Raw genomic sequence first — 56680 nt, forward strand, 5'->3', positions numbered from 1 at the left:
CCTGATGAATGGCCTCAATGTAAACGGCACGCTGCGAGCTCACCACGATGTTGGCCAGAAGCAAAAAGCTTCCTCGAATAGGCCTGATACATAGATGCAACCGGGTTCCTAAGTTCAAAAGCAGCTAGACAGTGTGGGCGAGTCCATACATAGGAGCAGCACAAGGCTGCTCCTACCGGAAATGCAGGTTTATTGGATCCTGTTTCACCCTGAAAACCTTTTAATTCACCGTCTATTCCATTTTCCCTTCCCTTCGGCCGTAATGGGCTTGCCAGTGGCGAAAGGCTGCAATTAGCATCCGATCATGTCATTTTCGTTTGCAACCGCCTGAAAACCGTCTATTCGACGTTTTCCATCGCATAAACACACTGCACCGAGTTTGCAGGACCGATATAATGCGGCCCTTTGCCGTCGTTTCGTCGACGCGTTTGCCCACCAGGGCCGCCGTTTCCGTGGAAGAACCTATGAAAAGCGCAGAAATCCGTGAAGCCTTCCTTCGCTTCTTCGAAGAGCAGGGACACACCCGAGTTGCCTCCAGCTCCCTGATCCCGGGCAATGACCCGACCCTGCTGTTTACCAACGCCGGCATGAACCAGTTCAAGGACTGCTTCCTCGGCCAGGAAAAGCGCGCCTACACCCGCGCCGTCAGCAGCCAGAAATGCGTACGCGCCGGTGGCAAGCACAACGACCTGGAAAACGTCGGCTACACCGCGCGTCACCATACGTTCTTCGAGATGCTGGGCAACTTCAGCTTCGGCGACTATTTCAAGCGCGACGCGATCACCTACGCCTGGACCTTCCTGACCTCGGACAAGTGGCTGAACCTGCCGAAGGAAAAGCTCTGGGTCACCGTCTACGCCACCGATGACGAAGCGTACGACATCTGGACCAAGGAAATCGGCGTGCCGGCCGAGCGCATGGTGCGCATCGGTGACAACAAAGGCGCCCCGTACGCGTCCGACAACTTCTGGACCATGGGCGATACCGGCCCGTGCGGCCCTTGCACCGAGATCTTCTACGACCACGGCGCCGACATCTGGGGCGGCCCACCCGGCTCGCCGGAAGAAGACGGCGACCGCTACATCGAGATCTGGAACAACGTCTTCATGCAGTTCAACCGCACCGCCGATGGCGTCCTGCACCCGCTGCCTGCCCCCTCGGTAGACACCGGCATGGGCCTGGAGCGTGTCAGTGCGGTACTGCAGCATGTTCACTCGAACTACGAGATCGACCTGTTCCAGAACCTGCTCAGCGCCGCGGCCAAGGCCATCGGTTGCAGCAATGACAGCCAGGCGTCGCTGAAAGTGGTCGCCGACCATATCCGTTCGTGCGGCTTCCTGATCGCAGACGGCGTGCTGCCGTCCAACGAAGGCCGTGGCTACGTGCTGCGCCGCATCATTCGCCGCGCTTGCCGCCACGGCAACAAGCTGGGCGCCAAGGGCAGCTTCTTCTACCAGATCGTTGCCGCACTGGTGGCCGAGATGGGCGAAGCCTTCCCAGAGCTGAAGAGCCAGCAGGCGCATATCGAGCGCGTGCTCAAGGCTGAAGAAGAGCAATTCGCCAAGACCCTGGAGCAAGGCCTGCGCATCCTCGAGCAGGACCTGGCGCAACTGCAGGGTGACGTGGTGCCGGGTGACGTGGTGTTCAAACTGTACGACACCTACGGCTTCCCCATGGACCTGACCGCCGACATCGCTCGCGAGCGCGAGCTGACCATCGACGAAGCCGGTTTCGAGCGTGAAATGGACGCTCAGCGTGAGCGTGCGCGCTCTGCCAGCGCCTTCGGCATGGACTACAACAGCCTGGTCAAGGTCGACACCGCCACGGACTTCCTGGGCTACACCACCACCGAAGGCCAGGCCAAGGTCATTGCCCTGTACAAGGACGGCCAGGCCGTCGAGCAGTTGGGCGAAGGCGAGCAGGGCGTGGTGATCCTCGACCGCACGCCGTTCTACGCCGAATCCGGCGGCCAGGTGGGTGACAGCGGCTTCCTGCAGGCCGGCGCCGTGCGCTTTGACGTGCGCGATACCACCAAGACCGGCGGTGCCTTCCTGCACCACGGTGTGGTTGCCAGCGGTGCATTGAGCGTGGGTGCCGAGGTCGAGGCCAAGGTCGACGCCGACGTGCAGCACGCCACCTCGCTGAACCACTCCGCCACTCACCTGCTGCACGAAGCGCTGCGCCAGGTGCTGGGCGATCACGTACAGCAGAAGGGCTCGCTGGTCGACAGCCAGCGCCTGCGTTTCGACTTCAGCCACTTCGAGGCGGTCAAGCCAGAGCAGATCAAGGCGCTGGAAGACATCGTCAACCGTGAAGTGCGCCGCAACACCGAGGTGCTGACCGAGGTGACCGACATCGAGACCGCCAAGCGCAAAGGCGCCATGGCCTTGTTCGGCGAGAAGTACGGCGATACCGTGCGCGTGCTGAGCATGGGTGGCGACTTCTCGGTGGAGCTGTGCGGGGGTATCCATGCCAAGCGCACCGGCGATATCAGCCTGTTCAAGATCATCAGCGAAGGCGGCGTGGCCTCTGGGGTACGTCGTATCGAAGCGGTTACCGGCGCGGCTGCGCTGGCCTACCTGAATGCTGCCGAAGAGCAGGTGAAGGAAGCCGCGCAACTGGTCAAGGGTAACCGTGACAACCTGATCGACAAGCTGTCGGCGGTGCTCGAGCGCAACCGTCAGCTGGAGAAGCAGCTGGAACAGCTGCAGGCCAAGGCCGCCAGCGCCGCCGGGGATGATCTCTCCAACGCGGCCGTTGAGGTCAAGGGTGCCAAGGTGCTTGCCGCTCGCCTGGATGGGCAAGATGGCAAGGCCTTGCTGGCCCTGGTCGATCAGCTGAAGAACAAGCTCGGCCACGCAGTGATCCTGCTGGGCAGTGAGCATGAGGGCAAGGTCGTGCTGGTGGCCGGCGTGACCAAGGACCTCTCCAGCCAACTCAAGGCTGGCGATCTGATGAAACAAGCCGCTGCGGCAGTGGGTGGCAAGGGCGGTGGCCGTCCGGACATGGCCCAGGGTGGCGGCGTCGACGTCGCTGCGCTGGACCAGGCCCTGGCGCTGGCCGTGCCGTTCGCAGAGCAGGGACTTTGAGATGAGGGGGCCGGCGGTCTAGTCGCCGGCTCCTTCATGTTGGATTGTTTTTTGGGGCCCTGTATGGGCTGAGGCACCATTGAAATGGCGTTGATCGTACAGAAATTTGGCGGCACCTCTGTCGGTTCCATCGAGCGGATCGAGCAGGTAGCCGAAAAGGTCAAGAAACACCGTGAGGCGGGCGACGACCTGGTGGTCGTGCTGTCGGCCATGAGCGGTGAAACCAATCGCCTGATCGATCTGGCCAAGCAGATCACCGATCAGCCGGTTCCGCGTGAACTGGATGTGATCGTGTCGACCGGTGAGCAGGTCACCATTGCCCTGCTGACCATGGCCTTGATCAAGCGTGGTGTGCCAGCGGTGTCCTACACCGGTAACCAGGTGCGCATTCTGACCGACAGCTCGCACAACAAAGCCCGCATCCTGCAGATCGACGACCAGAAGATTCGCGCCGACCTCAAGGAAGGGCGTGTGGTCGTGGTTGCAGGTTTCCAGGGGGTCGACGAGCACGGCAGCATCACCACCCTTGGCCGTGGCGGCTCCGACACCACCGGCGTCGCCCTGGCGGCGGCGCTCAAGGCTGACGAGTGCCAGATCTACACCGACGTGGATGGCGTCTACACCACTGACCCGCGCGTGGTGCCGCAGGCACAGCGCCTGGAGAAGATCACCTTCGAAGAGATGCTGGAAATGGCCAGCCTCGGCTCCAAGGTGCTGCAGATCCGTTCGGTGGAGTTCGCCGGCAAGTACAACGTCCCGCTGCGCGTGCTGCACAGCTTCAAGGAGGGTCCGGGTACCCTCATTACCATTGATGAAGAGGAATCCATGGAACAGCCGATCATTTCCGGTATCGCCTTCAACCGTGATGAAGCCAAGCTGACCATTCGCGGCGTGCCGGACACCCCGGGCGTGGCCTTCAAGATCCTCGGCCCGATCAGCGCCTCGAACATCGAGGTCGACATGATCGTGCAGAACGTGGCGCACGATAACACCACCGACTTCACCTTCACCGTACACCGCAACGAGTACGAGAAGGCGCAGAACGTGCTGGAGAACACCGCCCGTGAAATCGGTGCCCGCGAAGTGATCGGCGACACCAAGATCGCCAAGGTCTCGATCGTTGGCGTTGGCATGCGCTCCCACGCAGGCGTTGCCAGCCGCATGTTCGAAGCCCTGGCCAAGGAGAGCATCAACATCCAGATGATCTCCACCTCCGAGATCAAGGTTTCGGTCGTGATCGAAGAGAAGTACCTGGAGCTGGCCGTACGCGCGCTGCACACCGCGTTCGAACTGGACGCTCCTGCCCGACAGGGCGAGTAAGGCGCTGCCTGGAAGGGCGCGGCTTGCCGCGCCCTTCGCGTTTCTGCTCGCCACGCACGCTGCTGCGGGGTGGGCAACCAGGGCTGGGTCGTCGTCCGCGACCAGGCCCCCGATACCAAAGACTGTTATCCCTGAATGTTTTGCGTAAGGAGAAAGCTATGTTGATTCTGACTCGCCGGTGCGCCGAGAGCCTGATCATTGGAGACGGCGAGATCACCGTGACGGTGCTTGGCGTCAAAGGCAACCAGGTGCGTATTGGCGTCAGCGCCCCGAAAGAAGTGGCTGTGCACCGCGAGGAAATCTACCTGCGGATCAAGAAAGAGAAGGACGAGGAGCCAAGCCTTTAATTCTTTTGAAGTTTTTTTCAAAAAAAGGGTTGCAAAGGTGAAAGAGGTTCTTTAATATTCGCCTCGTGTTGCGGTGAGGTGGCCGAGTGGCCGAAGGCGCTCCCCTGCTAAGGGAGTATACCTCATAAGGGTATCGGGGGTTCGAATCCCCCCTTCACCGCCATTATTCGCTTAGGCCGCTGTAAACAGTAAGAACGCTAAGTAGTTGAAATTAAACGAAAAAAGTTCTTGCAAAAATGTTTCAGCGACCTATAATGCGCGGCAAGACACGGACTCATAGCTCAGCTGGATAGAGTACTCGGCTACGAACCGAGCGGTCGCAGGTTCGAATCCTGCTGAGTCCGCCACTTTTGAAGTGGCTTTGCTTACAAGGCTACTTCAAACAACCAGTGGTAATCTGGTCTAAAACTACCAACCACGGACTCATAGCTCAGCTGGATAGAGTACTCGGCTACGAACCGAGCGGTCGCAGGTTCGAATCCTGCTGAGTCCGCCACTTTTGAAGTGGCTCTGCTTGCAAAGACGCTTCAACAAGCCAGTGGTAATCTGGCCTAAAAATACCGACCACGGACTCATAGCTCAGCTGGATAGAGTACTCGGCTACGAACCGAGCGGTCGCAGGTTCGAATCCTGCTGAGTCCGCCATACAATCAAAAAGCCCGCTCAAATGAGCGGGCTTTTTGTTTTCTCCCGTTCACTGTTTCTCAGTGATGCCCGCTAGACTGCACATAAACCGGCCCGATAATCTTTTGCGCGGCATTTGTGTTTTTTCTTTTGCTCCCGCCGTCGCACACATAGCTTCGAGCGTTGTCCTAGCTTTATCTCGCAAACGATTGTTCTGGCCAAAAATTTAAGCGATCTGACAGCTTAGGCAGTGTATGATTGCGCCCGTCAGCCCCGCCGGGGCTTGTGGAATACCACCATGGACTTACCCAGTAGTTACTCCTTAACAAGATTCATACAGAAAGATCTGACCGATTGATTCCCCCGGCGTGCTCCGCTGCTGGGAGTGGAGTTCGCCTATGACTGAAGTAGAAGTAAAGAAAGCGCAAGAGAGCCTGCAGGATCGCCTGGCTCAGGTGGTCGAACTGCTGCAGCGCCAGCGCGTGGTCGAAGACCTCACCCACCGCCAGGAGGGTGCTCATCACGACCTGGTCGAAAACCTCGTCCACCGCCAGAACCTCGTTGAGCTGCAGCGCAAGCTCGATGACCTGCACCCCGCCGACGTCGCCTACATCCTCGAAGCATTGCCCCTGGAAGACCGCCTGACGGTCTGGCAGCTGGTGCGCTCGGACCGCGACGGCGACATCCTGCTTGAAGTATCCGATTCGGTTCGCCAATCGCTGATCGCCGACATGGACGATCACGAACTGCTCGCCGCTGCCAAGGAAATGGACGCCGACGAACTGGCCGACCTGGCGCCCGAGCTACCGCGCGACGTCGTTCACGAGTTGATGGAAACCCTCGATGCCCAGCAACGCGAGCGCGTGCGTTCGGCGCTGAGCTACGACGAGGAGCAGGTCGGTGCGTTGATGGACTTCGAGATGGTCACCATCCGCGAAGACGTCAGCCTCGAAGTCGTATTGCGTTACCTGCGCCGCCTGAAAGAGCTGCCGAACCACACCGACAAACTGTTCGTGGTCGACTATGACGGCATTCTCAAGGGCGTGCTGCCCATCAAGCGCCTGCTGGTCAACGACCCGGACAAGAAGGTGGCAGAGGTCATGGCGACCGACCCTGTGTCCTTCCACCCCGAGGAAGATGCCTACGACGCGGCTCAAGCCTTTGAACGTTATGACCTCGTATCCGCCCCGGTGGTGGACAAGAGCGATCGCCTGATCGGCCGTCTGACCATTGACGAAATGGTCGACCTGATTCGTGAAGAGAGCGAGAGCGAAGTGCTCAACATGGCCGGCCTGCGCGAAGAAGAAGACATCTTCGCCTCGGTCTGGCGTTCGCTGCGCAACCGCTGGGCGTGGCTGGCCATCAACCTGATTACTGCATTCCTGGCTTCACGGGTGATCGGCCTGTTCGAGGGGTCGATCGAGAAGCTGGTGGCGCTGGCCGCCTTGATGCCGATCGTGGCGGGCATCGGTGGTAACTCCGGCAACCAGACCATCACCATGATCGTGCGTGCGATGGCGCTGGACCAGGTGTCGCCAGGCAATACCAGCCGCCTGATGCGCAAGGAGCTAGCAGTTTCGTTGCTCAACGGCTTGATCTGGGGTGGCGTGATCGGTGCGGTGGCGTTCTGGCTGTATGGCAGTTGGTCATTGGGCCTGGTGATGACCGCGGCAATGACCTTGAACCTGCTGTTGGCAGCGTTGATGGGGGTGTTGATCCCGATGACCCTGACACGCCTGGGGCGCGATCCGGCGATGGGCTCCAGCGTGATGATCACGGCAGTGACCGACAGCGGCGGGTTCTTTATCTTCCTGGGCTTGGCGACGCTGTTCCTGCTCTGATTATTGGGGGCCAGCCTATGGCCTGTAGCAGCAGCCTTGTGCTGCGAAGAGGGCCGCTGTAGCAGCCAACATTCATGGCGTTGTCACTGGCCTCTTCGCAGTGCAAGGCTGCTCCTACACACGATTGCTAATGATGTGACGAACAATAAAAAAGCCAGCTTACGCTGGCTTTTTTGTGTTCGCTAGCAACCTTCAGGAAGCGTCGGCGGCCATTTCTACATCGTGAGCGATGAGGGCGACCAGGGCGTTCTGCTGGCGGTGGGACAGTTGGCGGAAGCGTTGCAGCAACTCGCGCTCATGCAGGGACAGTTCAGGGCTGTCCAGGCGCATGCTCAGCTCGTCACCCAACGCGCCTTCCTGGATAAGGCTCTGTTCCAGGCGCGCGATGATCTCGGAGTTCATGCTGCGGTGATGGTTGCGCGCTACCTCGGCAATGCGCTCACGCATCCCATCTGGCAGGCGGACGACAAACTTGTCAGCAGTGCGGCTGGAGTAAATAGCCTGTTTCATTGGGCGCATATAAATTGACCGGATTTACTGGTTCAGGGGACGCGGTTCTCAAATTGGCCGCACGGGGTGGAAATACGACCGTGGCGACAACAAAATGTTCAACCCTCGTGGAAAATTGGATGCTCATCTTGCCTCATGGTCGCCGTTTCCTTGGCGTCAATTCTGTGACAAATAGTGAGCCCGGTAAAGGCTTTATGCCAGTACCAATTATCAGAAATGAGCACTGGTTTGAAAAGTTTTACATGCTCCGACTTGTCCCGCCGTCAGTCTTCTGCCGTCAAAAACTGGTAAAACGCAGCAAAAGGCCAAGAAAACTCCTAGAATGCGCGGGTTTCCTTCCATAGAGCATAGTGGCTATGCAACATGACGCAAGCGCACGGCGATCAGCGACAGGCCGCCTGATATTTCTGATAGGACCGTCGGGTTCAGGGAAAGATTCCCTGATCGATGCCGCGCGCGAGCAACTCACTGCTGCCGGGGTAAAAATTGCTCGCCGCATCATCACGCGTTCGGCCGAAGCCAAGGGTGAAGCAGCCCAAGGCGTCACTGCCCAACAGTTCGAAGCGATGCGTGCGCAGGGTGGATTTGCCATGCATTGGCAAGCCAATGGCCTGAGCTACGGGATCCCGCAGCACGTTGATCAATGGCTGGAAGCGGGCAGCGCGGTGCTGGTGAATGGCTCCCGCGCCTATCTGGCTGAAGCGCAGCGGCGCTACCCGGATCTTCTGGCAGTGCTCATCGACGTGAAGCCCCAGGTATTGCGCCAGCGCTTGCTGGCCAGAGGCAGAGAAACCCCGGACGAGATCGAACAGCGGTTGGCGCGTAATGCGGGGCTGCAAGCCTTCAATGACCCTGCGGTGCATGTGCTGGACAATTCCACTACGCTCGACGCAGCGGTGACCGGATTGTTCAAACTGCTTCATGATGAAGGCGTAATCCGGTACCTGACCCAACCAGCCACGGAACCGCAGAAAAGGATTACGTGAAAAAGGCCTGTTGCAGCATGACAAACGGCAGCATGCTGGTTAACATGCTGGCCGTCCAACTGTGCAGTGTTCACTGCCCGGTTCTAGCGTCTCAGTAGCTCAATTGGATAGAGCATCCCCCTCCTAAGGGGAAGGTTGCAGGTTCAATTCCTGCCTGGGACGCCATTTCCTTCCGAGCGACTCCACACCTTCATCACCCTCCGACGCTTTTGTCGGCAAACGTGCGCACACGTTGCCTACAGCCCCCAGTGCTTCAATGCCCACAGCGCGCCCATGCCCACGCCCAGCGTCAACAGCGTGCTGCGCGTACGCCAGGCCACCAGGCCCGCCAGTATCGCGGCGGGAATCTGCGGGTTCATCCAGTCGAAGTCGGCGTGCCGGTCAGGGAACACCACGGCCGGCAGCACCAATGCGGCCAGCACGCTGGCCGGCACGTAGGCCAACGCGCGGCGAAACAGCGGCGGGATGCGCAGCACGGTGTAGAACTCGATGAACGACAAGCGGACCGCGAAGGTGCCCAGGCCGATCAGCAGGAAGGTAATCCACTGGCTCATTTCGCTCATCATGCGTCCTGCTCGATGTGTTCATCCGCCACGGGCTGTACGGCTTTTGTTTTCCGCAGGTTCTCTAGGGTCAAGCCGGCGATGATCCCACCCAATGCACCCGCCAACAGGCCCAGGTTATATGGCAGGTCGACCGCCAGCACCGCGAGCAGGCCACCGGTCAGCGCTGCGCCGAGCGTCGCCCGGTTACGGATGCTGGGGATTAGCAGCGCCAGGAACGACAAAGGAATGGCAAAGCCCAGCGACCAATCTTCGGGGATGCCAGCGCCCAAGTACATGCCGGCCAGCACCGAAAGGTTCCAGCCAAACCACATGGTAATCGCCGTGCCAGCGTAGTAGTGAAAGGCGAAGCGCCCGAGTTCGCCTGAAGACATCTTCAATGAGCACAAGGCAAAGGACTGGTCGGAAAGCAGGTAGGCCATCGGCCATTTATGCCGCCGTGGCAGGTGGCTCAGGTGCGGGGCGAGGCTGGCGCTGTACATCAGGAAGCGAAGGTTGATCACCAGTGCCGTGACCACCATCGTCACCGGCAGGGCGCCGCTTTGCATCAATTGCATCACCACCATCTGCGCGGAGCCTGAATAGAACAGCAACGTCATACCGATGGCATCGGCGGGCGACAGGCCCAGGCCGATGGCCGTGACCCCGGTGATCAAGCCGAAGGGCACGACCCCGGAGGTCAACGGCAGGACGCTGTGGGCGCCTTGTCTGAACGCTTGGGTCGCGCTGGGGTACGGCATTTGAATTCCTTGACGGTGTCCGGGAGAGGGGGGCTCGCTCCCAAGGTAATGCGCGTGAAAGTTGCCCGCAATGGCTGCGTGCTAAAGGTGTTGCCCCCTGCCAGAGGAAGGGGGCTTTGCGTCAGCGCGGTCAGTCTATGTTGTTGGCCGCGGACCAATCGGCGTACCAGGTGCGGAACAACGCGTACTGCTGTTCGGCATAGCGGCGTTGGGCGTCGCTCAATGCATCGCTTTCGTTGAAGTGCAGGGCGTATTCCTGGTCGCCATTGAGCACCATCAGGTGCTTGTAGTACAGGACCAGGTCGCAGCCTTCATCGAACGATGACAGCACGGCCAGGGCCGCTTCCAGCTCGCCGGCCAGCCGGCGCGCTTTTGCATCGCCTTTGGCTGCGCGTTTGGCCAGCGCGACCAGGTGCAGCACTTCGCGCGGCAGGGCATTGCCGATGCCAGTGATGGCGCCGGTGGCATTGCAGTTGACGAAACCGTGCACCACCTGGGTATCGACGCCTACCATCAAGGTCACGTCGTCATCTTTGGAGGTGATGAATTCTGCGGCATAGCGCAGGTCGGCACCGCCGCCGAATTCCTTGAAGCCGATCAGGTTCGGGTGCTCGCGGCGCAGGTCGAAAAACAGGTCGGCGCGGGTCGCGAAGCCATAGTACGGGCTGTTGTAGATCACCGCTGGCAGCTGAGGGGCAGCGTCGAGAATGGCCTTGAAGTGGGCCTTTTGGGCTACCGCCGAGGCGCCGCGGGACAGCACGCGGGGGATCACCATCAAGCCCTGGGCGCCGACTTTGGCGGCATGGGCGGCATGGGCCACGGCTTCGCGGGAATTGACCGCACCGGTGCCAACGATGGTCGGGATGCCGGCGGCGACCAGGCGGGCCACGCCTTCCTGGCGCTCGGCCTCGGTCAGCAGCGGCCAGTCGCCCATGGAGCCGCAATACACCACGGCGCTCATGCCAGCGTCGATCAGCTCGCGGCCTTTGCGTACCAGCGCGTCGAAGTCCGGTTTGCGGTCCGGGGTGCAAGGTGTCATCAGTGCGGGGATGGTGCCGGTGAAGATGTTGCTCATGGTCATTACCTCGAGAGTTGTCATTCTTGTTGGTCGGTCAGCGCTTGGCAGTGCGCGCCACGGATTCTTCGTCCACCGCCCGCAGCGACTTGCCGCGTGTCTCCCTGGCACCGGCGACGGCAATGATCGAGATCACGGCGGAAACCACCAGGTACCAGGCGATCGGTGTGGAGCTGTTGTATTCCTTGAGCAGGGTCACTGCGATCAGCGGGGCCAGCGAACCGGCGAGGATCGGCGCGACTTGGTAGCACAGCGACAGGGCGGTGTAGCGCACATGGGTGGGGAACAGCTCGGCCATCAGGGCGGAGTAGGGCGCGTAGGTCATCGACTCGATGGCCAGGCCCAGGGTGATGGCGGCCATGATCAGCCAGTTGTTGCCGGTGTCCATCATCGGGAAGCCGATGAACCCCCAGAAGGCGGTGAGCACGGCGCCGATCAGGTACACCGGCTTGCGCCCGATGATGTCCGAGAGGTAGCCCATGAACGGGATCATGAAGAAGTGCAGCAGGTGTGCGCCAAACATCAGCAGCAGGACCTGTGACGTGTCCTTGTGCACCACCAGCTTCAGGTAGGTGATGGAGAAGGTGACGACGATGTAGTACAGAATGTTTTCGGCAAACCGCGCACCAATGCCGATCAGCACCTCGCGCCAGTATTTGGTGACCACCTCGACCACGCCCAGTTGCTGGCTTTCCATCAACTGCTGGCGGGCCTGGGCTTCTTTGAAGATGGGCGCATCGTCGACCCGGGTACGGATCCAGTAGCCAATCAGCACGACCACCGCCGAGAACCAGAACGCAACGCGCCAGCCCCAGTCCAGGAACTGCGCTTCAGTCAGGTTGGTGGAGAGCAGCAAGAGGATGACCGTGGCAATCAGGTTGCCTGCTGGCACGCCGGCTTGCGGCCAGCTGGCCCAGAATCCGCGGCGGTTGTCCGGGCTGTGTTCGGACACCAGCAATACCGCGCCGCCCCATTCACCGCCAAAGGCAAAGCCCTGGATCAACCTCAGTACCACCAGCAGGATGGGGGCGGCGTAGCCGATGCGTTCGAAGGTGGGCAAGCAGCCCATCAGGAAGGTGGTCACCCCGACGACGATCAGGCTGATCTGCAGCAGGTGCTTGCGGCCGACCTTGTCGCCGTAGTGGCCAAACACCAAGCCGCCGATGGGGCGTGCGAGAAAGCCCACGGCGTAAAGCGCGAAAGCCGCGATGATGCCGTCCATTGCACTGCCGGTCTGGCGGAAGAACAGCTGGCCGAACACCAAGGCCGATGCTGTGCCATAGAGGAAGAACTCGTACCACTCGGCAACAGCGCCCGCCATCGCGGCTGCCACCACACGTTTGATGCCTGCAGGCGCCTTGTCTGCTGTGTTCGCGGCACTCACTGATGCCGCCGTTGAGGGTGTGGCCATCGTTTTGCACTCCGATACGTATTATTGGAAGAAGGAGTAGGCAGTTCGGCATCGATTGGATGCCGTGCATTCCTTATATGGTATTTCGTATACGATATCTAGATAAGCAAAAACGAAGCCAAACAGACCGCTCACGGTAATGCGTGTAGGAGCAGCCTTGTGCTGCGAAGCGGTCAGCGCCGCCTGCGAAGATTAACGGGGTTATTACCGGCCTCTTCGCAGCACAAGGCTGCGCCTATAAAGGGCGCGCGGTGGGTGAGAGAATTAGTTATGGGGCAGGTGATCGTAAAGGCTTTGGCACACACCATTGATGTGCGCTTCGATCAGCCGAGCAGCTAGCTCCACATCCCGTGCACGGCAGGCGGCGACGATATCGCGATGCTCGTGATCGGCTCGGTCCTTGCCCGCCGACAAACTCATCTGCATGCGCAAATAACGTTCGACCTTGTCATGAATGGAGCGAATCAGGCTGATCAAGTAGGGGCGTTTTGCAGGCTCGTACAAACAAGCGTGCAACGCCCAGTTGAGGTCGGCCCAACGGCCGATGTCATCCTCGCCGATGAATTCTGCGCAGATAGCTTCAGCACGGGCAAAGTGTTCTTCGGTCATGTTGGGGATCGCCAGGCGGATCGCCTTCACTTCCAACAACACCCTCACCTCGAACATCTGCGCCAGTTCCGGCTCCGAGATGCGCGTGACCAATGCGCCACGGTTGCGATGAAAGTCCACCAGGCCTTCCGCTTCAAGGCGTTTCAAGGCTTCACGTACGGGAATCTTGCTGACATTGAAGGCGTGCGCCACTTCGTCCTGGCGCACGGGTTCGCCTTCGGCGAGCTGGCCTGAAATGATCGCCTCACGCAGGTGCTTGGCGATGATTTCCGACATAGAAGGGGTCGCCCCCAGGTTGGTGGCTTTGAAGGACGGCAGCGGCACAGGATTTTCCAGCAGGTGGCATTGCGGATATCTTATACGAAACCTTGGTCTATCCAAATCAACCGCCACCGCGGCGTCACACCAGGCTGGCTACCGGATCCTCATCTTCCGATGCGGCGACCTGCTCCTCGATCTTCGCTTGTACCTTTTGGTGCATGTCCTCTTTCATGCGCTGGGCGATCAGTTCGTCGACCTTTGCCTTCATCTCCGGCGGCAAGGCGTTGTACTCCTCTGGCGTAATGCCGATCTCACGCAGTAATTTTTCCTTGATCATCTCGCCAGGTGATTTGGCCATGTAGTCGCGAAACTCTTGCAGGGCGCTACTGGTCGTCTCTGTTTCAGCATCGGCTTGCTGGCGCGCAGCGACCTCAGGGTTTTGCAGCGCTACCTTGAGTTTGGCAAAGGCTTCTTCGCGCGCATCCTCGGCGTTTTGCTGTGAGGTGTTGCCTTGGCTGTGCTGTTGCGCTGCGGTGTTGCCGGTGGCCGCTGGCGCGCGCAGTTGCGCGGCTTGGGCGACGGCCTGTTCATCGGTGGCGCGCTGGGGTTGGTGAACTGTGGGCTGCCAGCTGACGCCGTTGGGGGCGATTATCATGTTTCCTCCTGGAAATCTCATTGGCAGGCACTCCGCGCAAAAGCCATGCCAGCACTGAACAGGCCGAAAATAGGCCTTCGGGCCTATTCCGGTTACTTTCCGGTGGGCATATGCTTGCCCGTCAGAGGCATTGCCTTGCCGCATGCGGCAACCATCAATACTGTCGGCAGCCCCTTGAACGGAGCGCAGTTGCTGGGCATCAGGGAGAGCGTCCATGAGTCAGGAAACCATGCCGGCACCCGCCGGTTTCAGTGAGCAGCAGCTGCAAACCTTGTTCGAGTTGGTAAGTGACGGCATCTGGGACTGGAATGCCAACACCGGCTACGTCTACCGCAACCCAGGCTGGTACGCCATGCTCGGCTATGCCAGTCATTCCATGGCCAACTCGGTGCTGACCTGGGAAAGCGTGATTCACCCGGAGGACTACCCGCGGGTCATGGCGCATTTCGAGGCCTACATCAATAACCGCAACGAGCGCTACCTGATCGAGTACCGCTGCCGCTGCCAGGATGGCAGCTACCTGTGGATCGAAGACAGCGGCTACATCATCGACCGCAACGACGACGGCTCGGTGGCCCGCATGCTTGGCGCCCACCGCAATATCGATGCCGGCAAGCGACGGGTGGCCCAGCTTGAGCAGCAGAACCTGTCGCTGGAAGGCCTGGTGGCCGAGCGCACCCGCGAGCTGTCCTGGGTCAACCAGCAATTGCAGCGTCAGCTGGATGAAAACCGCGAACTGGCCGAACGCGATGCGTTGACCCGCATCGCCAATCGGTACCGGCTGGAAAAGGTGTTGCTGCAAGAGTGCGAGCGCGCCCAGCGCTTCCGCCACCCCTTGTCGCTAATTGCCATGGACGTGGATGACTTCAAGCCGATCAACGATCATTACGGCCATGCCCGTGGCGATGCGGCGCTGGTGCAGGTGGTCGACAACCTGCGCACCTGCCTGCGCGAGCATGACCTGTTGGCGCGCTGGGGCGGTGACGAGTTCGTCATCGTGCTGCCGCAGACGGCGCTGGACGATGCGCTTGAAGTGGCCGCACGGTTGCGCCAGGTGATGGAGCAGGTGGAGCCGGTAGGCGAGTGTCGCCTGACCATGAGCTATGGGGTGGTGCAGTGGCAGGAGGGTCAAGACCCGGATGATTTGTTGGCCCGCGCTGACAAAGCCCTGTATCGCGCCAAAGGCGCGGGTAAGAACGCGATAGCTGAATGAGCTGACGATGGGTGAATGGGGCCGCTGCGATGGGTCGCACAGCGGCCCCTTTGGCCGCCACAGGTCCCCGCTGAGCGAAAGAAAAAAGACCCGCGGCGCCTTGCGGCGCAGCGGGCCAAATCGGCCTCAGCCGCTTCAGTGTCAGATATGCAAGGCGTGGCCCAGTGCACGCAACGCAGCTTCCTGTACCGCTTCACCCAGCGTCGGGTGGGCGTGGATGGTACCGGCGATGTCCTCAAGGCAGGCGCCCATTTCCAGCGATTGGGCAAAGGCCGTGGACAGTTCCGAGACCGCCACGCCAACCGCTTGCCAACCCAAGATCAGGTGATTGTCGCGGCGCGCCACCACGCGCACGAAGCCGGCTTTCGACTCAAGGCTCATGGCCCGGCCATTTGCCGCGAACGGGAACTGCGCGACGATGCAGTCCAGGCCTTGTTGGCTGGCTTGCTCCGGCGTCTTGCCGACCACCACGATTTCCGGGTCGGTAAAGCACACTGCGGCGATCGCATTCGGCTCGAAGCGCCGTGCCTTGCCAGCGATGATCTCGGCGACCATCTCGCCCTGGGCCATGGCCCGGTGTGCGAGCATTGGTTCACCCGCCACATCGCCGATGGCCCAGACATTGCGCATGCTGGTCTGGCAGCGTTCGTCGATGGCGATGGCGGCGCCGTTCATCTTCAGTTCCAGCGATTCAAGGTTGAAGCCTTGAGTACGCGGGCGCCGGCCGACAGCCACCAGCACCCGGTCGGCCTCCAGGCGCAGTTGCTGGCCTTGGCCATCACGGGCCAGCAGGCAACCGTTCTCGTAACCCTCGACGCTATGGCCCAGGTGCACGGCAATGCCCAGCTTCTTCAGCGCCTCGGCCACCGGTGCGGTCAGCTCGCTGTCGTAGGTCGGCAGGATGCGCTCGCGCGCTTCCACCACGCTCACCTGCGCGCCCAGCTTGCGGTAGGCGATACCCAACTCCAGGCCGATATAACCACCGCCCACCACAACCAGGTGCCGCGGCAAGGTTTCGGGTGCCAACGCTTCGGTCGAGGAAATGATCGGCCCACCCAGCGGCAGCATCGGCAGTTCGACGCTGTTGGAACCTGTGGCCAGCAACAGGTGCTCGCACTGGATGCGTTGGCCGTCGACGTCGACATGCTTGCCGTCGAGGACCTTCGCCCAGCCATGGATCACCTTGACCCCGTGCTTCTTCAGCAAGGCAGCCACCCCGGTGGTCAGGCGGTCGACGATGCCGTCTTTCCAGGCCACGCTGCGGGTGATGTCCAGGCGCGGTGAGCTGACACTGATGCCCAGTGGCGATGGCTCGGTGTAGCGCGAGGTCTGGTGGAACTGCTCGGCGACATGAATCAGCGCCTTGGACGGAATACAGCCAACGTTGAGGCAAGTGCCGCCCAACGCCTGGCCTTCCACCAGCACGGTGGGAATACCCAATTGCCCGGCGCGGATGGCGGCCACATAGCCGCCAGGGCCGCCGCCGATGATCAGCAGGGTGGTTTCGATAGTCTGTTGCATGCTCACTCCACGAACAGGCAGGCGGGTTGCTCAAGCAGGCCACGCACGGCCTGGATGAACAGCGCAGCATCCATGCCGTCGACCACCCGGTGGTCGAACGAGCTGGACAGGTTCATCATCTTGCGTATGACGATCTGGCCGTCGATCACCATCGGCCGCTCGACCATGCGGTTGACGCCGACGATCGCCACTTCCGGGGTGTTGACCACCGGTGTACTGACGATGCCGCCCAACGCGCCGAGGCTGGTCAGGGTGATGGTCGAGCCAGACAATTCCTCGCGGCTGGCCTTGTTGCTGCGCGCGGCGGTCGCCAAACGGCCGATCTCGCTGGCATTGCCCCACAGGCTGCCGGCTTCGGCGTGGCGCAGTACCGGTACCATCAGGCCATTGTCGCCTTGGGTGGCGATGCCCACATGCACCGCGCCATGGCGGGTGATGATTTGCGCTTCGTCGTCATAGGTGGCGTTGATCTGCGGGAAGTCGCGCAGGGCCACGACCAACGCGCGGACCAAAAACGGCAGCAGGGTCAGCTTGCCGCGGCTGTCGCCGTGCTTCTGGTTGAGCTGCTGGCGCAGGGCTTCCAGGGCTGTGACGTCGATCTCTTCGACGTAGCTGAAGTGCGCGACCCGGCGCTTGGCGTCCTGCATGCGCTGGGCGATCTTGCGGCGCAGGCCGATGACTTGCACCTGCTCGCTGTCGGTACGCTTGGCGTAGCCACTGGGCGCTTGCCCGGCGGCGGTCTGTGGCTTGCTCATGAACGCATCGAGGTCTTCGTGCAGGATGCGCCCGGCTGGGCCGCTGCCATGCACGTAGCGCAGCTCGATGCCGGCATCCAGCGCACGCTTGCGCACAGCTGGGGAGGCCAGCGGCTTGTCGCCCGCCTGTCGCGGCACGATGGGCGCGGCTGTGGCGGTGGCTGCGGCCTGGCAGGCTGGCGCTGCGACGGCGGCACGCGCTGGCGGTGTGTTGGCTGCTGGCGCGGCCACTGGCTCGACGGGCTTGGCTTCAGCGGGCTTGCCCTGCGGCGCGTCGACATGGTTGCCGCTGCCTTCCACTTCGATGCGGATCAGCTCGCTGCCGACCGCCATCACCTCACCCGGCTGGCCACTCAGGGCCAATACCTTGCCGCTGACCGGCGAAGGGATTTCCACGGTCGCCTTGTCGGTCATGACATCGGCCACCACCTGGTCTTCGGCGATCACATCACCGACCTTGACGAACCACTCGACCAACTCGACTTGCGCGATGCCTTCGCCAATGTCCGGCATCTTGATGACGTGCGTGCCCATTCAGACCTCCATGACCCGTTTCAATGCCGCACCTACCCGCGAAGGCCCTGGGAAGTAAGCCCATTCCTGTGCGTGAGGGTAGGGGGTGTCCCAACCGGTGACGCGCTCGATCGGCGCTTCGAGGTGATGGAAGCAGTGCTCCTGAACCAGCGCCACCAACTCGGCACCGAAACCGCAGGTGCGGGTAGCCTCGTGCACCACCACGCAACGGCCGGTCTTTTTCACCGACGCGACGATGGTCTCCAGGTCCAGCGGCCACAGGCTGCGCAGGTCGATGACTTCGGCATCGACGCCGGTTTCCTCGGCGGCCACTTGGGCCACGTAGACCGTGGTGCCATACGTCAGCACGGTAACGTCGCTGCCGGGGCGGGTGATTGCCGCCTTGTCCAACGGCACGGTGTAGTAGCCATCCGGCACGGCGCTGTGCGGGTGCTTGGACCACGGCGTCACAGGGCGGTCGTGGTGGCCGTCGAACGGGCCGTTGTAGAGGCGTTTGGGCTCAAGGAAAATGACCGGGTCGTCGCATTCGATCGAGGCGATCAGCAGGCCCTTGGCGTCATAGGGGTTGGACGGCATGACGGTGCGGAGCCCGCACACCTGGGTGAACATCGCTTCGGGGCTCTGGCTGTGCGTCTGGCCGCCATAGATGCCGCCACCGCAGGGCATGCGCAGGGTCAGCGGGGAGATGAACTCGCCGGCCGAGCGATAGCGCAGGCGGGCCATTTCCGACACGATCTGGTCGGAGGCCGGGTAGAAGTAGTCGGCAAACTGGATTTCCACCACCGGGCGCAGGCCGTAGGCGCCCATGCCCACGGCAGTGCCGACGATGCCGCTTTCCGAGATCGGGGCGTCGAACACGCGCGACTTGCCGTACTTGGTCTGCAAGCCTTCAGTGCAGCGGAACACGCCACCGAAGTAGCCGACGTCCTGGCCGTAGATCACGACATTGTCGTCACGCTCAAGCATGATATCCATGGCCGAGCGCAGGGCCTGGATCATGGTCATGGTAGTGGTGGCCATGGCGGTTTCCGGGTTGATGCTGTTGTTATGGTCGTTCATCTCAAACCCCCAGTTCCTGGCGTTGACGGCGCAGGTGTTCGGGCATTTCCTTGTACACGTCCTCGAACATCGAGGCCGCGCTCGGGATATGGCCGTTGGCCAGGGTGCCGTACTGTTCAGCTTCCTTCTGCGCGGCGATGACCGCAGCCTCGAACTCGGCGGTGACCGCCTGGTGCTCTTCCTCGGACCAGTGGCCGATCTTGATCAGATGCTGCTTCAGGCGGGCGATCGGGTCGCCCAGCGGGAAGTGGCTCCAGTCATCGGCAGGGCGGTACTTGGACGGGTCGTCGGAGGTGGAGTGCGGGCCGGCACGGTAAGTGACCCATTCGATCAGGCATGGGCCCAGGCCACGGCGGGCGCGTTCGGCGGCCCAGCGCGAGGCGGCGTACACAGCGACGAAGTCGTTGCCGTCGACGCGCAGGGAGGCGATACCGCAGCCCACGCCACGGCCGGCGAAGGTGGTCGATTCACCGCCAGCAATGGCCTGGAAGGTGGAGATCGCCCACTGGTTGTTGACCACGTTGAGGATCACCGGCGCGCGGTACACGTGGGCAAAGGTCAGGGCGGTATGGAAGTCCGACTCGGCGGTGGCGCCGTCGCCGATCCAGGCTGAGGCGATCTTGGTATCGCCCTTGATCGCCGAGGCCATGGCCCAGCCGACCGCCTGCACGAACTGGGTCGCCAGGTTGCCGCTGATGGTGAAGAACCCGGCCTCGCGTACCGAGTACATGATCGGCAGCTGGCGCCCCTTGAGCGGGTCGCGCTCGTTGGACAGCAACTGGCAGATCATCTCCACCAGTGACACGTCGCGGGCCATCAGGATGCTCTGCTGGCGGTAGGTGGGGAAGCACATGTCGGTGCGGTTCAGGGCCAGGGCCTGGGCGCTGCCGATGGCTTCCTCGCCCAAGCTCTGCATGTAGAAGGACATCTTTTTCTGGCGCTGGGCAACCACCATGCGGCTGTCGAAGATGCGCGTCTTGAGCATGGCGCGCATGCCTTGGCGCAGCACCTGCGGGTCGATGTCTTCGGCCCATGGGCCGAGGGCGTCACCGTGCGCGTCCAACACGCGGATCAGGCTGTTGGACAGCTCTGCGGTGTCGGCAGCGTCGACGTCGATGGACGGTTTGCGGACAACACCTGCATCGTTCAGACGCAGGTAGGAAAAATCGGTCTGGCAGCCTGGCCGGCCGGTGGGCTCGGGCACATGCAAACGCAGGGGGGCGTACTCGTTCATGCTTTTTACGCTCGCTCGAATGTTGTTTTTGTGAGCTCTGAAGCGGCCGCCGCTGAGTACCGGCTTGTGACTGGTAAGTCAGCGTCACCTACATCTTAGTGGCACGGCAGGAGAATTTTTCTCTCAAGTTGGTTGCCTTTGCTGACGGGCGCAGATAAACATTCCGCATAAACACAAAAAACCGGTGAATTTGTCTCATGCGCAAACTCGATCGTACCGATATCGGTATTCTCAACAGCCTTCAGGAAAACGCCCGCATCACCAACGCGGAGCTGGCGCGCTCGGTCAACCTGTCGCCCACCCCCTGTTTCAATCGGGTCAAAGCGATGGAAGAGCTGGGGGTGATCCGCCAGCAGGTGACCTTGTTGTCGCCGGAGGCGTTGGGGCTGGACGTGAATGTGTTCATCCATGTGAGCCTGGAAAAACAGGTCGAGCAGTCGCTGCACCGCTTCGAGGAAGAGATCGCCGAGCGCCCCGAGGTGATGGAGTGCTACCTGATGACGGGCGACCCGGATTACCTGCTGCGGGTGTTGCTGCCCAGTATTCAAGCGCTGGAGCGGTTTCTCGATTACCTGACGCGGTTGCCGGGCGTGGCGAATATCCGGTCGAGTTTTGCCTTGAAGCAGGTGCGCTATAAAACGGCGCTGCCATTGCCCGCGAATGGGATGACCCTGCGCGAATAAGGGAAGCGGAATTACACACCTGTAGGAGCAGCCTTGCGCTGCGAAGAGGCCGGTGAAATCACCGTAGATCTTTGGTGTTTACACTGGCCTCTTCGCAGCACAAGGCTGCTCCTACCTGATTCGGGCGGCCTGAAATAGAGGCAAGCAAGAAAAAGCCCCGCCAGTTCGCACTGGCGGGGCTTTTTCATTCAGCCTTGGCTATCAGCCGTGATGAGGTTTGTGCTCATCAGCGGTTTCCAGGGCAGTTTCCTGCGTCGATGCAGCAGCTTCCTGCGCGGCTTTAGCCGCAGCCTCGGCTTCACGCTTGCGGCGACGCACTTCACGTGGGTCGTTAGGCGCGCGGCCGTTTGCCAGCATTACAGTGGCGGTTTCAACCACCACAGGTGCTTCGACCGGTGCGGGCTCTACCGCAACTGGAGCAGGCTCAGCGACCACTTCCGGTTGGGCTTCGGCAGCCGGAGCAGGTGCTTCAATGACCGGTGCCTGTTCGATGAAGGCCGGGGCCTTTTCGATTTCACCGGCTTCGACCGCTGGAGCTTCCACTGGGGCTTCGGCAACCACTGCAGGTTCGGCCGCAGGGGCTTCTTCCACGACCGGCTGTGGCGCAACTTCAACCACAGGTTCGGCAGTCGCTTCCACCACTACGGGTTCGCTGACAGGTTGTTCGACCACCGGAGCAATGGCGACTTCCTCGGCCTGTGCAACGGCTTCGACCTGCTCGGCGGGCTTGGCGACTTCGCGGGTGTCGGTTTCGGCGACTTCAGCGGTGGCGCGCTCGGCCTGCTGATTGGCTTGGGCTTCGGCATCGGCACTGATGCTGCTGCTGGCAACAGCCGCGGTCACAGCCAGGCCGGCAGCCAGTTCGGCACCCAGCTCGCTGGCCTGGTGCTGTTGTGGCTGCTCTTCGCTGCCGTCGTCTTCGCTACCTTCGATCAGCTCACCGTTGGCATTGCGCTGACGCTCGCGACGGTTGCTGCGACGACGCTGGCCGCGGGAACGGCGGCGCGGACGCTCGCCATCGGCGCCTTCCTGCTCGTCTTGCAGCAGCTCTTCGTTCGGCAGTTGCTCTTCGGCAAGCTCTGCAGCCTGCTCGGTGGCTTCTTCGCTGGCACGTGGCTGGCGCTCTTCACGCGGTGGGCGTGGGGCACGCTCTTCACGTGGGGCGCGTTCTTCGCGGGGTGCGCGTTCTTCACGCGGGGCACGCTCTTCACGCGGAGCACGCTCTTCACGCGGCGCACGTTCTTCACGCGGCGCGCGCTCTTCGCGAGGGGCACGCTCTTCACGCGGTGCACGCTCTTCGCGTGGGGCGCGTTCTTCACGGGCTACACGCTCTTCGCGTGGCTGGCGCTCTTCACGGGCAGCGGGTGCCGGCGTGGCTTCCAGCGGCTCGCGCAGTTCGCGTACCGGGCGTTCTTCGCGGTTGCCACGACGGTCTTCGCGAGGCTGACGTGGTTGGCGCTCTTCGCGCGGTGCACGTTCTTCACGCGGTGCACGTTCTTCACGTGGTGCGCGTTCTTCGCGAGGCTGACGCTCTTCGCGTGGTGCGCGCTCGGCACGCTCTTCGCGTGGCTTGCGCTCTTCGTCGCGACGGCCGTTACGGTTGCGGGTCTGCTGGCGGCCGTTGCGACGCTCTTCGTTGCGTGGGGTGCGTTCAGCAGCTGGTTTTTCGGCTGTGACGGCCGGTGCGGCGACCGGTTCGTCCTTGCCGGCGAACAGGCTGACCAGCGACTTGACCAGGCCTTTGAACAGGCTTGGCTCTGGGGCGCTTGGCGCTGGGGCTACCGGTGCGGCAGGTTGCTGCGGCTCTTCGACAGTGCTCGGCACCGGCGCGTTGGCGCGGGCCGGGGCAGTCTTCACCGCGGCTTCCTGGCGAACCAGGGTGCGGGTGGCGGTCGGCTGCGGCGCTTCTTCGGTTTCGGTGGCGGCGATCTCGTAGCTGGACAGGTTGTTCAGCACTTCAGGGTTGTCGTCGCGCAGGCGCTGGACTTCGAAGTGCGGGGTTTCTAGGTGATCGTTCGGCAGGATGATGATGCGTGCACGGGTGCGCAGTTCGATCTTGGTGATCGAGTTGCGTTTCTCGTTCAGCAGGAAAGCAGCGACCGGGATCGGCACCTGGGCGCGCACTTCGGCAGTGCGGTCCTTCAGCGCTTCTTCCTCGATCAGGCGCAGGATGGCCAGCGACAGCGACTCGACGTCACGGATGATGCCGGTACCCGAGCAGCGTGGGCAGACGATGCCGCTGCTTTCGCCCAGCGATGGTCGCAGGCGCTGACGGGACATTTCCAGCAGGCCGAAGCGCGAGATACGGCCAACCTGAACGCGGGCGCGGTCGGCCTCAAGGCACTCACGCACACGCTCTTCGACGGCGCGCTGGTTTTTGGCCGGGGTCATGTCGATGAAGTCGATGACGATCAGGCCGCCGATATCACGCAGACGCAGTTGGCGGGCGATTTCTTCGGCCGCTTCCAGGTTGGTCTGCAGGGCGGTTTCCTCGATGTCGCTGCCTTTGGTGGCGCGCGCCGAGTTGATGTCGATAGAGACCAGGGCCTCGGTCGGGTCGATTACGATCGAGCCGCCGGACGGCAGGTCGACGACGCGCTGGAAGGCGGTCTCGATCTGGCTCTCGATCTGGAAGCGGTTGAACAGCGGGACGCTGTCTTCGTACAGCTTGACCTTGCTGGCGTACTGCGGCATCACCTGGCGGATGAAGGTCAGGGCTTCTTCCTGAGCGTCCATGCTGTCGATCAGCACTTCGCCGATGTCCTGGCGCAGGTAGTCGCGGATGGCGCGGATGATGACGTTGCTTTCCTGATAGATCAGGAATGGCGCGGCGCGGTCAAGGGAGGCTTCCTTGATGGCGGTCCACAGCTGCAGCAGGTAGTCGAGGTCCCATTGCATTTCTTCGCTGCTGCGGCCAAGGCCGGCAGTGCGCACGATCAGGCCCATGTCGCCCGGCACGGTCAGGCCGTTCAGGGCTTCGCGCAGCTCGTTGCGCTCTTCGCCTTCGATGCGGCGGGAGATGCCGCCAGCGCGTGGGTTGTTAGGCATCAGCACCAGGTAGCGGCCGGCCAGGCTGATGAAGGTGGTGAGGGCGGCGCCTTTGTTGCCGCGCTCTTCCTTCTCGACCTGGACGATGACTTCCTGGCCTTCGCTGAGGACGTCCTTGATGTTGACGCGGCCTTCGGGGGACTTCTTGAAGTACTCGCGGGAGATTTCTTTCAGCGGCAGGAAGCCGTGACGTTCGGAGCCGAAGTCGACGAAGGCGGCTTCGAGGCTAGGTTCGATGCGGGTGATCTTGCCTTTGTAGATGTTGGCCTTTTTCTGCTCACGGGCGCCGGACTCGATGTCCAGGTCGTAGAGGCGTTGGCCGTCCACCAGGGCTACACGCAACTCTTCGGGTTGAGTTGCGTTAATCAGCATTCTTTTCATGTTGTACCGTCGGTTTCCGGGCTGCCGGAAACGGCGTTCGGCACACACGACGTCTCATGGTCGGTGCCAAGGTGCGCAAAGGGTGGCGGGGCCACCCCCGTGTCGAGCGACGTTCGGCACCAGCCGGTTGCCCAGCCTGCCGTTGTCACGACGACGCGTCCTGTTTGCTGCGGTGCCTAGCTGGCCCTTGTGGCTTTCGAATAGGTATCCGAATCAACCCAGCGGGCCAAGTGCACTCAGTCAGGAGGAGGAATCAACCTTCAGCCGTGGACGCCCGGAGGCATCTGTTTCAGGACCTTATCCGCTCGCCGCCCATGTCAGTGGGCCGGTGGCCGGACGCGGTGCTACACGGTCCGAGGGCTGTGCATCTCCACCCTGCACGTATCCCTGATAATTCGGGTGCTGCCGCGCGCTGAATCCGCAACGGGTTGCATTTTTCGCCAGCGCGGGTTCCGCGCTGGCGCCATTCATGTCCAAGGCAGGTATTTCCGAAGCATTCGCCGTGCGTTGCGTGGAAGCGACGAGGCGGGCAGAGGTGCAGCGAAAAGAATCGGGTAAGCAGGTGAAACACCGCACTTGTCGTTTTTTTTCGGTCTTCTCTACACAGCGCTGGTGGCGATTCCAGGCAATTCGGTAAACTGGCGAAAACCCCGTAGGACGGCCTCGCGTCCTGGAGAATTGCGAAGGTCAGGGACCGGCGAAGAGCCTGGTGCCGCTGGCCTGCCGCTTTTGGCGGCGTTCGCGACTATAGCAGCAATGATTAAGTGCTTCAATTCCATAAAAAATTGTTATGATCCCTTGATGACGACCAATACCCCTCCGACTTCCGGCGTTCAGCTGATCGAAGTCGCGCCGGAGCTTGCCGGCCAACGCATCGACAATTTCCTCATCACGGCCCTCAAGGGCGTGCCCAAGACGCTTGTCTACCGCATCCTGCGCAAGGGTGAAGTGCGGGTCAACAAGGGGCGCGTCAAGCCTGAGTACAAGATTCAGGCCGGCGATATCGTGCGGGTACCGCCCGTCCGCTTGCCCGAGCGTGATGCGCCTGCGCCGGTGGCGCAAGGCCTGTTGCAGCGCCTGGAAGCGGCGATTGTCTATGAAGACAAAGCGCTGATCGTGATGAACAAGCCGGCCGGTATTGCCGTGCATGGCGGCAGTGGCCTGAGCTTTGGTGTGATCGAGGCGCTGCGCCAACTGCGCCCGGACGCCAAGGAACTTGAACTGGTGCACCGCCTGGACCGCGACACGTCCGGCCTGCTGATGATCGCCAAGAAGCGCAGCATGCTGCGCCACCTGCATGCCGCATTGCGTGGCGACGGTGTCGACAAGCGCTACATGGCCTTGGTGCGCGGCCATTGGCCGACCGCCAAGAAGCAGGTCAACGCACCGTTGCTCAAGAGCAACCTGCGTTCTGGCGAGCGTATGGTCGAGGTCAATGACGAGGGCAAGGAAGCGCTGACCCTGTTCCGCGTGCTGCGCCGTTTTGGCGAGTTCGCAACCATTGTCGAGGCGCGCCCGATCACCGGTCGTACTCACCAGATTCGTGTGCACACCTTGCATGCTGGGCACATGATCGCAGGCGACAGCAAGTACGGCGATGAAGACTTCAGCCGCGAAATCCGCGAGCTGGGCGGCAAGCGCCTGTTCCTGCATGCCTACGCCCTGACCGTGCCGCTGCCTGACGGCGGCGAGCTCAAGCTCGAGGCGCCGGTGGATGAGGTGTGGGCTAAGACGGTTGAGCGTTTGAGTGCGTCCTGATCTATGAAAAAGCCGTATGAACTGCTGATTTTCGACTGGGATGGCACCCTGGCCGATTCCATCGGCCGCATCGTCGAGGCGATGAATGCCGCCGCTGAGCGTGCCGGTGAGGCGCCAAGCCACGAAGAGGCGGTCAAGGGCATCATCGGTCTGGCCCTGGGCGAGGCGATCCATACCCTGTACCCGCACCTGACGCCGGTAGCGCTCGAGCGCTTCCGGCAGCACTACGCCGACATCTACATGGCGCTCGATCAGCAGCCCTCGCCGTTGTTCGAGGGCGTGGTCGAGTCGCTGGATGCCTTCCGTGCAGAGGGTTACCGCCTGGCGGTGGCGACCGGCAAGGCGCGTCGCGGCTTGGATCGGGTGCTCAAGGCCAATGGCTGGGAGCAGTTTTTCGACATCACCCGTGCTGCCGACGAGACCCGTGGCAAGCCGCACCCGCTGATGCTCGAGGAAATTCTCGGCCATTGTGGTGTCGAACCAGAACGTGCGCTGATGGTCGGCGATTCGGCGTTCGACCTGCAGATGGCCAGCAATGCTGGCATGCATTCGGTGGCTGTCGGGTATGGCGCGATGTCGTTGCAGGCATTGGCCGAATTCGGCCCGCAGCTGTGCATCAATCATTTTTCCCAGTTGCGTGAGTGGCTGGGCCGTTCCGCGTAATTTCACGTCCAAGGCAGGTAAGCATGGCAGACGAATGGAAAGCCCCTGAGTCCGAACCCGAGGAGCGCGAAGAGCGCAAGAGTTGGAAGCTGTTGGAGAAGACCCTGCTGGCGGGCGTCCAGGAGCAGCGTCGCGCGCGTCGCTGGGGGATCTTCTTCAAGCTGCTGACCTTCGTCTACCTGTTCGGCATGCTGATGCTGTTCACGCCGCTGATGGACATGGACAAGGCGGCTTCGCGCAGTGCCAGCCATACGGCGCTGATCGAGGTGCGCGGCGTGATCGCCGACCAGGAGGCTGCCAGTGCCGATAACCTCGTCAAGAGCCTGCGTGAGGCGTTCAAGGACGCCAAGACCAAGGCGGTGGTGCTGCGCATCAACAGCCCAGGCGGCAGCCCGGTGCAGGCGGGTTATGTATATGACGAGATTCGTCGCCTGCGTGCCGAGTACCCGGCCATCAAGCTGTATGCGGTAATTACCGACCTGGGCGCTTCCGGTGCTTACTACATTGCCAGTGCGGCGGACGAGATCTATGCCGACAAGGCTAGCCTGGTCGGCTCCATCGGGGTGACGGCAGCGGGTTACGGGTTTGTCGGGTCGATGGAGAAGCTTGGGGTCGAGCGACGCACGTACACTGCAGGCGAGCACAAGGCCTTCCTGGACCCGTTCTCGCCAGAGAAGCCGGAAGAGCGTGCGTTCTGGCAGGGTGTGCTGAACACCACGCACCAGCAGTTCATCGCCATGGTCAAGCAGGGGCGGGGTGACCGCCTGAAAGACAAAGAGCACCCGGAGCTGTTCAGTGGCCTGATCTGGACCGGCGAGCAGGCCAAGGCGCTGGGGCTGGTGGATGGCCTGGGCAGTGCCAGCTATGTCGCGCGGGAGATTGTCGGCGAGAAGGAGTTGGTGGATTTCACGGTCGAGGAATCGCCGTTTGATCGCTTCTCGAAGCGGCTGGGCGCTAGCGTGGCGGAGCATCTGGCGATGTATATGGGGTTCCAGGGGCCGTCGTTGCGCTGAGGGTTCGCCGTCGCAGTTTTGGTGCCTGTGAGATCGGGCGCCGCCCGCGCGCCCATGTCCCAGAAATAATTGGCCCGAAACAACTGTAGGAGCAGCCTTGTGCTGCGAAGCGCCGCGCAGGCGGCGCTCAATCTCATAAGCGCCACAAATGTTGAGCCTAAGGTATCTCCACCCCTTCCTTCGTCAACATATCCACCAGCCGAATCAGCGGCAGCCCCACCAGGCTGGTCGCATCGCAACCGTGCGTGCTTTGGAATAAGCTCACCCCCAGCCCTTCCGCCTTAAAGCTCCCGGCGCAATCCAGCGGCTGTTCTGCCGTTACATAGCGCTCGACCCGTTTGCGGTCCAATTCACGCATGGTGACGGTAAAGGGCACGCAATCGACCTGGCAGTGCCCCGTGGCGCTGTTCAGCAGTGCCAGCCCGGTCAGGAAGGTCACTTGCTGCCCGCTCGCCTCCAGCAGCTGCTCGCAGGCGCGGGCGAAGGTGTGTGGCTTGCCCAGAATCTGTTCACCCAGCACGGCGACCTGGTCAGAGCCGATGATCAGGTGCCCTGGGTGGCTGCCCGCCAATGCCTCAGCCTTTTGCCTGGCCAGGCGCCGTACCAGCTCCACGGCAGGCTCGTCACCCAGTCGCTGCTCGTCTATATCGGGGCTTGCGCAGGTGAATGGCAGGCGCAGGCGGGCGAGCAGTTCGCGTCGATAAGGGGAGCTGGAAGCCAGTAATAAGGGAAGCATGGTAGACTCCTGGTCAGTTGAACCAAATTCTAACATGCAACATGCCGCCTAATTTCCTTTGACAGGTGCGGGGGGCATCCCTAGAATGCTGCGCCTATGTTGAATGACCCGATTCCACCTCACGTTGACCCGCGCAAATTAGCCGATCGTGGCGTAACCCTTAACGGTTCGCTGCAACTCGCTGATTTGGAAAGACTCTGCGACCCGCTTTCCGACAATGTCGGTACGGTGCAGGCGAAGTTAAATTTTGAACGAGATGAACAGCACGTGGTGGTTATCCACAGCGAGCTCGACGTCGAGGTCAAGATGGTTTGCCAGCGTTGTCTTGAGCTGGTCACCCTGCCGATCCACAGCGAATGTACTTACGCCGTGGTGAAGGAGGGTGCGAATACCCAGTCGTTGCCGAAAGGCTATGACGTGCTGGAACTGGGCGAAGATCCATTGGATCTGCAGGCGCTGGTCGAGGAGGAGCTTCTGCTCGCCTTGCCAATCGTGCCTGCTCATCATCCGGAAGAATGCCAGCAGCCGGCGGGCGCAGACGAGCCCGATTCGAGCAAGGACGAGGTATCGCGGTCCAACCCGTTCAGTGTTTTGGCGCAGTTAAAGCGTGACCCAAACGTTTAGGAGTTAATCAATTATGGCTGTTCAGCAGAACAAAAAATCCCGCTCTGCCCGTGACATGCGCCGTTCGCACGACGCTCTGTCGGAAAACGCGCTGTCGGTAGAGAAAACCACCGGTGAAGTTCACCTGCGCCACCACGTATCGCCAGAAGGCGTATACCGTGGTCGCAAAGTGGTCGACAAGGGCGCTGACGAGTAATCCTTGTCCGCTCAGATCATCGCGATCGACGCAATGGGCGGGGACTTCGGTCCCCGCAGCATTGTCCAGGCTAGCATTGCCTGCCTTTTGGCTACTCCCTCGCTGCACCTGACCCTCGTCGGTCAACCCTCCCTCCTTGAAGATCTTGTCAGCGGCCTTGCGGCGGCGGATCGCGCGCGCCTGCAGATTGTCGCGGCCAGCGAGGTGATTGGCATGGACGAGCGGCCATCCCAGGCGTTGCGTGGCAAACCGGATTCGTCGATGCGCATTGCGCTCGAACTGGTGCGTGACGGCAAGGCCCAGGCCTGCGTGAGTGCCGGCAACACCGGGGCGCTGATGGCGTTGTCGCGTTTCGTGCTCAAAACCCTGCCGGGTATCGATCGGCCGGCCATGGTGGCGGCGATCCCGACTCAGGCGGGGTACTGCCAGTTGCTCGACCTGGGTGCCAATGTCGATTGCAGTGCCGAGAACCTCTTCCAGTTCGCCGTGATGGGCTCGGTGGCCGCCCAGGCGCTGGGTGTGCATCGGCCGCGCGTGGCGCTGTTGAATATCGGCACCGAGGACATCAAGGGCAACCAGCAGGTCAAGCTGGCGGCCACCTTGCTGCAGAACGCCCGTGGGCTTAACTATGTGGGCTTCGTCGAAGGCGATGGCCTGTACCGCGGCGAGGCTGACGTGGTGGTGTGTGACGGTTTTGTCGGCAACATCCTGCTCAAATCCAGCGAGGGCCTGGCGACGATGATCGCTGCGCGCATCGAGACGCTGTTCAAGGGTGGCGTGTTGTCGCGCGCTGCCGGCGCGCTGGCCATGCCACTGCTCAAGCGCCTGCAGGCCGACCTGGCGCCGGCGCGGCACAACGGTGCGAGTTTCCTGGGTTTGCAGGGGATCGTCATCAAGAGTCACGGTTCGGCAGGTGTGCAGGGCTTTCAGAGTGCGATTCAGCGGGCGCTGATCGAGATTCAGGAAAACCTGCCGCAGCGGCTGCATGGCCGCCTTGAAGACCTGTTGCCTTAGGCAATTCGCCGATGAAGTGCTTAAATGTGACCGCTTGGTCCGCGTCTCCATCCAAGTTTTCAGATTCCGCGTCAGGCTGATGCCCGGCGCACCCTATCCGACGACAAGATCATAAGGGCTTGTTCAATGTCTGCATCCCTCGCATTCGTCTTTCCCGGTCAAGGTTCCCAGTCGCTCGGCATGCTCAAGGAATTGGGCGCCGAAAAGCCGGTGATCGTTGAGACCTTCAAGGAGGCCTCCGAGGCTCTGGGCTATGACCTGTGGAAGCTGGTCCAGGAAGGCCCGGAAGAACAACTCAACCAAACCGACAAGACCCAGCCGGCCATCCTCACTGCCTCGATCGCCCTGTGGCGCCTGTGGTTGGAAGAGGGCGGCGCGCAGCCGGCGTTCGTTTCCGGCCACAGCTTGGGTGAATACAGCGCCTTGGTTGCCGCTGGCAGCCTGTCGCTCAAAGATGCAGTGAAGCTGGTCAAGCGCCGTGGCGAACTGATGCAGGAGGCCGTGCCTGCCGGTCACGGCGCCATGGCCGCGATTCTCGGCCTGGACGATGCCGTAGTGGTCGATATCTGTGCCAAGGCCGCCGAAGATGAAGTGGTCAGCGCGGTGAACTTCAACTCGCCAGGCCAGGTCGTGATCGCGGGCAACACGGCTGCCGTGGACCGTGCCATGGCGCTGTGCAAAGAGGCCGGTGCCAAGCGCGCCCTGCCGCTGGCGGTCAGCGTGCCGTCGCACTGCGCCTTGATGAAGCCGGCTGCCGAGCGTTTTGCCGAATCGGTCAACGCCATCGAATGGAAGGCCCCGCAGATCCCGGTGGTGCAGAACGTCACCGCCGCTATCGCCGCCGACCTCGATGCGCTCAAGCATGACCTGCTGGCACAGCTTTACCAGCCCGTGCGCTGGGTCGAGTGCGTGCAGACCCTGGCCGCCAATGGCGCGGTCAACCTGGTCGAGTGCGGCCCGGGCAAAGTCCTCGCCGGCCTCAACAAGCGTTGCGCCGACGGTGTCACCACCTACAACCTCAATACCCCTGACGCCGTCGCCGCCACCCGTGCGGCGCTGGCCTGAATTGGAGAAGCTTGCATGAGCCTGCAAGGTAAAGTTGCACTGGTCACCGGCGCTAGCCGTGGCATCGGCCAGGCCATTGCCCTCGAACTGGGCCGCCAGGGCGCGACCGTGATCGGCACCGCCACGTCGGCTTCCGGCGCCGAGCGCATTGCCGCCACCCTCAAAGAGCACGGCATCGCCGGCACCGGCATGGAGCTGAATGTGACCAGCGCCGAGTCCGTGGAAGCGGTGCTGGGTGCCATCAGCGCACAGTTCGGTGCGCCGACCATCCTGGTCAACAACGCCGGCATCACCCGCGACAACCTCATGCTGCGCATGAAGGACGACGAGTGGTTCGATGTGATCGACACCAACCTGAACAGCCTCTACCGTCTGTCCAAGGGCGTGCTGCGCGGCATGACCAAGGCGCGTTGGGGTCGTATCATCAGCATCGGCTCGGTTGTCGGTGCCATGGGCAACGCCGGCCAGGCCAACTACGCGGCGGCCAAGGCCGGCCTCGAAGGCTTCAGCCGCGCCCTGGCGCGTGAAGTGGGCTCGCGTGGTATCACCGTCAACTCGGTGACCCCGGGCTTCATCGACACCGACATGACTCGCGAGCTGCCAGAAGCGCAGCGCGAAGCCCTGCAGACCCAGATTCCGCTGGGCCGCCTGGGCCAGGCCGAGGAAATCGCCAAGGTGGTTTCCTTCCTGGCCTCCGACGGCGCAGCCTATGTGACCGGCGCTACGGTGCCGGTCAACGGCGGGATGTACATGTAACAACTGCAACTCAATGTGACGGATTTCGTAAAAAAAGAGTCATACTGCGAGCCTAAAATCCGTTATAAAGCTGCAACCAGATTCCAGGCAGCGGGTGCGGTGACTAATCCGAAGGTGCGTTTAGCTTGAAAAGCGAACGTCTTTCTATAAAATTGGTCACCGGCCAGCTGCCTGACATATGTCCATTAGGAGTGAAAACTAGGTATGAGCACCATCGAAGAACGCGTCAAGAAAATCGTCGCCGAGCAACTGGGCGTCAAGGAAGAGGAAGTGACCAACGAGAAGTCCTTCGTCGATGACCTGGGTGCCGATTCGCTTGACACCGTTGAGCTGGTGATGGCTCTGGAAGAGGAATTCGAGACCGAGATTCCTGACGAAGAAGCCGAGAAGATCACTACCGTTCAAGCCGCTATCGACTACGTCAACAGCCACAAGGCCTAAGACGCAGTAGTCGACGCTTCTTGTCGGGAAAAACCGCACTGCCTTTGCTGGCGTGCGGTTTTTTCTTTGCGAGCCCCCTGCCTTCAGCTCAAGGGTATCGTTCACCGCGCACCGAGAGCCTGTTGTCATTCCATTCCATCGCATGAATGCAATGCCAAGAGACTCTGTTATTAGAAAAGGAGAGTACTGTGTCGCGTAGACGCGTCGTGGTCACCGGTATGGGTATGCTGTCGCCACTGGGTACCGATGTACCGAGCACCTGGCAGGGCATTCTGGCTGGCCGCAGTGGCATCGGTCCGATCGAACATACGGATCTGTCTGCCTACTCCACCCGTTTCGGCGGCTCGGTGAAAGGCTTTGAGGTCGAACAGTACCTGTCGGCCAAAGAGGCCCGCAAACTTGACCTGTTCATCCAGTACGGCCTGGCGGCCGGGTTCCAGGCCGTGCGTAATGCGGGCCTGGAGGTCAACGACAGCAACCGTGAACGCATTGGCGTGGCCATGGGTTCGGGTATTGGTGGCCTGACCAACATCGAAGAAACCAGCCGGACCCTGCACGAGCAGGGCCCGCGGCGTATTTCGCCGTTCTTCGTGCCGGGTTCGATCATCAACATGATCTCCGGTTTCCTGTCTATCCACTTGGGGTTGCAGGGCCCGAACTACGCCATTGCCACCGCCTGCACCACGGGCACCCACTGCATCGGCATGGCGGCGCGCAACATCGCCTACGGCGAAGCTGACGTGATGATCGCCGGTGGCGCCGAAATGGCCGCCTGCGGCCTGGGCATGGGCGGCTTCGGCGCATCGCGTGCGCTGTCGACCCGCAACGATGAGCCAAGCCGTGCCAGCCGTCCTTGGGACAAAGGCCGTGATGGTTTCGTGCTGTCTGACGGTGCCGGTGCCCTGGTGCTGGAAGAACTCGAGCACGCCAAGGCCCGTGGCGCGACCATTTATGCCGAGCTGGTTGGTTTCGGCATGAGCGGCGACGCTTACCACATGACCTCGCCACCCGATACCGGCGAAGGCGCTGCCCGTTGCATGGCCAATGCCCTGCGCGATGCGGGTATCCAGCCTGAAGAGGTCAGCTACATCAACGCCCACGGCACTTCGACCCCGGCCGGCGATATCGCCGAAGTGGCGGCGATCAAGCGTGTGTTCGGTGAGCATGCCTACAAGCTCGCGGTCAGCTCGACCAAGTCGATGACTGGCCACCTGCTGGGTGCTGCTGGCGCGGTGGAAGCGATCTTCAGCGTGCTGGCGATCAACAGCCAGATGGCGCCGCCGACCATCAACCTGGACGAGCCGGACGAAGGGTGTGACCTGGACTTCGTGCCACACCAGGCGCGCAGCATGCCGATCGATGTGGTGCTGTCCAACTCGTTCGGCTTTGGTGGCACCAACGGCTCGCTGGTGTTCCGCCGGTTCGCCGGTTGATGCACAGCTGGGTCGACGGCCAGCCGGCGGATGCAGTCAACTTGCAAAACCGCGGCCTGGCATACGGCGATGGTCTGTTCGAGACCATCGCCGTGCGCGGTGGCCGGCCCAGTTTGCTGGCGGGTCACCTCGCACGCTTGGCGCTGGGTTGCCAGCGCCTGGCAATCGACGTTGACCTGGTGTTGGTTGAAGACGAGCTTCTGCGTTACGCCAGCCAGCTCGGTGATGGCGTCGCCAAACTCATCCTGACCCGTGGCGACAGCCAGCGCGGCTATGCCCCGGTTGCCGGTGCCGCGGCACGGCGCATCCTTCAGGGCAGCCCACTGCCCAGCTATCCTGTCGAGCATGCCGAGCGTGGCGTGCGTTTGTTCCCGTGCCAGACCCGGCTTGGGGAACAACCGCTGCTGGCCGGGCTCAAACACCTCAATCGCCTGGAGCAGGTGCTGGCGCGTGCCGAATGGCAGGACAGCGAGCATGCCGAAGGCCTCATGCGAGATGGGCGGGGCAGGGTGGTCGAAGGGGTGTATAGCAATCTTTTCCTGGTGCGTGACGGCGTGCTACTGACCGCAGACCTCAGCCGATGCGGCGTCGCGGGAGTAATGCGTGCCGCGTTGTTGCAGCAGGCCCAGGCGCTGGCCATTCCCGTCCAGGTTCGTGACCTGGCATTCGATGAACTGCAGCAGGCGGATGAAGTATTCGTTTGCAACAGTGTCTATGGGGTCTGGCCTGTGCGGGGAATTGCCGCGCTGAACTGGTCGCCAGGCCCACTCACCCGTAAACTGCAGGCCGTTGCCCGTACGTTACTGGATACCTGAATTCGTGAGACGCAAATTCCTGCTGCTGCTGGAAATGGGGTTGATCCTGGCTGGCCTGGCATTCGGCTGGTCGGCCTGGAAGGTCAACTCGGTCCTGGAGCAGCCCTTGCACGTGACGCAGGAGCGCCTGCTCGATGTGCCCAATGGCACCAACCCCAACCGCATGTTCTACCGCATGCAGAACGAGGGGTTGCTCGATGACGCCTTTTGGCTGCGGCTTTACTGGCGCTTCAACATGGCCGGTACGCCCCTGCACACCGGTGAGTACCGCCTGACCCCGGGCATGACGGTCGAGCAGTTGTTCGATGCGTGGCGCCGCGGCGATGTCGTGCAGTACAACCTGACCCTGGTCGAAGGCTGGACCTTCCGCCAGGTACGCTCGGCGATCGCCAAGCACGAAAAGCTCAAGCACACGCTGGACGGCCTGACCGACGCCGAGGTCATGGACAAGCTTGGCCACACCGGGGTGTTCCCTGAAGGCCGCTTCTTCCCGGACACTTACCGCTTCGTGCGTGGCATGAGCGACATCGAATTGTTGCAGCAAGCCTACATGCGCCTGGACGAAGTGCTGGCCAAGGAGTGGTCGGAGCGCACCACTGACCTGCCTTATCGCGACCCCTACCAGGCGCTGATCATGGCCTCGTTGGTGGAGAAGGAAACCGGCATCCCGCAAGAGCGTGGGCAGATTGCCGGCGTGTTCGTGCGGCGCTTGCGCCTGGGCATGATGCTGCAGACCGACCCAACAGTGATCTATGGCATGGGCGAGCGCTACAACGGCAAAATCACCCGCGCCGACCTGCGTGAGCCAACGCCCTATAACACCTACACCATTACCGGCCTGCCGCCGACGCCCATCGCCATGGTCGGCCGCGAGGCGATTCACGCTGCGCTCAATCCGTCCGATGGCACCAGCTTGTATTTCGTTGCTCGCGGCGATGGCAGTCACGTGTTCTCCGACGACCTGGACGATCACAACTCGGCGGTGCGCGAGTTCCAGCTCAAGCGGCGGGCGGATTACCGCTCCAGCCCGGCTCCGCAGGCCCAGCCGGGTGCGGGGGAGGCCGTGGAGCCCGAGACGCCCGCAGCGGACCAGCCGACTGCGCAGCCTGAGCCCGATGAGGCGCCCGTGCAGGAAACCGCCCCGGCCAGCGACCCTGCCCCCGTCGATGCACCGGCCACTGCGCCGACGCCCGACGAACAACATTAAGGACTGCCTGTGAGCGGCTTGTTTATTACTCTGGAAGGCCCCGAAGGCGCGGGCAAAAGTACCAACCGTGAATACCTGGCGGCGCGCCTGCGCGAGCAAGGCTTGGATGTGTTGCTGACCCGCGAGCCGGGCGGTACGCCGCTGGCCGAGAAGGTGCGTGAACTGTTGCTGGCACCCAGCGATGAAACCATGGCGGCCGATACCGAGCTGTTGCTGGTGTTCGCTGCACGCGCCCAGCACCTGGCGCAGGTGATCCGTCCTGCGCTGGCCCGCGGCGCCGTGGTGTTATGTGACCGGTTTACCGATGCCACCTACGCCTATCAGGGTGGTGGTCGCGGGTTATCCGTCGAGCGTATCGCCACCTTGGAGCAATTCGTCCAGGGGGACCTGCGCCCTGACCTGACACTCGTATTCGACCTGCCCGTAGAAGTCGGCCTCGCCCGCGCCGCTGCGCGTGGCCGCCTGGACCGTTTCGAGCAGGAAGGCCAGGCGTTCTTCGAGGCTGTGCGCCAAGCCTACCTGCAGCGTGCCCATCGTGAGCCGCAGCGCTACAGCCTGCTGGACGCCGCGCAACCGCTGGAGGCCGTGCAGCGCGCCATCGATGCGCTGCTGCCGGGGATTCTGGAGCGTTGCCGTGACTGAAGCCTACCCCTGGCAGCAGGCCATCTGGCAGCAGTTGGCCGGTCGCAGCCAGCACGCCCACGCCTACCTGCTGCATGGGCCGCAGGGCATTGGCAAGCGGGCCCTGGCCGAGCGGTTGATGGCGCGCCTGCTGTGTCAGCAGCCGCAGGGCCTGGATGCCTGTGGTAGCTGCAAGTCCTGCCTGCTGCTCAAGGCCGGTAGCCACCCCGACAACTACGTACTGGAGCCCGAAGAGGCCGACAAGCCGATCAAGGTCGACCAGGTGCGTGAGTTGGTGGCTTTCGTGGTGCAGACTGCGCAGTTGGGTGGGCGCAAAGTCGTGTTGATCGAGCCGGTCGAGGCAATGAACATCAACGCTTCCAACGCCCTGCTCAAAAGCCTTGAAGAGCCCTCTGGCGACACCGTTCTGCTGTTGGTCACGCACCAGCCCAGCCGCCTGTTGCCGACCATCAAGAGCCGTTGCCAGCAGGTCGCTTGCCCGCAGCCCAGCCTGGCCCAGAGCCAAGCCTGGCTGGCCCATGCGCTGGCCGACAGCGATGAAGCCGAGCGCGATGAGTTGTTGACCCTGGCCGCTGGTTCGCCATTGATGGCGGTGAGCTTGCAGGCGCAGGGCGTGCGCGAGCAGCGTGCGCTGGTCACCGACGGGGTGAAGAAACTGCTCAAGCAGCAGCAATCGCCCAGTCAGTTGGCAGAGGCTTGGAATGGCGTACCGTTGTTGCTGTTGTTCGACTGGTTCTGCGACTGGTCGCACCTGATCCTGCGCTATCAGTTGACCCAGGACGAAGAAGGGTTAGGCTTGGCCGATATGCGCAAGGTTGTGCAGTATCTGGCGCAAAAAAGCCGCCAGGCCAACGTGCTTCAGGTGCAGGCGTGGATCCTGGAACAGCGCCAGAAGGTGCTGGGCAAGGCTAACCTGAACCGCGCCCTGCTGCTCGAAGCGCTGCTGGCGCACTGGCAGCAGTTGCCAGGCGCCCGCTGACTTTCCCTTTTCATGTGTGCCGTTATCCCATGCTCGTAGATTCCCATTGCCACCTTGACCGTCTTGACCTGAGCGCCCACCAGGGCTCCCTCGATGCCGCCCTGCAAGCCGCGCGTGAGCGCGGGGTGGGGCACTTCCTGTGCATTGGCGTCAGCGCCGAGAACGCTGGTGCGGTCAAAGCGCTGAGTGAGCAGTACGCCGATGTCGATTGTTCGGTGGGGGTGCACCCGCTCGACCTGGCACCGGGCGAAACCCCGGCGTTGGAGTGGCTATTGCGTGAGTTGGCGCATCCGCATGTGGTGGCGATCGGTGAAACCGGCCTGGACTACCACTACGAGCCGGAAGCCGCCGAGTTGCAGCAGGCATCGTTTCGCCTGCACCTGGAGGCCTCGCGCCAGACCGGCAAGCCGGTGATCGTGCATACCCGTGCTGCGCGGGCCGACACCCTGGCGCTGCTGCGCGAGGCGAACCTGCCCCAGGCCGGTGTGCTGCACTGCTTCACCGAAGACTGGGACATGGCCAAGGCGGCGCTGGACCTGGGCTATTACATCTCGTTGTCGGGCATCGTCACCTTCCGCAATGCCGATGCCTTGCGTGAGGTGGCGCGCCAAGTGCCTGTCGACCGCCTGCTGGTGGAGACCGATTCGCCATACCTGGCACCGATACCGCACCGGGGCAAGCCTAACCTGCCGCAGTATGTGCGTGAGGTGGCCGAATACGTCGCCTCGTTGCGAGGGGCCAGCTATGAGCAGTTGGCGGAGCAGACCACCGCCAACTTCAAGCGGTTGTTCCCGCTGGCTCGCGTGGCCGGGTAGCGCGACAGGCAAAAAAAACCCGGGTTCTGGGGGAGGGAATCCGGGTTAAGACCATTAGGAGTAAAACAAAGGTACGCGGTCCCTGAGCACCTTTATCGGCGCGCCACTTGGGGGGGATGCGCCGCGCCAACACTTCAAGTATTGGTCAGGTTTGGCGCAGTGCCAGTGGCTGTTGGTCGTTTTTTAAACAGATTTGGAATACGCCCGCGTTCCATTGCACTCTCAGTGCATGGCCAGGCGCCGCACCTGCTGAACAGTTTCGTCGATCAGTTGCTCACCGGTATAGAAATGCGGTGAAAAGCGCACACTGCCGCCGCGCAAAGCGCAAATTGTGCGCTGGGCCATCAAGGCCTTGTAGATGTCCACGCTTGCCTGCCCTTTGATACTGAATGTGACGATGCCCGCTCGTCTGTCTGGGTCAGCCGGGGTGTGCAGCACAACACCGGGCACTGATGCCAAGCCTTCATACAACTGAGCCACGCGCTGTTGCAATTGCTGCGCGACCGTGCTGATACCGACCTCCTCCAGGAGCGACAGGCTTGCCTCCAGCGCGTGGGCGCCGAGCATGTTCGGGCTGCCACACTCGAAACGCCGCGCGCTGTGAGCGGGCTGCCATTGGCGTTGGTCGAAGTCGCCCAAGTGTTCCAGCATGTGCCAGCCATAGGCATTGAGTTCAAGTTGCGGGCGTAGCGCGGCGCGGCAATAGAACATCCCCAGCCCCTCAGGGCCGAGCATCCACTTATGGCCATCGGCCACGGCAAAATCACACTGAAAGCGTTGCACGTCGAAGGGCAGGGCGCCTACCTGCTGAATGGCATCGACGCAGAACAGTACATTACGCGCCCGGCAACCCTCACCCAGGCGCGCCAGGTCCAGGCGCAGGCCGCTGCCGAACTGCACCGCACTGACCGCCAATAGCCGGGTGCGTGGGCCGCAGGCCGTCAGCAAGGTGGCTTCGGGGTCTGGGCCGGCCAGGCTGGCTTCGATCACCTGCACGCCACGGTCGGCCAACGCCTCCCACACCACGCGGTTGGAGGGGAACTCTTCGTCGCTGATCACCACCTGGTCGCCCGCTGCCCAGTCCAGCCCAAAGGCGACCAGCGACAGCCCTTCGGAGGTGTTCTTCACCAAGGCGATATCGCCAGGCGAGGGCGCATGGATAAGCCGCGCCAGCCGCGCGCGCAGACGTCGCTCGGTGGCCAGCCAGGATGGGTACTCGCTGGCACCTAGGCAAACGTTGTCGCGGGCGAAGCGGGCCACTGCCTCGGCAGCCCGCCGTGGCCAGGGGGCGATGGCGGCGTGGTTCAGGTAGCGCAGCCCGGGGGCATGGTCGAACTCATCGTGAAACATAGACATGGTTGGATGATCCGTGCAATTTCCCGCAAGTTAGGCATAATAAACCGCTTCGATTGTCATCCAGTCCTTCCTATGCAGAAAGAACCTCGTAAGGTCCGTGAGTTTCGCCGTCGCGAACAGGAAATCCTCGATACCGCGCTCAAGCTGTTTCTCGAACAGGGTGAAGACAGTGTCACCGTCGAGATGATCGCTGACGCGGTAGGTATCGGCAAAGGCACGATCTACAAGCACTTCAAGTCCAAGGCGGAGATCTACCTGCGCCTGATGCTCGACTACGAGCGTGATTTGAACGAGCTGTTGCATTCGGCCGACGTCGACCGTGACAAGGAAGCCCTGTCGCGCGCCTACTTCGAGTTCCGCATGCGCGACCCGCAGCGCTATCGCCTGTTCGACCGCCTGGAAGAAAAGGTGGTCAAGGGTAATCAGGTGCCGGAGATGGTCGAGCAGTTGCATAGCATCCGCGCCTCCAACTTCGATCGCCTCACCCAGTTGATCAAGGGCCGTATCAGCGAAGGCAAGCTCGAAGACGTACCGCCGTACTTCCACTACTGCGCGGCCTGGGCGTTGGTGCATGGCGCCGTGGCGCTGTACCACTCGCCGTTCTGGAGCAATGTGCTTGAAGATCAGGAAGGTTTCTTCCAGTTCCTCATGGACATCGGCGTACGCATGGGAAACAAGCGCAAACGCGACCCGGAACCCACCCACTGACCGGTCCGGTGGCTCCAGCATGAACAAGGTACTTGCAAAAACCTGATTTATGAGTCAGGTTTTGCCAGCCCCGCTTCATCCATGCTGGAGTCATCCATGATCGTCGATCGTCAAGGCAGGCGTTTTCGCAACCTGCGTGTCAGCCTGACGGCTGCCTGTAACTACGCGTGCACTTACTGCGTGCCCAATGGCAAACGCCTGGTGGCGGCGCAGGACGAGCTGTCGGCGCAAGCCCTGGCGCGGGGCGTTGCTTACCTCATCGAGGCCGCGGGTATCGAGCGTTTACGCATTACTGGTGGCGAGCCGCTGGTCAGCCCCCGGCTGGATGGCTTTCTGGCTGCCATTGCCAAACTCCCCCTCGACGATATCTCGCTGACCACCAATGGCCAGTTGCTCGCGCGCAAGCTGCCAGCGCTTCATGCCGCCGGCATCCGCCGTTTGAATGTGTCCCTCGATACCCTAGACCCGCTAGCGTTTCGCCGCATCGCCCGTGGTGGCGACCTGGCCAGTGTGCTGGCAGGCATGCAGCGCGCCAGCGAGCAGGGCATGCGCATCAAAGTGAACATGGTGCCGATGCGTGGGCAAAACCTCGACCAGGTGTTGCCGCTGCTGGATTACTGCCTCGAGCGGGGTTTCGAGCTGCGCTTCATCGAGCTCATGCGCATGGGCCACTTGGCCAGTGATCGCAACGCATTTTTGCAGCAATTCGTGGGCCTCGACCAGGTGCTCGGGCTGATTGGTACCGAGCATGCCTTCGAGCAGGTCGACGTGCCGGTGGATGCTACGGCCCTGCGTTACCAGATCCCGGGTAAAGGCCATTTCGGCGTAATTGCCAACGAGAGCGTGCCGTTTTGCCGCGGTTGCTCGCGGCTACGTTTGTCATCGACGGGTTGGCTGCATGGCTGCCTGTCGTCGAGCAACCGCCACTTTGTCGGCGATCTGCTGGAAAAGCCGCGTCATCAAGCGCTCCCTGCCTTGCAGCGGCTGCTGGTCAAAGCCCTGGCAGACAAGCAGGATGTGGCGTTTTCCGGGGGTGTTACGGTGATGAAGGTAATCGGCGGCTGAGTCTGGCGCAAAAGCTGCATCCGCCGGCTATTCGCCGGTTTTTCGTCGCCGGCCACTGGAGGAAAGATGCGTAGCCTGGTCTTGCTGCTGGCGCTGATGGCGTTGGGCGGCTGCATGAATGTCAGCGATATGGGCGAAGGCGTCCGTTACCACATGAGCGACGCCGGTCTGCTCGACCACAGCGATACCCGCAGGACACTGTCGATCCGCCTGCAGCCCGACTCGTTCATCTTCATTGGCCAGGGTGCCTTCGTGCCGCCCGGTAAAGGGCCAGTACCGCACCAGAACGTGGTGGCCGACCAGGCCTTCAAGAGCTTCGTCGAGTATTTCCCCCTGGTACGCCGTGCCCAAGGCCCGCTCGGCTTGGAGGACGCGATCGCCCAGGCGCGCTCGGTGGGCGCGGACTACGTGCTGTACACCCGTTTTGCACGTACCGACGACCGCATCGGCAACGGCGACGAATGGTATGACGAACAGGCTGTCGACCGTCTCGGCTGGGACACTGGGGTGGTGCAGATGATGCTGATTGAAACCAATACCCGCTACTTGATCGACACCGCACGCATCAAAAGCCGTGGCGGTTTGTTGACGTTCCACGACAATACGCCGGAAGATTTGCTTGCCGCGCCGATGCGCGAGTACGCTCGGAGCCTTCTGGGCATGAGCGAATGAGGCAAGCGTGATGAGCGACTCCGGCAAGGCCAATGACCTTCTGGCGCAAATCCCCAAGGCAAAGGGTTTGCCGCCCGTGCACCTGTGGAACCCGGACTTCTGCGGCGACATCGACATGCGCATCGCCCGCGACGGTACCTGGTATTACCTGGGCACGCCGATCGGGCGCAAGCCGATGGTGCGGTTGTTTTCCACGATCATCCGCCGCGACGGCGATGACTACTTCCTGATAACCCCGGTGGAGAAGGTCGGCATCCGTGTCGACGATGCGCCCTTTGTCGCGGTTACTCTGGAGGTGCAGGGCGAGGGCGAGCAACAAATATTGCGCTTCACCAGCAATGTCGACGACCAGGTCGAGGCGGGGCCGGATAACCCATTGCGGGTCGAGCTCGATCCTGTCACGCAAGAGCCATCTCCCTACGTGCTGATGCGCAGCAACCTTGAGGCGCTGATTCATCGCAATGTGTTCTACCAACTGGTCGAGCTGGCGGTGCCGCGCATTATCGAGGGTGAAGAGTGGCTGGGGGTATGGAGCCGGGGTGAGTTCTATCCGATCGGGCGTACCGGCTGAGACCTGTGTGGCTGGCATGCGCATGCCTTGAGTATGGCGGTGTCAATCAGACCGAGCGCCGCCCGCCCGGCGCTCGGTCTGCCAGGCGCTGCAGCATTCCAACCGTACAACGAAAAAGCCCCCGGTTGCTTGCGCACCCGGGGGCTTTTCAGTGTTTGGCTCCGCGACCTGGACTCGAACCAGGGACCCAATGATTAACAGTCATTTGCTCTACCGACTGAGCTATCGCGGAATCTGCGCATATCTTACTGATCACCAAAGGGAAGTCAAGCTTCCCCCTGGTAAATCAGAACCGAATCAAGCAGTTACAGCACTTCGACGATAGCCTTGGTGACCACGTGGATGTTGCTTTGATTCAGTGCAGCGACCGCGATGCGGCCGGTGTCCAGCGCGTAGATGCCGAACTCGTTCTTCAGGCGTGCCACTTGCTCGACGGTCAGGCCGGAGTAGGAGAACATGCCCACTTGGCGGCCAACGAAGCTGAAGTCGCGCTGAGCACCGTAGGTGGCCAGCAGCTCGACCATCTGCTTGCGCATGCCGTGGATGCGCTGGCGCATTTCGCCCAGCTCCGCTTCCCACATCTGACGCAGCTCATCGTTGTTGAGCACGGTGGCGACGATGGTCGCGCCATGGGTCGGCGGGTTGGAGTAGGTGGTGCGGATCACGCGCTTGACCTGGGACAGCACGCGGGTGCTTTCGTCCTTGGAGCCGGTCACGATCGACAGGGCGCCGACGCGCTCGCCATACAGCGAGAACGACTTGGAGAACGAGCTGGAAACAAAGAAGTCCAGGCCCGACTCGGCGAACAGGCGCACGGCGAAGGCGTCTTCAGCGATGCCGTCACCAAAGCCCTGGTAGGCCATGTCGAGGAATGGCACGTGGCCCTTGGCCTTGACCACTTCCAGGACGTTTTTCCAGTCGTCCAGGGTGAGGTCAACGCCGGTCGGGTTGTGGCAGCAGGCGTGCAGGACGACGATCGAGCCGGACGGCAGGCTGTTCAGGTCTTCGAGCATGCCGGCGCGGTTGACGTCGTTGCTCGGTGCGTCGTAATAGCGGTAGTTCTGTACCGGGAAGCCTGCGGTCTCGAACAGGGCGCGGTGGTTTTCCCAGCTTGGGTCGCTGATGGCAACCACGGCATTGGGCGACAGGCGCTTGAGGAAGTCGGCGCCAATCTTCAGCGCACCGGTGCCGCCAACGGCTTGCACGGTGACGACACGGCCAGCGGCCAGCAGCGGCGACTCGGCGCCGAACAGCAGTTTTTGCACGGCCTGGTCGTAAGTCGCGATACCGTCGATCGGCAAGTAGCCGCGCGAGGCATGCTGGGCAGCACGCTGGGTCTCGGCTTCGATCACGGCGCGCAGCAGCGGAATGCGGCCTTCCTCATTGCAGTAGACGCCCACGCCCAGGTTGACCTTGTCGGTACGTGGATCGGCGTTGAATGCTTCGTTGAGGCCCAGAATAGGGTCGCGGGGTGCCAGCTCGACAGCGGAAAACAGGCTCATTGTTACCTTGGCTCTGATTGGAGAGTGATAGGACGTACACGCTCCAGCCGAATGCACTGAAGCGGTGCACAAACGGGGAGTCAGTATAGTGATACCGACCGGTCACTGCGACACTCTGGCGCAGCTTTTCCGGCCATTTACGCAAATATTTTTTGACCATTGGTCTTATTGCCGTGTCCACAGCAATAAGCGTTCACAGCTGGGGCTTGAAACCGGCCCCGAGCGAACGCATTTGGGTATAGACTACTGGCTAAATTTACAGTTGCTGCGACACCGCGAGGTCCCTCATGTCCGAGTTCCAGCTCGTCACCCGTTTCCAACCGGCCGGCGATCAGCCCGAAGCCATTCGCCAGATGGTCGAAGGCATCGAGGCGGGGCTTTCGCACCAGACGCTGCTCGGCGTGACCGGCTCGGGCAAAACCTTCAGCATCGCCAACGTCATTCAGCAGGTGCAGCGCCCGACCCTGGTGCTGGCGCCGAACAAGACCCTGGCGGCGCAGCTGTATGGCGAGTTCAAGGCGTTCTTCCCGAACAACGCGGTCGAGTATTTCGTTTCCTACTACGACTACTACCAGCCCGAAGCCTATGTGCCGTCTTCCGATACCTTCATCGAGAAAGATGCGTCGATCAACGACCACATCGAGCAGATGCGCCTGTCGGCGACCAAGGCTTTGTTGGAGCGGCGCGACGCGATCATCGTCACCACCGTGTCATGCATCTATGGCCTGGGCAGCCCCGAGACCTACCTGAAGATGGTCCTGCACGTGGACCGCGGCGACAAACTCGACCAGCGCGCCTTGCTGCGCCGCCTGGCTGACTTGCAGTACACCCGCAACGAGATGGATTTCGCTCGCGCCACCTTCCGCGTGCGCGGCGACGTAATCGACGTGTTCCCGGCCGAATCCGACCTTGAAGCCATCCGCATCGAGCTGTTCGATGACGAAGTGGAGAACATCGCTGCTTTCGACCCGCTCACTGGCGAGGTCTTCCGCAAGCTGCCGCGCTTCACGTTCTACCCCAAGAGCCACTACGTGACCCCGCGCGAGACGCTGCTCGACGCCGTCGAAGGCATCAAGGAAGAGCTCAAGGACCGGCTCGAATACCTGCACAAGGGCAACAAACTGGTGGAGGCGCAGCGGCTGGAGCAGCGCACCCGTTTCGACCTGGAGATGATCCTGGAGCTGGGTTACTGCAACGGCATCGAAAACTACTCGCGCTATCTGTCCGGGCGCCCCTCCGGCGCGCCGCCACCCACCCTTTACGACTACCTGCCCGCCGATGCGCTGCTGGTGATCGACGAGTCGCACGTCAGCGTCCCCCAGGTCGGCGCCATGTACAAGGGCGACCGCTCGCGCAAGGAAACCCTGGTGGAATACGGCTTCCGCCTGCCTTCGGCGCTGGACAACCGGCCCATGCGCTTCGATGAATGGGAGTCGGTCAGCCCACAGACCATTTTCGTTTCGGCAACCCCCGGTCCCTACGAGGCCGAACATGCTGGCCGCGTGGTCGAGCAGGTGGTGCGGCCTACCGGCCTGGTCGACCCACAAGTGGAGATACGCCCGGCGTTGACCCAGGTCGACGACCTGCTGTCGGAGATCCGCAAGCGTGTCGATGCGGGTGAGCGGGTGCTGGCGACCACGCTGACCAAGCGCATGGCCGAGGACCTCAGTGATTACCTGGCCGACCACGACGTGCGGGTGCGTTACCTGCACTCGGACATCGACACGGTCGAACGGGTGGAAATCATCCGCGACCTGCGCTTGGGCACCTTCGATGTGCTGGTGGGCATCAACCTGCTGCGCGAGGGCCTGGACATGCCCGAAGTGTCGCTGGTGGCGATTCTCGATGCCGACAAGGAAGGCTTCCTGCGTTCCGAGCGGTCACTGATCCAGACCATTGGCCGGGCCGCGCGTAACCTCAATGGTCGCGCCATCCTGTACGCCGACCAGATGACCGGCTCCATGCAGCGGGCCATCGACGAGACTGAGCGGCGCCGGGAGAAGCAGATTGCCTTCAACCTGGCCAACGGTATCGTGCCCAAGGGGGTGGTCAAGGACATCACCGACATCATGGAAGGCGCTACCGTACCTGGCTCGCGCAGCAAGAAGCGCAAGGGTATGGCCAAGGCAGCGGAGGAGAGCGCCCGCTACGAAGCCGAGCTGCGCACGCCGGGCGAGATCACCAAGCGTATCAAGCAGCTGGAAGAGAAGATGATGCAGTTCGCCCGGGACCTGGAGTTCGAAGCCGCAGCGCAAATGCGCGACGAGATCACCCAATTGCGGGAGCGGCTGATCACCAGCTGATCCTTTGCTCCCGGTTAGGCCTCTTCGCGGGGCAAGCCCGCTCCCACAGGTACCTCACTGCCCTTGTGAAAAGTGAGGTATCTGTGGGAGCGGGCTTGTCTCAGGATGAACGCAGCTCTCAAAGTCAGTGGGCATTTGTGGGAGCGGGCTTGCCCCGCGAAGAGGCCGGTACAGGCAACAAACAAATCAGCTCAATGAGCCTCCCCAGCCTTCAACCCCTCCGGCAGCTTGCGCGTCAACAGTACCGCTACCATGCTCACCGCCAAGCCGATGCCGACAAAGTGGAAGGCATCGTTGTACGCCATGATCTGCGCCTGCTGATGGGTGATCTCACTCAGCTTGCCAAGCGCCGCCGTCTCACTGCCCAGTCGCTCCGCCAGTTGCGCCAAGCGCTCTGCCACCTGTGGGTTGCTGGGCACCACCGATTCGCGCAGGTAGTCGAAGTACACCTTGGTCCGCGCATCCAGCAAGGTGGCCAGCAAGGCAATGCCAATCGCCCCACCCAGGTTGCGCAAGATGTTGAACAGGCTCGATGCCGACCCGGCATCTTGTTGCTGGATATAGGCCGTGGCAATCAACGAAATGGTCACCATGATCATCGGTTGCCCCAGTGCCCGAATGATCTGGATGTGGTTGAACTGCGGCCCCGCAAAGTCCGGGTTAAGTACCCCCGAGCCAAAGCTGGCGGCCCCAAACAGGCAGAAGCCTACAGCGCACAGTATTTTCGGCGAGACCACTTTCATCAGCTGCGGTACCAGCGGAATCAGAAACAGCTGCGGTACCCCCATCCACATGATCACCTCGCCGATCTGCAGGGCGTTGTAGCCTTGGATCTGCGCCAGGTACAGCGGCAACAAATAGATTGAGCCATACAGCCCGACCCCCATGCCCAGGCTGGCAATACTCGACAGCCCAAAGTTGCGGTTGCCGAGGATGCGCAGGTTGATCAAAGGGTGCGGCTTGGAAAACTGCAGGATGACAAAGGTAATCAGGCTGATCAGGGCGACGGTGCCCAGGCTGACGATCAGGTTCGATTCCAGCCAATCCTTGCGATGGCCTTCCTCGAGAAAGACCTGCAGGCAGCCCAGCCCCAGGCCGAGCGTGACGATGCCGGCATAGTCGGTGCTCTTCAGCAGCTCCCAATGCGCCTCTTTTTTCTCCAGCCCGTACAGCAGCCCAGCGATCATCACCAAGCCTGGCGGGATGTTGATGTAGAAGATGTACTCCCAGCCCCAGTTCTCGGTCAGCCACCCACCCAGGGTCGGGCCGATCGAGGGCGCGAAGGTGGCCGTCATGGCGAACATGGCCATGCCCTTGGCGCGGTGGTGCTCGGGTAGCTTGATCAGGGTCAGGGTGAAGGCCAGGGGGATCAGCGCGCCACCGGTAAAGCCCTGCAGTGCACGGAACATGATCATGCTCTCCAGGTTCCAGGCCATGGAGCAGAGCAGGGACGACAGCAAAAAGCCGGCCGAAACCCACACCGCCAAGCGCCGGGCGGACAGCAACTGCACCAGCCAGGCGGTCAGCGGGATCATGATGATTTCCGCCACCAAGTAGGAGGTGGAGATCCACGAGCCTTCTTCCAGGGTCGCGGAAAGCGCGCCCTGGATGTCCTTCAGCGACGAGTTGGTGATCTGGATGTCGAGCACGGCCATGAAGGCGCCGAGCATCACGCTCATCACCGCAATCCAGTCGCGCCGGGTGGGCTCGGCAGTGGGCCGGAGCAACTGATCACCGGCCATTGCGGCCTTCATCCTCGGTGCGGATATCGACAGTGGCGGTGACCGACATGCCGGGGCGGATGCGGCCATGCAGCGGGTTGTCGGCGCTGAAGGTCAGCTTTACCGGGATGCGCTGCACCACCTTGGTGAAGTTACCGGTGGCGTTGTCCGGTGGCAGCAGGCTGAACTGGGCGCCGGAGGCTGCGAACAGGCTGTTGACCCGGGCTTCGATGGGGGTGTCTGGGTAGCTGTCGAACAGCAATTCGGCGCGCTGCCCTGGTTGCATGTGGCCAATCTGGGTTTCCTTGAAGTTGGCCTGTACCCAGATGTCTTCGTCGGGCACGATCGACAGCAGATAGGCGCCAGCCTGTACCACCTGACCGTTGCGTGCGTTGCGTTGGCCGATGGTGCCGCTGATCGGGGCGCGGATCTCGCAGCGGGTCAGGTTCAATTCGGCCTGGGCAAGGTCGGCACGGGCATTGGCGATCTGCGCATCGAGGCGTTTGAGCTCGGCAGTCAGGGCATTGACCTGCTGGCGCTGGCTTTGCAGGTCAGCGCGGGCCTTGTCGACCTGGGAGCTGGCGACATGGCTTTCTGCCGAAAGGGTAGTCACCCGCTCCTCGGACACGAAGCCAGGCTTACGCAGGGCTTCTGCGCGGTTGAGGTCCAGGCGTGAGCGGTTGAGCGTGGCCTGGTTGGCGGCGACCTGGGCCTGGCCCGCAGCGATCAAGCTGCCTTGTTGCGTCAGGCGGCTTTCAGCTTGCACGTGTTCCGCTTCACGGGTTGCCAGGGCGGCTCGGGCGCGCTCGACGGCAAGTTGAAAATCGGCGGCTTCCAGGCGTACCAGCAGTTCGCCTTTGACCACGTGCTGGTTGTCCTGCACCCGTACATCTTCGATACGCGCGCCAAGTTGGCTGGAAATACGGGTGATTTCGCCCTGAACGTAAGCGTTGTCGGTACTTTCGTAAAAGCGCCCCTTGAAGTACCAGTGGGCCAGGAAGGCGAGGGCGATGGCCGCAACCACGACAAAGAAGATCAGCAGGCGGCGTTTGAGTTGAGCAGGCATGAGGACTATGGTTCCAGAAATGTAAACAAATTTAACAGCGACGGACGGCAATTCGACAAGTGTCGTTCGCGCCATTGCTGGAGCCGGGTGCCTGCTCCCTGCTAACATCCCGCCTTTGTTTCATCTTTCGTTCGAGACCTTCCATGACCACCGTACGCACGCGTATCGCGCCATCGCCCACGGGCGACCCCCATGTCGGCACCGCCTACATCGCCCTGTTCAACTACTGCTTTGCCAAGCAGCACGGCGGCGAGTTCATCCTGCGCATCGAAGATACCGACCAACTGCGCTCCACCCGCGAGTCGGAACAGCAGATCTTCGACGCCTTGCGCTGGCTTGGCATCGAGTGGAACGAAGGCCCGGACGTCGGTGGCCCGCACGGCCCTTACCGGCAGAGCGAGCGTGGCGAGATCTACGCCAAATACGCCAAGCAACTGGTCGATGCCGGCCATGCGTTCTACTGCTTCTGCACCGCTGAAGAGCTGGAGCAGATGCGCGCCGAGCAAATGGCCCGTGGCGAGACCCCGCGTTACGACGGCCGTGCCCTGTTGCTGAGCGCTGAAGAAGTGCAGCGCCGCCTGGACGCCGGTGAGCCCCACGTGATCCGCATGAAAGTACCGAGCGAAGGCATCTGCGTGGTGCCGGACATGCTGCGCGGTGACGTCGAAATCCCATGGGACCGCATGGACATGCAGGTGCTGATGAAGAACGACGGCCTGCCGACCTACTTCCTGGCCAACGTGGTCGACGACCACCTGATGGGCATCACCCACGTCCTGCGGGGTGAAGAGTGGCTGCCGTCGGCGCCCAAGCTGATCAAACTGTACGAGTACTTCGGTTGGGAGCAGCCCAAGCTGTGCTACATGCCGCTGCTGCGTAACCCGGACAAGTCCAAGCTGTCCAAGCGCAAGAACCCGACCTCGGTCACCTTCTACGAGCGCATGGGTTTCATGCCCGAGGCGATGCTCAACTACCTCGGCCGCATGGGCTGGTCGATGCCGGACGAGCGCGAGAAGTTCTCCCTGGCCGAAATGATTGAGCACTTCGACCTGTCGCGCATCTCCCTGGGCGGGCCGATTTTCGACATCGAAAAACTGTCCTGGCTCAACGGCCAGTGGCTGCGCGAGCTACCGGTCGAACAGTTCGCCGCGCGCTTGCAGAAATGGGCGTTCAACAGTGATTACATGATGAAGATCGCCCCGCATGTTCAAGGCCGGGTCGAGACCTTCAGCCAGGTTGCGCCGTTGGGTGGCTTCTTCTTCGAGGGCGCGCTGAAGCTCGATGCCAAGCTGTTCGAGAGCAAGAAGCTGTCGGCTGATCAGGTGCGCCAGGTCATCCAGTTGATCCTGTGGAAGCTCGAAAGCCTGCGCCAGTGGGAGAAGGACCGCATCACCGGTTGCATCCAGGCCGTGGTCGAGTCGCTGGAGCTGAAACTGCGTGACGCCATGCCGCTGATGTTCGCCGCTATTACCGGCCAGGCCAGCTCGGTGTCGGTGCTCGATGCCATGGAAATCCTCGGCCCGGACCTGACCCGCTACCGCTTGCGCCAGGCTCTGGACTTGCTGGGTGGTGTGTCGAAAAAAGAAAACAAAGAGTGGGAAAAGCTGCTGGCGAACATCGCCTGATTAGGTGTTGATCGCCTGTGTAGGAGCGGCCTTGCGTCGCGAAAGGGGTGCGAAGCGGCCCCCGCGATAGCGCAGCCCCGCAAATCGGGGGGGGCGCTTCGCGCCCCTATCGCGACGCAAGGCCGCTCCTACAACGGCCGTGTATGCCATGAAAAGAAGGGCAGGGCGGTAAGTGATTGTTATCTGTGAAAAAACTTTTGAATATTTTCAAAAATTCGTTTGACAGCCGTGCAATCCGATCTTAATATGCGCCCCGTCCACAGCGATGAGCGAAACGAAACGCCAGGCACCCAGCCAGCGATTCTGCTCAGAGCGACATAGTGGGGCTATAGCTCAGCTGGGAGAGCGCCTGCATGGCATGCAGGAGGTCAGCGGTTCGATCCCGCTTAGCTCCACCAAATTCCGCTTAGCAGCCACGGCTGATAAGCAAGACCGGGTCCAGCAACCGGGTCTTGAAGGTAAGAAGGTTCGTCCCCTTCGTCTAGTGGCCTAGGACACCGCCCTTTCACGGCGGTAACAGGGGTTCGAGTCCCCTAGGGGACGCCAGTTTTACACAAGCGATGTTTAACGATGTCGCTGGGCCGCGAGGCTAAAAATCTGGGGCTATAGCTCAGCTGGGAGAGCGCCTGCATGGCATGCAGGAGGTCAGCGGTTCGATCCCGCTTAGCTCCACCAATTTTGCCGCGGTTTGTGAAAACAAACCGGCACGAAGGTTACGTCCCCTTCGTCTAGTGGCCTAGGACACCGCCCTTTCACGGCGGTAACAGGGGTTCGAGTCCCCTAGGGGACGCCACTTTTACCCGCGTTTTGCGGGGCTTAAAGAGGCTCATTCGTATATTGGATGAGCCTTTTGTTTTCGGGGCTATAGCTCAGCTGGGAGAGCGCCTGCATGGCATGCAGGAGGTCAGCGGTTCGATCCCGCTTAGCTCCACCAATTTTGCCGCGGTTTGTGAAAACGAGCCGGCACGAAGGTTACGTCCCCTTCGTCTAGTGGCCTAGGACACCGCCCTTTCACGGCGGTAACAGGGGTTCGAGTCCCCTAGGGGACGCCATGTTTACCCGCGTTTTGCGGGACTTTAAAGGCTCATTCGCTTATTGAATGGGCCTTTTGTTTTTCTCCCTTTCCTTTTTTCCGGGCACCGACAGGTGGTCGTGAATTTCGCTTGCCAAAAAATATGATGCTTATAATATTACAAGCATAATATTCGAGGTGGCCATGAACGACAAAAAGAGCAAAACCCGCGAACGGATTCTCGAAGCTGCGCGCAGTGCCTTGATTCAGCAGGGGCCCGCTGAGCCAAGCGTCAGCCAGGTCATGGGGGCTGCAGGCCTGACGGTGGGCGGGTTCTACGCCCATTTCGAGAGCAAGGACGAACTCATGCTGGAGGCGTTTCGCCAGTTATTGGGCGAACGGCGGGACTTGCTGGCGCAGGTCGACCCCAGCCTGGACGGCGAGGCGCGCCGGGCGTTGGTGACCGCGTTCTACCTTTCGCGCAAGCACCGCGACGCGCAAGTGCATGCGTGCCCGCTGCCCAACGCCCTGGGCGAAATGCAGCGCCTGCCAGAGGTGTTCCGCGAGGTGCTCGCCGAGCACATCGAGCTGATGACCGCGAAAATGGTCGATCGCCCCGAAGACATCGACAAAGCACTGGCCGACCTGGCGCTGATGGTTGGTGGCCTGGCCCTGGCGCGCGCCTTGGGCACTGGCGAGCTTTCTGACCGTGTGTTGCGTGCCGCCAAGTCGGCGGTGATCTGAATAACCACAATGCTGGAGCAAGGCGATGACTACCCTGAGCTGGATTCGTGGCGTCAATGGCACCCTCGGCCACCTGGCCCCTGAGCATGTGGCCGGCAAAATGCGCCGGGCATTCATGACCCCACGTACATTGCCCCCAAAAGCGTGGGAGTTGCCGCTGCTGGCCAAGGCCGAACGCATCACCTTGCGATTTGGGCTGTCGGCGTTGCGTTGGGGCAAGGGGCCGACAGTCTTGCTGATGCACGGCTGGGAAGGGCGCCCCACCCAGTTTGCCGCGTTGATCGAGGCCCTGGTCCAGGCCGGGCATACAGTGGTGTCGTTGGAGGGGCCGGCACATGGTCGCTCTCCGGGTCATCAAGCTCACGTGGTGTTGTTCGCCCGCGCACTGCTGGAAGCGGCTGCCGAGCTGCCGCCGTTGCGCGCGGTGATAGGCCACTCCATGGGTGGAGCCAGTGTGTTGCTGGCGTTGCAGATGGGGCTGCGCGCGGAGGCGGCAGTGAGCATCGCTGCACCCGCCCGGTTGCTTGGCGTGTTGCGCGGCTTCGCGCATCGCCTGGGGTTGCCGGCGCGCGCACGGGCCGCATTCATACGCCAAGTGGAGCGGGATGTGGGGATGCAGATCACGCGCCTGGATGTCAGTGGTTACCAGCTGGAACTGCCAGGCTTGGTGGTACATGCGGCTGACGATGGCCTGGTGGCTGTCGATGAGGCCCGTATCATCCACAAGGCCTGGTTCGACAGCCGCTTGCTGCTGCTGGAGGAGGGCGGGCACCAGCGAGTGCTGGCCGACCCACGTCTGGGCGAGGCGGTGCTCGAATTGCTTGCACGGGCCAGCGCGCCGGCCCGGCAAACGGCCTGAGCATCCGTTACACTGGCTTTCAGTTGTGTTTTTGTTATTAGGAGCGTGCATGAGCTGGGACTTGGCAACACCCTTCATCATCGACCTGCGTGTCGGCAGCGAGGACATCGACGGCCTCGGCCACGCCAACAATGCCACCTATGTCACGTGGCTCGAACGCTGCGCCTGGCGCCACTCTCAGCGCCTTGGCCTAGACCTTGCCGAGTACCGCCGCCTGGACCGGGCCATGGCGGTGGTGCGCCACGAAATCGATTACCTGGCCGCGGGCTATGAAGATGACGAACTGCAGCTGGCGACCTGGATCATCGACTGGGATCAACGCCTGCGCATGACCCGCCGCTTCCAACTCAAGCGCCCGCGTGATGGCGCGACCCTGCTGCGGGCGCAGACCACCTTCGCCTGTATCGAATTGTCCAGCGGCAAGCCCAAGCGCATGCCTGCAGAGTTCATCGAGGGTTACGGCCAAGCGCTGATCGGTGCCTGAAGGGCTGTGGTTTTTTGTTAGACTGCCGCCTTTTCCCGCCGAGACCCACACATGCAAATTGCCCTGGCCCCCATGGAGGGGCTGGTCGACAACATCCTGCGCGACGTCCTGACCCGAGTGGGTGGCATCGATTGGTGCGTCACCGAGTTCATCCGCGTGTGCGACCGCCTGCTGCCGCCATCCTCGTTCGACAAGCTGGCGCCTGAATTGCGCCAAGGCGCGCGGACCGCGGCCGGGGTGCCGATGCGTGTGCAACTGCTGGGCTCCGACCCGGTCTGCCTGGCCGAGAACGCAGCGCTGGCCTGTGAGCTGGGCGCACCAGTAATCGACCTGAACTTCGGTTGCCCAGCCAAGACCGTGAACAAGTCGCGCGGCGGCGCGGTGCTGCTCAAGGAGCCAGAACTGCTGCACGCCATCGTCCGCGAAGTGCGCCGTGCGGTGCCGGCGCATATCCCGGTGACGGCGAAGATGCGCCTGGGCTTCGACAGCCCCGATGGCGCGCTGGACTGCGCCACGGCCCTGGCCGAAGGCGGTTCGGCGCATCTGGTGGTGCACGCCCGCACCAAGGTCGAGGGCTACAAGCCGCCCGTTCACTGGGAGTGGGTGGCGCGGGTGCAGGATGTGGTCAAGGTGCCGGTGTTCGCCAATGGCGAAATCTGGACCGTGGACGACTGGCGCCGCTGCCGTGAAGTCAGTGGTGCCGAACACATCATGTTGGGGCGTGGGCTGGTGTCGCGGCCCGACTTGGGCGTACAGATTGCCGCTGCCCGCGAGGGGCGCGACTACCAGCCGATGAGCTGGGACGACCTGCTGCCGCTGCTGCGCGAGTTCTGGCGCCAGGCCCAGGCCAAGCTGTCGCCGCGCTATGCGCCGGGGCGGATGAAGCAGTGGTTGGCGATGCTGACCCGCAGTTATCCGGAAGCGGTCGTGCTGTTTGCCGAGCTGCGTCGCGAAGATGATTGCGCGCGGATCAGCCGGTTGTTGGGGGGTGAGGTGCAGGCGTTCGAGGCGTGTGTTGCCTGATCACGGGGAACTGCCCGATTCACGGTAGGAGCAGCCTTGTGCTGCGAAGAGGCCGGCGGCTCCAGTGACTTCTCGTTGCGAGCACTGGCCCCTTCGCAGCGCAAGGCTGCTCCTACACCGGTTGTGTTGGAACGCAAACCCGCTCAAAAAAATTTTCGTGGTCCCTCTTGAAAGCCATTTCACCGACCTTATCTTTTGAGTACGCGATGCCGAACTCGGGTCGCGCAGTGACTTACTTGCTGAATCTCAGGAGTTTATGACCATGACTACCGCTTTCTCTCTCGCTCCACTGTTCCGCCATTCCGTTGGTTTCGACCGTTTCAACGACCTGTTCGAATCCGCGGCACGTAACGAGGCCGGTAGCAGCTACCCGCCCTACAACGTGGAAAAACATGGCGAAGACCACTACCGCATCGTGGTTGCCGCAGCCGGTTTCCAGGAGCAGGACCTCGACCTGCAAGTCGAAAAAGGTGTCCTGACCGTCTCCGGTGGCAAGCGCGACAACAGCGCCGCTGAAGTGACCTACCTGCATCAGGGCATCGCCCAGCGCGCCTTCAAGCTGTCGTTCCGCCTGGCCGACCACATCGAGGTCAAGGCTGCGGGCCTGGCCAATGGCTTGCTCAGCATCGACCTGCTGCGCATCGTGCCTGAAGAAGCCAAGGCCAAACGCATCCCGATCAATGGCGACAAGCCAGCGCTGAACTAAGTGTAAGGCTGTGACAAAAAGGGCACCTTCGGGTGCCCTTTTTTGCGTGCGGGCAGTCAGTAATCCGCAGGTGCTTCCAGTAGCATCTGCCGGAATTCGTGCAACGGCAGTGGCCGGCTGTGCAGGTACCCTTGATACAAGTGGCAGCCCAGTTTCTCCAGAAACTCCAGTTGCTCGGTCAGCTCCACCCCTTCGGCAATCACCGCCAGGTCCAGGCTGTGGGCCATGGCGACGATGGCGCGGACGATCTCGGCGTCGTTAGGGTCTATCGGTGCGTCGCGCACGAAGGTCTGGTCGATCTTCAGTGCATCCACCGGCAAGCGCTTGAGGTAGGTCAGTGACGAATAGCCCGTGCCGAAGTCGTCCATGGCAAAACTCACCCCGTAACGCTTCAGTTCGCGCATCTTGCTGATGGTGTCTTCCAGGTTCTGGATGACGATGCCTTCGGTGATTTCCAGCTTCAGCATCCGCCGTGGCAAGCGGTAGTCGTCCAGGCTGCGCAGCACCCGCCCGACGAAATCGTTTTGGCGGAACTGCCGCGGGCTGATGTTTACGCACAGGCTGAAATCATCAGCGTCGATCAACCCGTCCGTGAGCATGCGCGCGCAGGCATCGCAGGCTTCGTCGAGGATCCAGCTGCCTACTTC

General features: G+C 61.9%; 51 protein-coding genes and 12 tRNA genes (1 of these 63 cut by a window edge). 44 read left to right on the forward strand and 19 right to left on the reverse strand.

Annotation, left to right across the window (positions count from 1 at the left end):
• Positions 1-464: 464 nt before the first annotated feature.
• The 8 genes from alaS to mgtE all read left to right on the forward strand — a co-directional run bounded on the left by alaS (position 465) and on the right by mgtE (position 7221).
• The gene (gene alaS / locus HU750_RS20095) at positions 465-3089 is read left to right on the forward strand and encodes an alanine--tRNA ligase (protein WP_085272489.1); all 2625 of its coding nucleotides are present in this window, start codon (positions 465-467) and stop codon (positions 3087-3089) included.
• 84 nt (positions 3090-3173) lie between these two features.
• Positions 3174-4409, forward strand: a complete 1236-nt coding sequence (locus tag HU750_RS20100; protein ID WP_027593076.1) for an aspartate kinase — start codon at positions 3174-3176, stop codon at positions 4407-4409.
• A 158-nt stretch (positions 4410-4567) separates the two neighbouring features.
• Positions 4568-4756, forward strand: a complete 189-nt coding sequence (gene csrA, locus HU750_RS20105) for a carbon storage regulator CsrA (RefSeq protein ID WP_003254503.1) — start codon at positions 4568-4570, stop codon at positions 4754-4756.
• Positions 4757-4828: 72 nt separating this feature from the next.
• Positions 4829-4919 (forward strand) — tRNA-Ser (locus tag HU750_RS20110).
• Positions 4920-5026: 107 nt separating this feature from the next.
• Positions 5027-5103, forward strand: a tRNA-Arg gene (locus HU750_RS20115).
• 72 nt (positions 5104-5175) lie between these two features.
• Positions 5176-5252 (forward strand) — tRNA-Arg (locus tag HU750_RS20120).
• Between the two features lie 72 nt (positions 5253-5324).
• Positions 5325-5401, forward strand: a tRNA-Arg gene (locus HU750_RS20125).
• A gap of 377 nt (positions 5402-5778) precedes the next feature.
• Positions 5779-7221: a magnesium transporter gene (gene mgtE, locus HU750_RS20130; protein ID WP_027593075.1), complete on the forward strand. Its 1443-nt coding sequence runs from the start codon at positions 5779-5781 to the stop codon at positions 7219-7221.
• 192 nt (positions 7222-7413) lie between these two features.
• Here the strand turns inward: mgtE and HU750_RS20135 are convergent, their stop codons facing one another.
• Positions 7414-7740 (reverse strand): Arc family DNA-binding protein, encoded by a 327-nt coding sequence (locus HU750_RS20135; RefSeq protein ID WP_003254499.1) that lies wholly within the window; start codon positions 7738-7740, stop codon positions 7414-7416.
• 347 nt (positions 7741-8087) lie between these two features.
• On the opposite strand from HU750_RS20135, the gene phnN reads away from it, so the two are divergent.
• Both phnN and HU750_RS20145 read left to right on the forward strand, forming a co-directional pair.
• The gene (phnN, locus tag HU750_RS20140) at positions 8088-8717 is read left to right on the forward strand and encodes a phosphonate metabolism protein/1,5-bisphosphokinase (PRPP-forming) PhnN (RefSeq protein ID WP_186681978.1); all 630 of its coding nucleotides are present in this window, start codon (positions 8088-8090) and stop codon (positions 8715-8717) included.
• Positions 8718-8805: 88 nt separating this feature from the next.
• Positions 8806-8882, forward strand: a tRNA-Arg gene (locus tag HU750_RS20145).
• Between the two features lie 71 nt (positions 8883-8953).
• On the opposite strand, the gene HU750_RS20150 is transcribed toward HU750_RS20145, so the two are convergent.
• The 6 genes from HU750_RS20150 to HU750_RS20175 form a co-directional block, all read right to left on the reverse strand.
• Positions 8954-9280: a branched-chain amino acid transport AzlD family protein gene (locus tag HU750_RS20150; protein ID WP_099430121.1), complete on the reverse strand. Its 327-nt coding sequence runs from the start codon at positions 9278-9280 to the stop codon at positions 8954-8956.
• Positions 9280-10020, reverse strand: coding sequence for an AzlC family ABC transporter permease (locus tag HU750_RS20155; RefSeq protein WP_186681980.1), 741 nt, complete (start codon positions 10018-10020; stop codon positions 9280-9282). Before HU750_RS20155 ends, HU750_RS20150 begins: the two co-directional genes overlap by 1 nt.
• Positions 10021-10150: 130 nt before the next feature.
• The gene (locus HU750_RS20160; RefSeq protein ID WP_420876197.1) at positions 10151-11095 is read right to left on the reverse strand and encodes a dihydrodipicolinate synthase family protein; all 945 of its coding nucleotides are present in this window, start codon (positions 11093-11095) and stop codon (positions 10151-10153) included.
• Positions 11096-11132: 37 nt separating this feature from the next.
• A complete protein-coding gene (abaF, locus tag HU750_RS20165) occupies positions 11133-12506 on the reverse strand; it encodes a fosfomycin efflux MFS transporter AbaF (RefSeq protein WP_273003976.1) in 1374 nt (457 codons plus the stop codon).
• 264 nt (positions 12507-12770) lie between these two features.
• Complete coding sequence (locus HU750_RS20170) at positions 12771-13391, reverse strand: GntR family transcriptional regulator (protein WP_186682068.1); 621 nt, start codon at positions 13389-13391, stop codon at positions 12771-12773.
• A 124-nt stretch (positions 13392-13515) separates the two neighbouring features.
• Entirely contained in the window at positions 13516-14031 is a 516-nt protein-coding gene (locus HU750_RS20175; RefSeq protein ID WP_099454960.1) for a hypothetical protein, read from the reverse strand.
• A gap of 214 nt (positions 14032-14245) precedes the next feature.
• Here HU750_RS20175 and HU750_RS20180 point away from each other — a divergent pair, with 214 nt between their 5' ends.
• Positions 14246-15244, forward strand: coding sequence for a sensor domain-containing diguanylate cyclase (locus tag HU750_RS20180; RefSeq protein WP_186681982.1), 999 nt, complete (start codon positions 14246-14248; stop codon positions 15242-15244).
• A gap of 141 nt (positions 15245-15385) precedes the next feature.
• Here the strand turns inward: HU750_RS20180 and lpdA are convergent, their stop codons facing one another.
• Genes lpdA through HU750_RS20200 form a run of 4 tightly spaced genes read right to left on the reverse strand, consistent with a single transcriptional unit; the run spans position 15386 to position 20347 of the window.
• A complete protein-coding gene (lpdA, locus tag HU750_RS20185; RefSeq protein WP_186681984.1) occupies positions 15386-16765 on the reverse strand; it encodes a dihydrolipoyl dehydrogenase in 1380 nt (459 codons plus the stop codon).
• A 2-nt stretch (positions 16766-16767) separates the two neighbouring features.
• Positions 16768-18054 (reverse strand): dihydrolipoamide acetyltransferase family protein, encoded by a 1287-nt coding sequence (locus HU750_RS20190; RefSeq protein ID WP_186681986.1) that lies wholly within the window; start codon positions 18052-18054, stop codon positions 16768-16770.
• A complete protein-coding gene (locus tag HU750_RS20195; RefSeq protein WP_186681988.1) occupies positions 18055-19113 on the reverse strand; it encodes an alpha-ketoacid dehydrogenase subunit beta in 1059 nt (352 codons plus the stop codon).
• Between the two features lies 1 nt (position 19114).
• Positions 19115-20347, reverse strand: a complete 1233-nt coding sequence (locus HU750_RS20200) for a 3-methyl-2-oxobutanoate dehydrogenase (2-methylpropanoyl-transferring) subunit alpha (RefSeq protein WP_027593064.1) — start codon at positions 20345-20347, stop codon at positions 19115-19117.
• Between the two features lie 197 nt (positions 20348-20544).
• Here HU750_RS20200 and bkdR point away from each other — a divergent pair, with 197 nt between their 5' ends.
• Positions 20545-21030: a Bkd operon transcriptional regulator BkdR gene (gene bkdR, locus HU750_RS20205; protein ID WP_027593063.1), complete on the forward strand. Its 486-nt coding sequence runs from the start codon at positions 20545-20547 to the stop codon at positions 21028-21030.
• 201 nt (positions 21031-21231) lie between these two features.
• On the opposite strand, the gene rne is transcribed toward bkdR, so the two are convergent.
• On the reverse strand, positions 21232-24459 hold the full coding sequence (gene rne, locus HU750_RS20210; protein WP_186681990.1) for a ribonuclease E: 3228 nt from the start codon (positions 24457-24459) through the stop codon (positions 21232-21234).
• Positions 24460-25260: 801 nt separating this feature from the next.
• Between rne and rluC the strand changes: the two genes are divergently transcribed.
• Genes rluC through sppA form a run of 3 tightly spaced genes read left to right on the forward strand, consistent with a single transcriptional unit; the run spans position 25261 to position 27893 of the window.
• A complete protein-coding gene (rluC, locus tag HU750_RS20215) occupies positions 25261-26217 on the forward strand; it encodes a 23S rRNA pseudouridine(955/2504/2580) synthase RluC (RefSeq protein ID WP_027596073.1) in 957 nt (318 codons plus the stop codon).
• A gap of 3 nt (positions 26218-26220) precedes the next feature.
• The gene (locus HU750_RS20220) at positions 26221-26880 is read left to right on the forward strand and encodes an HAD family hydrolase (protein ID WP_186681992.1); all 660 of its coding nucleotides are present in this window, start codon (positions 26221-26223) and stop codon (positions 26878-26880) included.
• 23 nt (positions 26881-26903) lie between these two features.
• Positions 26904-27893, forward strand: coding sequence for a signal peptide peptidase SppA (sppA, locus tag HU750_RS20225; RefSeq protein ID WP_186681994.1), 990 nt, complete (start codon positions 26904-26906; stop codon positions 27891-27893).
• 157 nt (positions 27894-28050) lie between these two features.
• On the opposite strand, the gene HU750_RS20230 is transcribed toward sppA, so the two are convergent.
• Positions 28051-28629 (reverse strand): Maf family protein, encoded by a 579-nt coding sequence (locus HU750_RS20230; protein WP_186681996.1) that lies wholly within the window; start codon positions 28627-28629, stop codon positions 28051-28053.
• Between the two features lie 96 nt (positions 28630-28725).
• Here HU750_RS20230 and HU750_RS20235 point away from each other — a divergent pair, with 96 nt between their 5' ends.
• From HU750_RS20235 to HU750_RS20290, 12 genes are all read left to right on the forward strand, one after another.
• Positions 28726-29253 (forward strand): YceD family protein, encoded by a 528-nt coding sequence (locus tag HU750_RS20235; protein WP_027596077.1) that lies wholly within the window; start codon positions 28726-28728, stop codon positions 29251-29253.
• Positions 29254-29266: 13 nt separating this feature from the next.
• Complete coding sequence (gene rpmF, locus HU750_RS20240) at positions 29267-29449, forward strand: 50S ribosomal protein L32 (RefSeq protein ID WP_003247154.1); 183 nt, start codon at positions 29267-29269, stop codon at positions 29447-29449.
• 3 nt (positions 29450-29452) lie between these two features.
• Positions 29453-30463, forward strand: coding sequence for a phosphate acyltransferase PlsX (gene plsX / locus HU750_RS20245; protein ID WP_186681998.1), 1011 nt, complete (start codon positions 29453-29455; stop codon positions 30461-30463).
• A 126-nt stretch (positions 30464-30589) separates the two neighbouring features.
• Positions 30590-31528 carry an ACP S-malonyltransferase gene (gene fabD / locus HU750_RS20250; RefSeq protein WP_027596079.1) on the forward strand — a complete coding sequence of 313 codons (939 nt, stop codon included), beginning with the start codon at positions 30590-30592 and terminating at the stop codon, positions 31526-31528.
• A 15-nt stretch (positions 31529-31543) separates the two neighbouring features.
• Positions 31544-32284, forward strand: coding sequence for a 3-oxoacyl-ACP reductase FabG (gene fabG, locus HU750_RS20255; protein ID WP_027596080.1), 741 nt, complete (start codon positions 31544-31546; stop codon positions 32282-32284).
• 204 nt (positions 32285-32488) lie between these two features.
• Positions 32489-32725, forward strand: coding sequence for an acyl carrier protein (gene acpP / locus HU750_RS20260; protein WP_008096410.1), 237 nt, complete (start codon positions 32489-32491; stop codon positions 32723-32725).
• Between the two features lie 188 nt (positions 32726-32913).
• Positions 32914-34158, forward strand: coding sequence for a beta-ketoacyl-ACP synthase II (fabF, locus tag HU750_RS20265; protein WP_027596081.1), 1245 nt, complete (start codon positions 32914-32916; stop codon positions 34156-34158).
• Positions 34158-34973: an aminodeoxychorismate lyase gene (pabC, locus tag HU750_RS20270; RefSeq protein ID WP_186682000.1), complete on the forward strand. Its 816-nt coding sequence runs from the start codon at positions 34158-34160 to the stop codon at positions 34971-34973. The genes fabF and pabC overlap by 1 nt, the downstream gene beginning before the upstream one ends.
• Positions 34974-34977: 4 nt before the next feature.
• Positions 34978-36180, forward strand: a complete 1203-nt coding sequence (mltG, locus tag HU750_RS20275; protein WP_186682002.1) for an endolytic transglycosylase MltG — start codon at positions 34978-34980, stop codon at positions 36178-36180.
• Between the two features lie 9 nt (positions 36181-36189).
• Positions 36190-36822, forward strand: coding sequence for a dTMP kinase (gene tmk / locus HU750_RS20280; RefSeq protein ID WP_186682004.1), 633 nt, complete (start codon positions 36190-36192; stop codon positions 36820-36822).
• Positions 36815-37801, forward strand: a complete 987-nt coding sequence (locus HU750_RS20285; RefSeq protein WP_186682006.1) for a DNA polymerase III subunit delta' — start codon at positions 36815-36817, stop codon at positions 37799-37801. Before tmk ends, HU750_RS20285 begins: the two co-directional genes overlap by 8 nt.
• 29 nt (positions 37802-37830) lie before the next feature.
• Positions 37831-38616: a TatD family hydrolase gene (locus HU750_RS20290; protein ID WP_027596086.1), complete on the forward strand. Its 786-nt coding sequence runs from the start codon at positions 37831-37833 to the stop codon at positions 38614-38616.
• 222 nt (positions 38617-38838) lie between these two features.
• Here HU750_RS20290 and HU750_RS20295 read toward each other — a convergent pair whose 3' ends face one another.
• A complete protein-coding gene (locus HU750_RS20295; protein ID WP_186682008.1) occupies positions 38839-39972 on the reverse strand; it encodes an aminotransferase class V-fold PLP-dependent enzyme in 1134 nt (377 codons plus the stop codon).
• A gap of 72 nt (positions 39973-40044) precedes the next feature.
• Here HU750_RS20295 and HU750_RS20300 point away from each other — a divergent pair, with 72 nt between their 5' ends.
• The 4 genes from HU750_RS20300 to HU750_RS20315 all read left to right on the forward strand — a co-directional run bounded on the left by HU750_RS20300 (position 40045) and on the right by HU750_RS20315 (position 42988).
• Positions 40045-40680, forward strand: a complete 636-nt coding sequence (locus HU750_RS20300; protein WP_027596088.1) for a TetR/AcrR family transcriptional regulator — start codon at positions 40045-40047, stop codon at positions 40678-40680.
• Between the two features lie 96 nt (positions 40681-40776).
• Positions 40777-41745: a GTP 3',8-cyclase MoaA gene (locus HU750_RS20305; protein ID WP_186682010.1), complete on the forward strand. Its 969-nt coding sequence runs from the start codon at positions 40777-40779 to the stop codon at positions 41743-41745.
• A gap of 66 nt (positions 41746-41811) precedes the next feature.
• A complete protein-coding gene (locus HU750_RS20310) occupies positions 41812-42417 on the forward strand; it encodes a DUF4823 domain-containing protein (RefSeq protein WP_027596090.1) in 606 nt (201 codons plus the stop codon).
• Positions 42418-42427: 10 nt separating this feature from the next.
• Positions 42428-42988, forward strand: a complete 561-nt coding sequence (locus HU750_RS20315; protein ID WP_186682012.1) for a DUF1285 domain-containing protein — start codon at positions 42428-42430, stop codon at positions 42986-42988.
• A gap of 156 nt (positions 42989-43144) precedes the next feature.
• On the opposite strand, the gene HU750_RS20320 is transcribed toward HU750_RS20315, so the two are convergent.
• A tRNA-Asn gene (locus tag HU750_RS20320) sits at positions 43145-43220 on the reverse strand.
• 73 nt (positions 43221-43293) lie between these two features.
• Positions 43294-44490 (reverse strand): amino acid aminotransferase, encoded by a 1197-nt coding sequence (locus HU750_RS20325; protein WP_027596092.1) that lies wholly within the window; start codon positions 44488-44490, stop codon positions 43294-43296.
• 287 nt (positions 44491-44777) lie between these two features.
• Here HU750_RS20325 and uvrB point away from each other — a divergent pair, with 287 nt between their 5' ends.
• Positions 44778-46793, forward strand: coding sequence for an excinuclease ABC subunit UvrB (gene uvrB / locus HU750_RS20330; protein ID WP_027596093.1), 2016 nt, complete (start codon positions 44778-44780; stop codon positions 46791-46793).
• Positions 46794-46984: 191 nt separating this feature from the next.
• Here the strand turns inward: uvrB and HU750_RS20335 are convergent, their stop codons facing one another.
• Both HU750_RS20335 and HU750_RS20340 read right to left on the reverse strand, forming a co-directional pair.
• Positions 46985-48535, reverse strand: coding sequence for an MDR family MFS transporter (locus tag HU750_RS20335; RefSeq protein ID WP_189662680.1), 1551 nt, complete (start codon positions 48533-48535; stop codon positions 46985-46987).
• Entirely contained in the window at positions 48525-49580 is a 1056-nt protein-coding gene (locus HU750_RS20340) for an HlyD family secretion protein (protein WP_186682014.1), read from the reverse strand. The genes HU750_RS20335 and HU750_RS20340 overlap by 11 nt, the downstream gene beginning before the upstream one ends.
• Positions 49581-49723: 143 nt before the next feature.
• Between HU750_RS20340 and gltX the strand changes: the two genes are divergently transcribed.
• From gltX to HU750_RS20400, 12 genes are all read left to right on the forward strand, one after another.
• Positions 49724-51205: a glutamate--tRNA ligase gene (gltX, locus tag HU750_RS20345; RefSeq protein ID WP_186682016.1), complete on the forward strand. Its 1482-nt coding sequence runs from the start codon at positions 49724-49726 to the stop codon at positions 51203-51205.
• Between the two features lie 322 nt (positions 51206-51527).
• Positions 51528-51603 (forward strand) — tRNA-Ala (locus HU750_RS20350).
• A gap of 72 nt (positions 51604-51675) precedes the next feature.
• Positions 51676-51751 (forward strand) — tRNA-Glu (locus HU750_RS20355).
• Between the two features lie 53 nt (positions 51752-51804).
• Positions 51805-51880 (forward strand) — tRNA-Ala (locus HU750_RS20360).
• A 42-nt stretch (positions 51881-51922) separates the two neighbouring features.
• Positions 51923-51998, forward strand: a tRNA-Glu gene (locus HU750_RS20365).
• 65 nt (positions 51999-52063) lie between these two features.
• Positions 52064-52139: transfer RNA gene (locus tag HU750_RS20370), tRNA-Ala, on the forward strand.
• Positions 52140-52181: 42 nt separating this feature from the next.
• Positions 52182-52257, forward strand: a tRNA-Glu gene (locus tag HU750_RS20375).
• 164 nt (positions 52258-52421) lie between these two features.
• Complete coding sequence (locus tag HU750_RS20380) at positions 52422-52961, forward strand: TetR/AcrR family transcriptional regulator (protein ID WP_186682018.1); 540 nt, start codon at positions 52422-52424, stop codon at positions 52959-52961.
• Positions 52962-52986: 25 nt separating this feature from the next.
• Positions 52987-53820, forward strand: coding sequence for an alpha/beta hydrolase (locus HU750_RS20385; protein WP_186682020.1), 834 nt, complete (start codon positions 52987-52989; stop codon positions 53818-53820).
• Positions 53821-53869: 49 nt separating this feature from the next.
• Complete coding sequence (locus HU750_RS20390) at positions 53870-54304, forward strand: acyl-CoA thioesterase (RefSeq protein WP_186682022.1); 435 nt, start codon at positions 53870-53872, stop codon at positions 54302-54304.
• A 51-nt stretch (positions 54305-54355) separates the two neighbouring features.
• Positions 54356-55327, forward strand: coding sequence for a tRNA dihydrouridine synthase (locus HU750_RS20395; RefSeq protein ID WP_186682024.1), 972 nt, complete (start codon positions 54356-54358; stop codon positions 55325-55327).
• A gap of 262 nt (positions 55328-55589) precedes the next feature.
• Positions 55590-56033: an Hsp20 family protein gene (locus HU750_RS20400; RefSeq protein WP_027596735.1), complete on the forward strand. Its 444-nt coding sequence runs from the start codon at positions 55590-55592 to the stop codon at positions 56031-56033.
• A 56-nt stretch (positions 56034-56089) separates the two neighbouring features.
• Here the strand turns inward: HU750_RS20400 and HU750_RS20405 are convergent, their stop codons facing one another.
• On the reverse strand, positions 56090-56680 hold the 3' portion of the coding sequence (locus tag HU750_RS20405; RefSeq protein WP_186682026.1) for a bifunctional diguanylate cyclase/phosphodiesterase. Its footprint extends 2706 nt past the window's final position; the window shows 591 of its 3297 coding nt (coding positions 2707-3297); its start codon lies beyond the right edge, outside the window — the gene reads right to left on this strand; the stop codon is at positions 56090-56092.

The sequence above is a fragment of the Pseudomonas sp. SWRI50 genome, from assembly GCF_014269095.1.
GTDB classification, from domain to species: Bacteria; Pseudomonadota; Gammaproteobacteria; order Pseudomonadales; family Pseudomonadaceae; genus Aquipseudomonas; species Aquipseudomonas kermanshahensis.

Excerpts from the sequence above, each read along its gene's own strand:
- alaS (WP_085272489.1), top strand. The coding sequence starts at position 465 with ATGAAAAGCGCAGAAATCCGTGAAGCCTTCCTTCGCTTCTTCGAAGAG.
- HU750_RS20100 (WP_027593076.1), top strand. The coding sequence starts at position 3,174 with ATGGCGTTGATCGTACAGAAATTTGGCGGCACCTCTGTCGGTTCCATC.
- csrA (WP_003254503.1), top strand. The coding sequence starts at position 4,568 with ATGTTGATTCTGACTCGCCGGTGCGCCGAGAGCCTGATCATTGGAGAC.
- mgtE (WP_027593075.1), top strand. The coding sequence starts at position 5,779 with ATGACTGAAGTAGAAGTAAAGAAAGCGCAAGAGAGCCTGCAGGATCGC.
- HU750_RS20135 (WP_003254499.1), bottom strand. The coding sequence starts at position 7,740 with ATGCGCCCAATGAAACAGGCTATTTACTCCAGCCGCACTGCTGACAAG.
- phnN (WP_186681978.1), top strand. The coding sequence starts at position 8,088 with ATGCAACATGACGCAAGCGCACGGCGATCAGCGACAGGCCGCCTGATA.
- HU750_RS20150 (WP_099430121.1), bottom strand. The coding sequence starts at position 9,280 with ATGAGCGAAATGAGCCAGTGGATTACCTTCCTGCTGATCGGCCTGGGC.
- HU750_RS20155 (WP_186681980.1), bottom strand. The coding sequence starts at position 10,020 with ATGCCGTACCCCAGCGCGACCCAAGCGTTCAGACAAGGCGCCCACAGC.
- HU750_RS20160 (WP_420876197.1), bottom strand. The coding sequence starts at position 11,095 with ATGAGCAACATCTTCACCGGCACCATCCCCGCACTGATGACACCTTGC.
- abaF (WP_273003976.1), bottom strand. The coding sequence starts at position 12,506 with ATGGCCACACCCTCAACGGCGGCATCAGTGAGTGCCGCGAACACAGCA.
- HU750_RS20170 (WP_186682068.1), bottom strand. The coding sequence starts at position 13,391 with ATGTCGGAAATCATCGCCAAGCACCTGCGTGAGGCGATCATTTCAGGC.
- HU750_RS20175 (WP_099454960.1), bottom strand. The coding sequence starts at position 14,031 with ATGATAATCGCCCCCAACGGCGTCAGCTGGCAGCCCACAGTTCACCAA.
- HU750_RS20180 (WP_186681982.1), top strand. The coding sequence starts at position 14,246 with ATGAGTCAGGAAACCATGCCGGCACCCGCCGGTTTCAGTGAGCAGCAG.
- lpdA (WP_186681984.1), bottom strand. The coding sequence starts at position 16,765 with ATGCAACAGACTATCGAAACCACCCTGCTGATCATCGGCGGCGGCCCT.
- HU750_RS20190 (WP_186681986.1), bottom strand. The coding sequence starts at position 18,054 with ATGGGCACGCACGTCATCAAGATGCCGGACATTGGCGAAGGCATCGCG.
- HU750_RS20195 (WP_186681988.1), bottom strand. The coding sequence starts at position 19,113 with ATGAACGACCATAACAACAGCATCAACCCGGAAACCGCCATGGCCACC.
- HU750_RS20200 (WP_027593064.1), bottom strand. The coding sequence starts at position 20,347 with ATGAACGAGTACGCCCCCCTGCGTTTGCATGTGCCCGAGCCCACCGGC.
- bkdR (WP_027593063.1), top strand. The coding sequence starts at position 20,545 with ATGCGCAAACTCGATCGTACCGATATCGGTATTCTCAACAGCCTTCAG.
- rne (WP_186681990.1), bottom strand. The coding sequence starts at position 24,459 with ATGAAAAGAATGCTGATTAACGCAACTCAACCCGAAGAGTTGCGTGTA.
- rluC (WP_027596073.1), top strand. The coding sequence starts at position 25,261 with ATGACGACCAATACCCCTCCGACTTCCGGCGTTCAGCTGATCGAAGTC.
- HU750_RS20220 (WP_186681992.1), top strand. The coding sequence starts at position 26,221 with ATGAAAAAGCCGTATGAACTGCTGATTTTCGACTGGGATGGCACCCTG.
- sppA (WP_186681994.1), top strand. The coding sequence starts at position 26,904 with ATGGCAGACGAATGGAAAGCCCCTGAGTCCGAACCCGAGGAGCGCGAA.
- HU750_RS20230 (WP_186681996.1), bottom strand. The coding sequence starts at position 28,629 with ATGCTTCCCTTATTACTGGCTTCCAGCTCCCCTTATCGACGCGAACTG.
- HU750_RS20235 (WP_027596077.1), top strand. The coding sequence starts at position 28,726 with ATGTTGAATGACCCGATTCCACCTCACGTTGACCCGCGCAAATTAGCC.
- rpmF (WP_003247154.1), top strand. The coding sequence starts at position 29,267 with ATGGCTGTTCAGCAGAACAAAAAATCCCGCTCTGCCCGTGACATGCGC.
- fabD (WP_027596079.1), top strand. The coding sequence starts at position 30,590 with ATGTCTGCATCCCTCGCATTCGTCTTTCCCGGTCAAGGTTCCCAGTCG.
- fabG (WP_027596080.1), top strand. The coding sequence starts at position 31,544 with ATGAGCCTGCAAGGTAAAGTTGCACTGGTCACCGGCGCTAGCCGTGGC.
- acpP (WP_008096410.1), top strand. The coding sequence starts at position 32,489 with ATGAGCACCATCGAAGAACGCGTCAAGAAAATCGTCGCCGAGCAACTG.
- pabC (WP_186682000.1), top strand. The coding sequence starts at position 34,158 with ATGCACAGCTGGGTCGACGGCCAGCCGGCGGATGCAGTCAACTTGCAA.
- HU750_RS20290 (WP_027596086.1), top strand. The coding sequence starts at position 37,831 with ATGCTCGTAGATTCCCATTGCCACCTTGACCGTCTTGACCTGAGCGCC.
- HU750_RS20295 (WP_186682008.1), bottom strand. The coding sequence starts at position 39,972 with ATGTCTATGTTTCACGATGAGTTCGACCATGCCCCCGGGCTGCGCTAC.
- HU750_RS20300 (WP_027596088.1), top strand. The coding sequence starts at position 40,045 with ATGCAGAAAGAACCTCGTAAGGTCCGTGAGTTTCGCCGTCGCGAACAG.
- HU750_RS20305 (WP_186682010.1), top strand. The coding sequence starts at position 40,777 with ATGATCGTCGATCGTCAAGGCAGGCGTTTTCGCAACCTGCGTGTCAGC.
- HU750_RS20310 (WP_027596090.1), top strand. The coding sequence starts at position 41,812 with ATGCGTAGCCTGGTCTTGCTGCTGGCGCTGATGGCGTTGGGCGGCTGC.
- HU750_RS20315 (WP_186682012.1), top strand. The coding sequence starts at position 42,428 with ATGAGCGACTCCGGCAAGGCCAATGACCTTCTGGCGCAAATCCCCAAG.
- HU750_RS20325 (WP_027596092.1), bottom strand. The coding sequence starts at position 44,490 with ATGAGCCTGTTTTCCGCTGTCGAGCTGGCACCCCGCGACCCTATTCTG.
- uvrB (WP_027596093.1), top strand. The coding sequence starts at position 44,778 with ATGTCCGAGTTCCAGCTCGTCACCCGTTTCCAACCGGCCGGCGATCAG.
- HU750_RS20335 (WP_189662680.1), bottom strand. The coding sequence starts at position 48,535 with ATGGCCGGTGATCAGTTGCTCCGGCCCACTGCCGAGCCCACCCGGCGC.
- HU750_RS20340 (WP_186682014.1), bottom strand. The coding sequence starts at position 49,580 with ATGCCTGCTCAACTCAAACGCCGCCTGCTGATCTTCTTTGTCGTGGTT.
- gltX (WP_186682016.1), top strand. The coding sequence starts at position 49,724 with ATGACCACCGTACGCACGCGTATCGCGCCATCGCCCACGGGCGACCCC.
- HU750_RS20380 (WP_186682018.1), top strand. The coding sequence starts at position 52,422 with ATGAACGACAAAAAGAGCAAAACCCGCGAACGGATTCTCGAAGCTGCG.
- HU750_RS20385 (WP_186682020.1), top strand. The coding sequence starts at position 52,987 with ATGACTACCCTGAGCTGGATTCGTGGCGTCAATGGCACCCTCGGCCAC.
- HU750_RS20390 (WP_186682022.1), top strand. The coding sequence starts at position 53,870 with ATGAGCTGGGACTTGGCAACACCCTTCATCATCGACCTGCGTGTCGGC.
- HU750_RS20395 (WP_186682024.1), top strand. The coding sequence starts at position 54,356 with ATGCAAATTGCCCTGGCCCCCATGGAGGGGCTGGTCGACAACATCCTG.
- HU750_RS20400 (WP_027596735.1), top strand. The coding sequence starts at position 55,590 with ATGACTACCGCTTTCTCTCTCGCTCCACTGTTCCGCCATTCCGTTGGT.